Raw genomic sequence first — 56,524 nt, 5'->3', positions numbered from 1 at the left:
CCACGTCGGCGTCGGCGGCGCGATCGCGCGCCCGCTCGGCGAAGCAGTCGGAGCCGAAGGGGCACCGCGAGACCCCGATGCACTCCCGCGATGACACGCTGACCTGCGCCCACGCGCGGTCCGGCACACCGGGCACCACGTCGTCGCGGTCACCGGTCTTCGTGCTGGCCGACCATTCGGTGAGCCGGGCGACATCGCGGCCCAGCGCAGTGGACGCGACCGGGTTGAACAGTTGGTCCTGCGGTTGGTCATCGGCGGGTTCGGTTGCCCCGTTTCCGGATCCGTTGTGAATCTTGTTCAGGCACAGGTAGTTTCCTCGCCCCTTCAGCAGGGCGAACTCCGGCCGTCGGGGGAGGTGGGGCGTCAGCGAGTCGGCGAGGCGCGGCAGGTCGCGGTCCACGAGCTGACGTTGCAGCGCGATGGTGGCGGTGGACACGACGACGGGCCGCTCGTCGGAGAGCGCGTGGGCGATGGCGGGTACGAGATAGGCCAGTGACTTGCCGGTTCCCGTGCCGGCCTGCACGGCCAGATGCTCACCACTGGTGAAGGACTGCGCAACCGCTTCGGCCATCGCGACCTGTCCGTCGCGATGCGCGCCGCCCAGCGCGGTGACCGCAGCGGCGAGGAGTTCGGCGACCTCGCCGGGCTTGGTACCCACCGCCCTACCGACCGCGGGGGGCGATCATCCGGGTCGGGACTGCGGGTTCGCCCTTGGACAGCTTCAACCCGTCCCAAGGCAGGCTCAGCAGACCCTGCTGCACGCGCTCACGCGCTGCCGCGAGGGAGAGATCGGCGACCGCTTGCCCGTCGCGCACCAGCGCCGTCGTCACCGTCCGAGCCACGAGGTCGGGCGGCACGTCCAACGAGTCCTCGGCCTCATCGTGAAAGGGGTGAACCACCTCCTCGACGATCGTGCCGGACTCCTTGGCGAGCCGCGTCGCCTGCTTGCGGCCGCCGTGGGACTCCTTGTGGCTGCTGCGTTTGGCGACCGGGAGGCCGTCGACCTCGACCAGCTTGTAGACCATGCTCGCCGTCGGCGCACCCGATCCGGTCACCACCGACGTGCCCACCCCGTAGATGTCGACAGGTTCGGCCCGCAGGGCGGCGATCGCGAATTCGTCGAGGTCGCCGGAAACCACGATCTTGGTGCCGGTGGCGCCGAGCCCGTCGAGTTGGGCGCGCACCTGGCGGGCCAGCACACCGAGGTCGCCCGAGTCGATCCGCACGGCGCCCAGCTCGGGGCCGGCGGCGTCGATCGCGTTCGCGACCCCGGCGGTGATGTCGTAGGTGTCGACCAGCAGTGTGGTGCCCACGCCCAGTGCGTCGACCTGCGCACGGAACGCCGCCTTCTCCCCGTCGGAGGCGGACTGCCCGGCCTCCGAGTGCAGCAGCGTGAACGCGTGCGCGCTGGTGCCGAGCGCCGGCACGCCGTAGGTGCGCTCGGCCTCCAGGTTCGACGATCCGGTGAACCCGGCCATGTACGCGGCGCGCGACGCGGCGACCGCCGCGGCCTCGTGTGTGCGGCGCGACCCCATCTCGATCATCGGGCGGCCCTGCGCAGCGCTGGCCATCCGCGCAGCCGCCGATGCGATCGCGGTGTCGTGATTGAAGATCGACAACACCAGCGTCTCGAGCAGCACACACTCGGCGAACGTGCCGTGCACGGAGAGCACCGGCGAGCCCGGGAAGTACAGCTCACCCTCGGGGTAGCCGTCGATGTCTCCGCTGAAGCGGTAGGCGGCGAGGTAGGCGAGGGTGTCGGCATCGCAGAAACGCTCGAGTGCGGCGAGTTCGGACTCACCGAACCTGAACTGCGACAACGCTTCCAGGAAGCGTCCCGTCCCGCCGGTGACGCCGTAACGCCGGCCGTCGGGCAACCGCCGCGCGAACACCTCGAACGAGGTGCGGCGGTGGGCGGTGCCGTCCTCGAGCGCGGCCGCGAGCATGGTCAGCTCGTACTTGTCGGTCAGCAGGGCCGGTGAGGGGTGCGCAGACGGGTTCTCCGGCGACGAGGTCACCGCCCAACCGTATCGGTTCGGAGCCGGGGGAGGACCCCGGTATTCTGGCCCGCATGGTGACGCCGGCGAAGGCACGACCGGATACCTCCGTAGAACGCGAGGTGAGCTCCGATGCCGCCGCGGACACCCCGTGGGTCACGATCGTCTGGGACGACCCGGTGAACCTGATGACGTATGTGACCTACGTCTTGCAGAAGCTGTTCGGCTACAGCGAGTCGCACGCCACCAAGCTGATGCTGCAGGTGCACAACGAGGGTAAAGCCGTGGTCTCCGCCGGCACCCGGGAATCCATGGAGGTCGACGTGTCCAAGCTTCACGCCGCCGGGTTGTGGGCGACACTGCAACAGGACCGCTGACCCGGCTGTGCGTAAATGGAAGAGGGTCGACGGCGGTGACGGCCCACGGTTCCGGTCGGCACTGGCCGCTCACGAGGCCGACCTGCTCTCCAGTCTGGTGACGTCGCTACTCGACATGCTCGACGAGCGTGCTGCATCGGCGCCGGTCGACGAGCTCGCCGAGATCACGGGCATTCGCACCGGTAATTCGACTGCGCCGCAAGACGATACGATGAAGCGGCTGCTTCCCGACTTCTACAAGCCGGCGACCGACCACCCCGCCGGATCCGGTCCGGCCGAGAGTCTCAACAGCGCGTTGCGCAGTCTGCACGAGCCCGAAATCCTCGACGCCAAGCGCACCGCGGCGGGTCGCCTGCTGGCGACGATTCCCACCGGCGGCGGGAAGTTCGAGCTGTCCGAGGACGACGCGCAGGCATGGGTCTCGGCGGTCAACGACGTCCGACTGGCGCTGGGCACCATGCTCGAGATCGGCCCTGATGGACCCGACCGGCTGCCCGGTGACCATCCGATGGCCGGACACCTCGACGTCTACCAGTGGCTCACGGTTCTGCAGGACTACCTGGTCGTCAGCCTGATGGGGACGGGGCGCTGATGCCGGGCGCGATCACCGACGTCGGCGGCATCCGCGTCGGGCACCACCATGCAATCGACTCCGATGCCGCGCTGGGTTCGGGCTGGGCGACAGGAACCACCGTCGTGCTGACCCCGCCGGGCACGGTCGGCGCAGTCGACGGCCGTGGTGGAGCGCCGGGCACCCGCGAGACCGATCTGCTGGACCCCAGCAATTCGGTGCGGCACGTCGACGCGGTCGTCCTGACCGGTGGCAGCGCCTTCGGGCTCGCCGCCGCCGACGGCGTGATGACGTGGCTGGAAGAGCAGCAGCGCGGCGTCGCGATGACGGGCGGGGTGGTGCCGATCGTGCCCGCCGCGGTGATCTTCGACCTGCCCGTAGGCGGTTGGCAATGCCGGCCGACCGCGGACTTCGGCTTTTCCGCGGCCGCCGCGGCTGCCGCTGACACCGCCATCGGTACCGTCGGCGCGGGTGTCGGGGCGCGGGCAGGGGTGCTCAAGGGCGGCGTCGGGACCGCGTCGGTGACGCTCGACATCGGCGTCACCGTCGGCGCGCTGGTCGTCGTCAACTCGGCGGGCGACGTCGTCGATCCGGCCACCGGGCTGCCCTGGCAGGCCGACCTCATCGAGGAGTTCGGCCTGGTGGCGCCGCCGGCCGACCAGATCGCCGCCTACGCGGACCGGCACGGCGAGCTCGGCCCGCTCAACACCACGATCGCGGTCGTGGCCACGGACGCGGCGCTGAGCAAGGCGGCCTGCCGCCGCGTCGCCGTCGCCGCGCAGGACGGGCTGGCGCGCACGATCCGGCCGTGCCACACGCCGCTGGACGGTGACACGGTGTTCGCGCTGGCCACCGGTGCCGTCGAGGTCGAGCCCGGCCCCGCCTCGTCGACACAGCTCCCGGCGTCGATGTCTCCGGAGGTGCCGCTGATGACGGCGGTCGGCGCGGCCGCGGCCGACGTGCTGGCCAGCGCGGTGCTGGCCGGGGTCCTGGCCGCCGAGGGCGTCGCCGGAATACCGACCTACCGTGGGCTGTTGCCCGGAGCGTTCGAGTGAAGGAGAGCGGGTGCTGACGATTCGTGCTGACCTGGTGGCGGCGATGGTCGATCATGCACGCGCCGACCACCCCGACGAGGCGTGCGGGGTGATCGCCGGCCCGGAGGGGTCCGACCGACCTGAGCGGTTCATCGCGATGGTCAACGCCGAGAGGTCGCCGACCTTCTACCGGTTCGACTCCGGCGAGCAGCTGAAGGTGTGGCGGGCCATGGACGACGCCGACGAGGCGCCCATCGTGATCTACCACTCGCACACCGCCACCGAGGCGTACCCGAGCCGCACCGACATCTCCTACGCCTCCGAACCGGACGCCCACTACGTGCTGGTGTCGACGCGCGATCCCGACGAGCACGAGCTGCGGAGCTACCGCATCGTGGACGGCGTGGTAACCGAAGAACCCGTCACCGTCGTCGAGCAGTACTGACGCCAGACAACCCGAGAACCGAGGAGCCCTGCCATGTCCGTCACCGTGTCCATCCCGACGATCCTGCGCACCCACACCGGCGGCGAGAAGCGGGTGTCCGCCTCCGGGACGACCCTGCAGGCGGTGATCGACGATCTGGAAGCCAACTACTCGGGGATCACCGAACGGCTGGTCGACCCCGCCAATCCAGGCAAGCTGCACCGGTTCGTCAACATCTACGTCAACGACGAGGACGTGCGGTTCTCCGGCGGCTTGAACACCGAGATCTCCGACGGTGATTCGGTGACGATCCTGCCGGCCGTGGCAGGAGGCTGATGAGGTACGACTCTCTGCTGCAGGCGCTCGGCAGCACCCCGCTGGTGGGACTGCCGCGGCTCTCGCCGGCGTGGGATGGCGATCCGCACGTGCGCCTGTGGGCCAAACTCGAGGACCGCAATCCGACGGGGTCCATCAAGGACCGGCCGGCACTGCGCATGATCGAGGAGGCGGAGCGCGAGGGTCGGCTCCAACCGGGTGCGACGATCCTGGAACCGACGAGCGGCAACACCGGCATCTCGCTGGCGATGGCGGCTCTGCTCAAGGGCTACAACATGATCTGCGTGATGCCGGAGAACACCTCGATCGAGCGCCGCCAACTGCTCGAGCTCTACGGCGCGCGGATCATCTACTCACCGGCCGAGGGTGGCTCCAACACCGCGGTCGCGCACGCCAAAGAGCTTGCTGCACAGAACCCTTCGTGGGTGATGCTCTACCAGTACGGCAACCCCGCCAACGCCATGGCGCACTACGAGGGCACCGGCCCGGAACTGCTGGCGGACCTCCCCGAGATCACGCACTTCGTGGCGGGGCTCGGCACCACCGGCACCCTGATGGGCACGGGTCGGTTCCTGCGCGAGAACGTGCCGGGAGTGCAGATCGTCGCCGCCGAACCCCGGTACGGCGAAGGGGTGTACGCGCTGCGCAACATCGACGAGGGCTTCATCCCCGAGCTCTACGACCCCGACGTGCTGACCACCCGGTTCGCGGTCGGGTCCTTCGACGCGGTGCGCCGTACCCGTGAGCTCATCCAGGTGGAGGGCATCTTCGCGGGTATCTCCACCGGCGCGATCCTGCACGCAGCACTCGGCATGGCGGCCAAGGCCGTCAAGGCGGGGGAGCGTGCCGACATCGCCTTCACCGTGTGTGATGCCGGGTGGAAGTATCTGTCCACCGGTGCCTACGCCGGTAGCCTGGACGACGCAGAAGACGCGCTGGAAGGGCAACTATGGGCATGACGGGCACCGGCGGAAGCCCCGGCCCGACCGCGGGGCGGCAACGTCCCGGCTGGCTCGTCGGTGGGCTCACCATCGTGTCGTTCGTCGTCATGCTTTGGGTCATCGAAGCATTCGATGCCGTGAGCGGACATCGCTTGGACAGCAATGGAATTCGACCGCTGGAAACCGACGGTCTGGCGGGAATCCTGTTCGCCCCTCTGCTGCACTCGAACTGGGAACACCTGATGGCCAACACCGTTCCGGCGTTGGTCCTCGGGTTCCTGATGACGTTGGCGGGGCTGTCGCGGTTTCTGTTCGCCACCGCGATCATCTGGCTCGTCGGCGGCCTGGGCACCTGGCTGATCGGCAACATCGGTGCCCAGTGCCCTTACGTCGGTGTGCGCTGCGAGACCAATCACATCGGCGCGTCCGGCCTGATCTTCGGCTGGCTCACCTTCCTGATCGTGTTCGGCTTCTTCACCCGCAAGGTGTGGCAGATCGCCGTCGGCGTCGTTGTTCTGTTCTTCTACGGCAGCGTGCTGCTCGGCGTCCTGCCTGGCACGTTCGGCGTCTCCTGGCAGGGCCATCTGTGCGGTGCGCTGGCCGGGGTGCTCGCGGCGTACCTCCTGTCCGGCCCGGAGCGGCGCACTCGCGCCGTCGGCAAGGGCGCCCCCGCTCCGCCCTACCTGTCCCGATGAGCGCGGATCTGCCGATCGGGATCTTCGATTCCGGGGTCGGCGGCCTGACCGTGGCCCGCGCGATCATCGACCAGCTGCCCGACGAGGAGATCGTCTACGTCGGCGACACGGCCAACGGACCCTATGGCCCTCTCACGGTTCCGCAGATCCGTGAGCACGCACTCGCCATCGGTGACGACCTCGCCGAGCGAGGCATCAAGGCGTTGGTGATCGCGTGCAACACCGCGTCGTCGGCCTGCCTACGGGACGCGCGCGAGCGGTACGCGCCGATTCCCGTTGTCGAGGTCATCCTGCCCGCCGTCCGGCGAGCCGTCAGCACCACGCGCACCGGCCGGGTGGGTGTCATCGGCACGGCCGCGACCATCGCGTCGGGCGCCTACCAGGACGCGTTCGCCGCCGCACGCGACCTCGAGGTGTTCTCGGTGGCCTGCCCGCGCTTCGTCGACTTCGTCGAGCGTGGTGTCACCAGCGGGCGGCAGGTCCTCGGCCTGGCCGAGGGCTACCTCGAACCACTGCAACGGGCACAGGTCGACACCCTGGTCCTGGGCTGCACGCACTACCCGATGCTGTCAGGCCTCATCCAGCTGGCAATGGGCCAGGACGTGACGTTGGTGTCGAGTGCCGAGGAAACAGCAAAGGATCTGTTACGGGTGCTCACCGAGCGCGACCTGCTGCGGCCGCACCCGGGTGATGGTGCGCCGGCGCCGCGACGGGTGTTCGAGGCGACCGGCGATCCGGAGGCGTTCACGCGGTTGGCGGCGCGTTTCCTGGGGCCCTCCCTCGACGGTGTGCGCCATGTCCAGGGTCACGCCGGAACACGGACATGATCTCGGTCGCGGAAAGCGGCGATGTTTTCCGCATAGCGCTGGTGGGCATGGCAAGCTAGTGGGCGTGCGAGTCACCGTACTGGGGTGTTCCGGCAGTGTGGTCGGACCTGATTCGCCCGCGTCCGGTTATCTGGTGACCGCGCCCGATACTCCGCCGCTGGTCCTCGACTTCGGTGGCGGCGTTCTCGGTGCTCTTCAGCGCCACGCGGATCCGAATTCGGTGCACGTCCTGTTGTCGCATCTGCACGCCGATCACTGCCTGGATCTGCCCGGCTTGTTCGTCTGGCGTCGCTATCACCCGAGCCCGGCCACCGAACGCGGTGTCGTCTACGGTCCGGCCAACACGTGGGCGCGTCTCGGTTCTGCGTCGTCGCCAGAAGGTGGCGAGATCGACGACTTCACCGACATCTTCGACATCCGGCACTGGGTGGACAACCAGGCCGTCCAGATCGGAGCGCTGACGATCGTGCCGCGCCTGGTCTGCCACCCGACGGAGTCCTACGGCATGCGCATCACCGACCCGTCGGGCGCCACGCTCGTCTACAGCGGGGACACCGGCTACTGCGACGCGCTCATCGATCTGGCCCGCGGCGCCGACGTGTTCCTGTGCGAGGCGTCGTGGACACACGACCCGAGCCGTCCGCCGCGGTTGCATCTCTCGGGCACCGAGGCCGGTCGCGCGGCCGCCCGCGCGGGGGTCCGCGAGCTGCTGCTGACCCACATCCCGCCGTGGACGTCGCGCGAAGACGTCATCAGCGAGGCGAAGGCGGAGTTCGACGGTCCGGTGCACGCCGTCGTGGCCAACGAGGCATTCGACATCTGACCCCTTATCGCCCAAACCGACATTTGGGCGGGTTTGTGCGAGAGGCGCCCGCCATTACGTCGATCTCGGCGCGGTCTTGGCGACCGGCTAGGGTTGGCCCGTGTCCAGACGAGAAGACGGCCGGCTCGACGACGAGCTTCGCCCCGTCACCCTGACCCGCGGCTTCACCACCCACCCGGCGGGATCGGTGCTGGTCGAGTTCGGGCAGACGCGGGTCATGTGCACCGCGAGCGTGACCGAGGGCGTTCCGCGGTGGCGCAAGGGCTCCGGCCAGGGCTGGCTGACCGCGGAGTACGCGATGCTGCCCGCAGCCACCCACGATCGTTCCGACCGCGAGTCGGTGAAGGGCCGCGTGGGCGGTCGCACCCAGGAGATCAGCCGCCTGGTCGGGCGTTCGCTGCGTGCCTGCATCGACCTGGCTGCGCTGGGGGAGAACACGATCGCCATCGACTGCGATGTCCTGCAGGCTGACGGCGGCACCCGCACCGCTGCCATCACCGGCGCCTACGTCGCGCTGTCAGACGCCGTGACCTACCTGGCCGCCGCCGGCAAACTCAAGGACCCGCGACCGCTGTCCTGTGCGATCGCAGCGGTCAGCGTCGGCGTCGTCGACGGCCGTATCCGCGTCGACCTGCCCTACACCGAGGATTCACGCGCCGAAGTCGACATGAACGTGGTCGCGACGGACACCGGCACGCTGGTCGAGATCCAGGGCACCGGCGAGGGCGCGACGTTCCCCCGCTCGACTCTCGACAAGATGCTCGACGCCGCGATGGCCGCCTGCGATCAGCTGTTCGTGATCCAGCAGGAGGCGCTGGAGTTGCCGTACCCCGGGACGCTGCCCCAATCGGGCGAGCCTTCGAAGAAGGCGTTCGGAAGCTGACCCGGCTCCTGGTTGCCACTCGCAACCTCAAGAAGCTGACCGAACTCCAGCGGGTGCTCGATGCCGCCGGGGTAGGCGGTGTGACGCTGGTGTCGCTGGCCGACGTGGCCGCGTTCGACGAAGCGCCCGAGACAGGCGCGACATTCGAGGAGAACGCTCTTGCCAAGGCGCGCGACGCCTACACCGCGACGGGCCTGCCGGCGGTGGCCGACGATTCCGGCATCGAAGTCGACGCGCTCAACGGCATGCCGGGGGTGCTGAGCGCGCGGTGGTCAGGCCGGCACGGCGACGACGCCGCCAACACTGCGCTGCTGCTCGGTCAGCTGGCCGACGTCCCCGACGAGCGTCGCGGGGCGGCGTTCGTGTCCGCGTGTGCGCTGGTCCACGGGCCTGGCGACGCTGACGCCGTGGTGGTGCGCGGCGAGTGGCGCGGCACCGTGGTCCGCGAGCCGCGCGGCGCCGGGGGGTTCGGGTACGACCCGGTGTTCCTGCCAGTTGATTCGGATCGGACGGCCGCCGAGCTCACCCCGCAGGAAAAAGACGCGGTCTCGCACCGCGGCCGTGCGCTGACTGCGCTGCTGCCGTCGCTGCGCGCGCTGGTCTGACTCAGCTCAGGCCGAACTGGTCCTTGATGTTCTGCGTCTGGAAATGCTCGACGATGATGCCCACCAGCGGGATCGTGCCTGCCAGCAGGATGCCGACGGTCTTGGCGATCGGCCAGCGGACCTTCACCGCGAGGTTGGCCGTGAAGAGCAGGTAGACGAAGTACACCCAGCCGTGGACGACGGCGATCCAGCCCAGCGAGTCGTCGCCGAAGCCGTACTTCATCACCATCTCGTAGCACAGCGCGATCAGCCAGACGCCCGTCGCCCACGCCATGACCCGGTAGCCGGTCAGGGCTTTGCGGACGGTGTCGACGGAAGCAATCGGCGAGGGCGAGTCGGGTGCGGTCACGTACCGGTTCCTGTCTTGTCGTCGCCATCGATTCTGGCGAGTTGAGCTAGATAGGCGTTGTACTCACGCAGCGTCACATCGGCTTCGGTGGTCGCTGCCTTCGGGCGCTCGGGGAGCAGACCCGCCGGGATCTCGGTGGGCGCGTCCGTGTTCTGCAGGGTGGGCGGCGCGTCCTCGTAGCGGACGAACTTGAAGTAGGCGTAGACGCAGAAGCCCGCGAAGGCCGGCCACTGCAGCGCGTATCCCAGGTTCTGGAAGTCGCCGGAGGTCGATTCGAAGCGTGTCCACTGCCACCACGCCAACGCGAGGCAGCCCGAGGCAGCGGCGATCACCAACAGGATGAGCGCCGGCCTCCTACGCCGCGTAGTGGACACTGCTCAACGGTACCGCGCTGTCCTTGGGCCCGACGAACTCATCGAGGCGCTCGGTGGCCGCCTTGCGATAGATGGACACCGTGTACTTGTCGGATCGCCGCCATGGGATCTCGAGCACATCGAGCGCAGCGGTGAACAAGCCGATGATGTCCTCGGACCGATTGCTGAAGTGGTACCTCACGCTGAAGACACCGCGATCGTTCGCGACGACACGGCACCCGTCACTGTGCAGGAGCCCGAGGACGAACTCCTCTGCCTCGTTGTCCACGATTGCCTGCTGCCACGGTTCCAGCGCGATGCGCCGGTGGTGCTTACGACCCAGCCCGTGCTGCGGCAGCAGGCATGGCCAGTGCTGCGAATACCTGCTTACGTCGACGCAGTTGCTCTTCCTCTTCACCACGGACGCGGTTTGACCCGGCATCACTTCATCAATTGCCTGACGGCAGCGGTCGATGATGGCGGGATATTTGGTGTCGCAGGCAATGCGCAGACGCCACGATCGAGGGCCTCGCGAGATCCAACCGTCGCCCAGGTAGATCCCGAGAAGGTACGCGTATGCCCCCTCGGGCAGAGCGTCGAAATCGTGCAGCGTTCCGCATGGCGACCGTGGATTTGCGTGAATCAAGCTCGCTGGTGGTTGGCGCCGCCAATCTCGAACGGTCCCGCGGGGAACCCCGGTGAGGCGGGCAATTGCACAATCATTGAGCCCTGCCGCGACGAGACGTCTGACCTGCTCGAACTCTTCGACCGATCTGGTCATGAACCGCCACCTCCTGAGGCAAAACTAGGTGCAGCGTCTGACAAGTCAAGATTGGTACGATCGCACCCGATGCGGGCGTGGCGAAACTGGTTTACGCGCGGGCTTTAGGTGCCCGTGTTCGAAAGAACATGTGGGTTCGAATCCCACCGCCCGCACTCCATTCGGAATATCTGCAACCGTCGGATGGGTTGGCGGGGGTATGCCTCATGGAGTTGTGCTGACCCCGGACCGGACTGCACCGAACCTTATCGACGACGCGATAGCGCAGGCGCAGGCCGCCTACGATGCCGGCGTCCGAGAGGTCTGGCTCGCGCAGCGCGTCGACTATGACGCTATTGCACTTGCGGGACTGATCGGGGCGGCGGTGCCCGGGCTCGGAGTGGGCACGTCGGTGGTGCCCATCAACCCGCGGCACCCGCTGATCGTTGCGGCTGCCGCACAAACTGCCCAGGCCGCGTCGCATGGCAATTTCAGTCTCGGGCTTGGGCTCGGCGCCCCGTCGGTCGAGTCTCAGGCATTTGGCATCACCGTCGACAAGCCGGTGCGGCGGTTGCGCGAATACCTGACGGTGCTGCGGTCGATCTTCGACGACGGCGCCGTGGATTTCCACGGCAGTGAGGTCACCGCCAGTCCGGAGTGGCCCGTTGACGTACCGGGGGGAGCGCCACTGCCCATCTACGTGGCCGCGATGGGGCCGCAGGCGCTACGCGTCACAGGCGAACTGGCCGACGGCACCCTGCCCTACCTGGCGGGGCCGCGTACCATCGGCGAATTCATCGCCCCGTCGATCGCGAAGGCAGCCAGCGACGCCGGTCGTCCGCAACCGCGGGTCATCGCCATGGTCCCCGTAGTGATCGACGACGACACCGACGCGGCCCACGCGTATGCGGCGCAGGAACTGGCCTTCTATGCGACCATCCCGTCGTATCAAGCGGTGATCGCCCGTGAAGGAGTCGACGGCGTGGCGGATCTGGCCGCCGTCGGCACCGCCGAAACGGTATCGCGCCGGCTGCAGGCTTACCTCGACGCTGGCGCCACCGATGTCGTGCCCACAACGTTGCGTGGCAATCGTGCAGAACTAGAACAGCTTTGGCAGGTCGCAGCCGGACTGTAGCGTCCCCCTTGTCAGAGAATGGCAGGACGCTAACCGACTTTCATCTCGCCCATCTCCGACCAGCCGGTCGCATCGATCTCACGGCTGATGATCAGCGGCGTCGATGCCAGCCACCCCGGCGCCTCGGCGACGAACTTCTCGAAGTGCTCGCCGCTGACGTGCGCCTTGCCGGCGTCGCCGTCGCGGAACCCCTCGACCAGGACGTACTCGGACGGGTCGTCGAGGCTGCGCGACCACTCGAACCACATGTTGCCCGGTTCGTCTCGGGTGGCCTGAGTGAATCCGGCGACCAGCTGCGGGAACTCCTCGACGTGCTCGGGCTTGGGGCGGAACTTCACGACAATGAAAATCACGCGGATCGCGCCTTTCTATGGGATGAGGATGGCTCGGCCGCGGACGTTGCCGTTGTCGAGATCGGTGATGGCGGACTGGAAGTCGTCGAGCGCGTACTTCTGCGTGTGCAGGTTCACCGCGCCTCGGGCGGCCAGCGCCATCAGGTCGCACAGGTCGTTGTACGAGCCGACCAGGTTGCCGATGAAGTTGATCTCCGTCGAGATGATGTCGATCGTGGGAACGTCGATGTTCTCGCCGTATCCGACGACGTGGTAGTCGCCCGCGCGGCGCAGCATGGCCACCCCCTCGGCCGTCGCTCCGCCTTCGCCGACGAAGTCGACCACCACTTCGGCACCGTTCCCGCCGGTGAGGCTCAGAACCTGGTCGACCTGCGAGCCGTCGGCCACCACCCCGTGGTCGGCTCCGATCGCCTCGGCGAGCTTGAGCGCCTCGGGGTTTCGGTCCACGACGATCAGCTCGGCCGGTGACAGCGCCTTGAGGACCTGAATCCCGATGTGGCCCAAGCCTCCTGCGCCTATCACCACGACCCGGTCTCGCGGCCCGAGCCGCTTGGCTGCCTTCGCGGCCGCGTGATACGCCGTCAAGCCCGCATCGGCCAGCGCGGCGACGTCCGAGGGCTCCAGCGAGTCGTCGATACGCACGACGCTGCGCGCCGAGGTCTTCAGGTATTCGGCATATCCGCCGTTGGTGTCGATGCCCGGGAATTGGTTTGCCTCGCAATGGACGTCGTCACCGGACCGGCACGCCCGGCACAGCCCGCAGGTGATCAGCGGATGCACGATGACCTTGTCGCCCTCGGCGACATTCGTGACTGCCGATCCGACGGCCGCGACCCAGCCCGCGTTCTCGTGACCGATCGTGTACGGCAGCTGCACCTGCGACTTCTCCGCCCACTGGCCCTCGAGGATGTGAAGGTCGGTGCGGCACACTCCGGCTCCTCCGATCTTGACGACGACGTCGAACGGGCCCGACGGTGTCGGCACGGGCAGCTCGGTCATCTCCAGGTTCTGGTGGTAACCGACCACCTGGACGGCTCGCATGGTGGACATGTCAGTGGGCTCCTTGCAGATCGGGCATCAGGGTGGACAGGGGGAAGAAGGTGTCGGGCTCGTCGCCGTAGCGGGTGCGCAGCAGTCCGCGGCAGAAATGGGCGTTGCCGTCGATCGAGATGCGGGTCGAACGGGCCCGTCGCAGTGCCATCGGTACGTCCTCGAAAGGACGTCCGTACTCGTCGACGAGCACCAATTCCTCCGGTGCGGTGGACAATCCGAGTGCCGACCGCCGGTTCGACAGCGCCTCGGTCTCGGTGCAGGCCGGCAGGTCGCCGATGCGCACCGATCCCATCGACTCCTCCGACCGGGACGCGTCGGACCGCAGCAGCGCGGTCAGGCAGCGCTCCATCGCCGCGGTGTGGGCCTTTCGCTTGAACGTCATCCGCAGATCGTCGAGCGAATCCTCGGCCTCATGGCCGAACGTGCCGCGATACCCCGCATCGCTGGCCAGGCCGGCGTTGATGATGTCCGAATCGTGGTGGTCGTCGAGTTCGACGACCACCTGCCGCGTCCACTCCAGTTCGGTGAGAACGTCTTTGGCGTCCGATGCCATCAGGTAGGCGAAGTTCGGCGAGCAGAACGACGTCGGCAGCCGCAGGTTGACCTTGACGTTGCCCGACGGGGACACCACTAGCGAGCGGACAAACCCCAGGTCGGTGATCGGTTCGTCGAGTTCGGGATCGACGACGGCGGACAGCGCGGCCATCGCCTCGGTGTCGCGGCTCATGCGTTGGCCATCTCGTCGGCGCCACGCGGGCCGACCGACGGCTCGTCGGCGTCGGGCAGCGCCAGCTCGGCCGGGACCGGGATCTCGTAGAGCTTCGCGGCGTTGAGGCCGAGGATCTTCTTCTTCTGCTCGACGGAGATCTGCGGGTACTCGCCGAGGTCGCCGGGGATGTTGAAGTCAACGAACGCTTCCACGAGCCACTTGGGTGTCCACAGCGCGTAGTCGGAAGAGAAGGAGATCCGGTCTTCGCCCACCCAGTAGAGGAGCTCACCCATGATCTGCGCGAAGTACTTCGGGCGGGTGTGGATGAACGGCATCGCCACGGCGAGCCCGGCGTACACGTTGGGTTCCTGGGTGGCGATCCAGCAGAAGTCCTCGAGCCGGGGCAGGCCGCAGTGCTCGACCACGAAGTTCAGGTCGGTGAAGTCGGAGGCGACGTGGTCGATGTCGGCGACGTCGAAGGCGTCACGGTCCAGCGGGCGGATCGTCGGTCCCTTGTGGACGTGGATGTTGCGGATGCCGAGTTCGCGGCAGACCTCGAAATACCGGTAGGCCCACGGGTCGTCGAGCTTCCAGCCGCGGGACTCACCGTGCCATTCGGCGGTGTAGAGCTTGACGCCCTTCAGGTTGTACTTCTCGGCGTCCAGGCGCAGCTGCTCGAGTCCCATCTCGCCGTTGCGCGGGTCGAAATGATGGTTGTAGGTCAGCTTGTCCGGATGCGCCTTGGCCAGGTCGGACGCTTCGGCGGTCTGCCCGAAGCCCTTGTAGTAGAACTCGCCGAGGTGTGCGGGCTGGAAGATCGCGTGGTCGACGTAGCCGAGCTCGAACAGGTCGCGCATCAACCGGTCGCCGCCCTGGTACAGGTAGTCCTCGTAGCTCCACAGCTCGGACTCGGGAGAGAGGTTTCGGTGGTAGTCGTAGAAGCAGTCGATGAACTGTTTCCCGTGGATGTTGCGCTGGTTCTCCGGCCGGGCGTCCCACAACGCGATGTGGGCGTCGACGATGAAGTAGCTGTTGCCGTCCTTGGTGTACATGGATCTCCTTCAAGCGGACCGATGTGAGGGTTGTCACATCGCTGTCAGCGAGGCTAGGCCGCGACCTCGGGCTCGGGCAGATCCACGGCGTCTCAATCTGAGACGTCGTCCCACCTGCGTCTACAGCGGGAGGCGGGCAAATTTTGTAACGTGGATCACATGCCGGACGGACTGCCAGCGCGGGTAGGCGCCCTCACCCCGTCGCGGGGTCAGGTGCCGGACCGTCTCCTTGCCTCCTGGCAGCGAAGCGAGGACTACGGCATCTCGCTCGACGGGGTCGAGCCGGTCTTCACCGGTACCGAGGACCTCGGCTCGCTGTTCTTCGAATGCGGCAATGCGGTGCTGAGCGACTTGCACCGCACCCTCGCCAACGAGCCCATCAGCCTGATGCTCACCGACTCCGAGGGCGTCGTCCTGTCGCGGCTGTCCGGCGACCGCAGTCTGCAGCAGGCTCTCGACGACGTGCACCTCGCACCTGGTTTCGCCTACTCGGAGCGCGATGTCGGGACCAACGGACTCGGGCTCGCGCTGGCGGATCGAGCACCCACGCTGGTGCGCGCCGATCAGCACTATGCGTTGAGCCTCAACCGGTTCACGTGCGCGGCGGTTCCGGTGCTCGATCCTGCGTCGGGCCGCCTCGAGGGCAGCGTCAATCTCACCACCTGGTCGGATTCGTCGGCCGATCTTCTGCTCGCGCTGGCCCGGTCCGCGGCCAGCAACACCGCGGCGATGATGCTGGCCCGGGACTCGGGCCGGCGGGTCCGGCCGACGCCGCGCGGTGACGTGTTCCGCGTCGAAGTGCCTGGCCTGGAACCGAGTTCAGGGACGTCGACCTCGCTGGGGCCGGCATGGGCCGCCGCGGTGACCCATGCCGCGGATGCGATGTCCGCCGGCAACATCGTCGTCGCGATCGGTGAGCCAGGGGCTGGCCGCGCCACCGCGCTGGGCCAGGCGGCGCGCCGCGCGCATCCGCGGGATCGCATCCTCTCCGCGGGGGCGCCGGAGCCCGACGACGTGCCGACGTGGCTCGGCCTGTGGACCCCGGAGCTGGGCAAGGCCCACACCGCGGTGATCGTCCGAGACGTGGACTTTTTGCCTGCCTGGGCGGCCGAGCGGCTCCGCGACCTGGTCGCTCAGGCGAGCGGACAGTCCGGGGTGCCATTCGCGGTGACGGCCGAGCGCTTCACCGACATCCCCGCCGCGCTCGCTCGACTGGTCGACACGGTGGTCGAGGTACCGCCGCTGCGCGAACGCGCGGACGACGTGGTGGCGTTGGCGACCCACATCGCCCGTCGGGCCCGCGGCCGTGACGTCGCGTTCACCGCGCCCGCCGCGCGTGCCTTGCAGAGCTACGGATGGCCGGGCAACGCCGACCAGCTGGCTGCCGTGGTGCGCAATGCGGTGAGTCGAACCGACGTTGTCGACGTCGGTCACCTGCCGTCGGAGGTCCTGGCCGGCAACACCCGACGGCTCTCGAGGATCGAAACGTTCGAACGAGGGGAGATCGTCAGGGTGCTGAGCAACGGCGCGTCGACGATGGCCGATGCGGCACGGGATCTGGGGATGAGCCGGGCGACTCTGTATCGCAAGATCGCGCAATACGGCATCGACGCCGCGCGATTACACGGGTGAGGGTCAGGCGGAGACCTCGACGGGCGCAGGTTCGCGCGCCTGCGAGGTGAAGCAGAACATGCTCGCCACGAAGCTCAACAGCGCGACCGCCCCGGACAGCAGGGCCAACAGCGTCTCCGACAGACCCCAGCTGGCGAGCGCGAATGCGAGCGCGATGATCGCCGAGATCAGCAAGAACAGCCCGGTCGTGGCCACCGCCTCGTTGAACGGATCGTCGGCGCTGACGTTGTGAGGCCTCGTGGCCATGACTTCCTCCTCCGGCTGCCGGCTTCCCAGCGTGTCGCGACGGAAGTTACCCGCTCGTCAATGCCGGAAAACCTGCCTCCGCGTGATCGCGGTCACCCCAGTGCCGCAGAGTGTGTTCTGCGACGATGGGTCGCATGAAGCCGGCCGGCAGGGGAACTTTCTAGTCATGAGCGACGTCAAGTTTCTCGATCTCCACGGCGATCGACTGGCCTACCGCGACGAGGGCAGCGGGGATGACGTGCTGCTTCTCATCCACGGGATGGCAGGAAGCTCCGACACGTGGCGGTCGGTCATCCCGCGGCTGGCCAAGCGCTACCGCGTGATCGCCCCTGACCTCCTCGGCCACGGCCAGTCCGCGAAGCCCCGCAGCGACTACTCGCTGGGCGCCTTCGCGGTCGGTCTGCGTGATTTCCTCGACGAGCTCGGCATTGCCCAGGCAACGGTGGTCGGCCAGTCGCTGGGCGGCGGTGTCGCGATGCAGTTCGCCTACCAGCACCGCGAGTACTGCCGCCGGTTGATCCTGATCAGCAGCGGCGGCTTGGGGCAGGACGTCGGGTGGACGCTGCGCTTGCTGTCCGCGCCCGGGGCGGAGTTCCTGTTGCCTGTCATCGCGCCGCCGCCCGTGGTGCGGGTGGGCAATGCGATTCGGGGCTGGTTCTCGGCGCACAGCATCCAGTCGCCGCGGGGCGCGGAGATGTGGAGCGCGTATTCGTCGCTGTCGGACTCCCAGACCAGGCAGGCTTTTCTACGCACTCTGCGGTCGGTGGTCGACTATCGAGGACAGGCGGTCAGTGCGTTGAACCGGTTGTATCTGACTTCGGAGCTGCCGACACTGGTGATCTGGGGCGACGACGACCACATCATCCCCGTCGAGCACGGCCGCGCCCTCGCCGAGGTTCGTCCGTCCTGCCGCCTCGCGGTGCTCCCCGGAGTGGGGCACTTTCCGCACGTCGAGAAGCCCGATGCCGTCATCGACCTGATCGACGATTTCGTCGGCGCGACCGCAGAGCGGAACGAACCGAGCTCGCCGGAACCGACCGAACGGTCCCGCTGACTGAAGTCAGCGTTTCCGAACGGGATGGCCGTTGCGTTCGGCCAGCGAACGCAACTGCTTGAGCGCGAACTGCCGATTGCGGCCACCTTCGGGCAGCACGATGCCTGCCCATAATCCGACGGCCCCAGGCGTCACGCAGGCCTCACGGGCGCACTGCCATCTGCGCGGGCAGGACCGGCACAACTCCTTGGCACCTTCGTCGGTGGCCGTGGTCCAACGGTCGGGATCGCGCGTGCACGGCGCGGTCCACGGAACTTCCTCGATCGATATCGGATTCATGGCCACACCCCTTTTCTCGCCCTCACGTATTCCCCGTCGACGACGACGATACGCATGTATGGCAATGACGATACATATGTATGGTGTCCGTCGCCCGTGCCGAGTTGTCTACGGTTACCCGGTGGCCTCTGACACGCGCAGCGGGAGATCTGACGAACCCCGCAACGTCGAGCGAATTCGGCAGGCCGCGCTGCGCAGTTTCGCCGAGATCGGCACGGCCGCGACGACGATGCGCGGGGTGGCCGCCGCCGCGGGAGTGTCGCTCGGTCTGGTGCAGCATCACTTCGCCACCAAAGCCGGTCTGATCGCCGCGGTCGACGAGTTCGTTCTCGAATTGGTGGTGTCGTCCATGGCGCGGCCGCTGCCGGAACCACCCGTCGATTCGGTGGCCGAGATCGGCGGGCGCGTGACCGGAATCTTCAACGAGTACCCGGAGGTCGCCGCCTATCTGAGCCGGGCGATGGTCGACGGCAGCCCCGTGGGGGCTCGGCTCTTCGACGCCCTGATCGGAGTGGGCGTGGCTCGGTGGCAGCAGCGCATCGACCGCGGCGAGGTACGCCCGGATGTCGACGTCACCTGGGCTGCGATCAATGCAATCGTGCTCGCACTCGGTGCGATCAGCCTCAGAGCGCACGTCGATCGGCATCTTCCCGCGCCGTTGACGGAACCGGTGCAACTCGAGCGGTGGCAGCGTTCGGTGGACGCGCTGCTCCGCGACGGCCTCTTCGTGCCGCGTTCTCAGCGGCCGGACGGTTCAGCCCCGGCGGAGTAGACGACCCCCATCCCTACCTCGCGGCGACCGACGCCGGGCATAGGGCCACGGGTTGTTCCTCTCGGGGATTGCTGCCGCGCGAACGGTTTTGAGCTGAGTCCGAAGGTAGCGCGCAGCTCGAGGATGTCCTCATCGGTCCACCGGTTGTGCATCTCGGTGGGATCGGCGTCGAGGTCGTAGAGCTCCCATTGGTCGTCGAGTGGGTCCGATCGGTACATAGTCCCGCCCATGCCCGTCGCCGCCAGCTGCCGCACCCCCGGCTCCGTCCACGTGGCTGGGTCGTCGAAGGAGCGAACCAGTTTCCACAGATGGCCCGCCCCGTTCGGCGCGGTGTCCTCGTCGACACGCAGCACCAGGCCCTCGAAATTCGCGGCGGTGTGGGCCGGGATGCGGATGCGCAGCGGTCGAGGCACCGCGGCGGTCAATCTCAGCATGCGGGCCACGCCGGACGCTCCCGTGTCACCTTCCAGGACGTTGTCACGCGTCATCAGGTAGACCGCACGGGTGCCGTCGGCGTCCGCACCGTCGACGACCGGCATCAGGTCCCGGCCGGGCAACGGGTGTACCTCGGTGAACGATTCGGCGAGTGTTGTCGCCAGGGCCGGCACGTCGACGCCGGCAGCGGAGAGCAGGGTGGGCACCAGGTCGACGTGGGAGGTCGGCGCACTCACGGGGCGAGCCGTCGACGAGCAGCGTCCGACGCGGGCGATGACCAGCGGCACGCGAGTGGCCTCGTCGTAAAGGTTGAACCACTTCTGGTGCAGCCCTCCGTGCGCACCCAGCAGATCACCGTGATCGGCGGTGCGCACCAACACCGCGTCCTCGGATCCGCCTTCGGTGACGGCGCGGCGTACCCGGTCGATCGGGTCGTCGACTTCGGCGTGCAGACGGTAGTAGAGATCCCGGTAGGTCTGCGCGTTGCGTTCGTAGGTGCGCTGAATCACCCTGCTGGGGCCGTACCCCGAGTAGTACGCCTCCCGAAAAGCGATCTGGGCGGCGGGCTTTGCGGACAGGTCCTCGTCGGCTGAGGGTGCAGGCGGCACAGGTGGCGGATCGAGGTGGGATGCGCGCAGCGGACTGCGCCGCGACCACGCCGGGAACAGCACGATGTCATGGGGGTTGACGAAGCTCGCGACGAGAAGGAACGGGCGCAGGGCTTCTGCGTCGCCGCGTCGCCGCCGTGCATAGCGGTCCTCCAGCCAGGAGACCACGCGGTCGGCGATCAGCGGGTCGCGGCGGATGCCGGCGTCGGACAGTCTGGCGCCGTGGGGTTCTGGGCCCACCCATCCGGAGAAGCCGTAGGGGCCGAGGGGGTCGGCATCCAGATATCGCTGAACCGCGTCCGGGTCGACCACGCCGTCCTCGTCGTTGGTGACCAGCGATCGGCCGGTGCGGGGGTCGACGAGATCGGCGTGGGAGATGTGCCACTTGCCGTCATAGTGGGTGTCGTAGCCGGCCGCGCGAAACCAGTTGCCGAGCGTGGGCACGTCACCGGGACGCAGCCAGCGAAGCCGGGAGTCATCGTGGGCCTTGCCGATCCCGTCCGTCTGGGTGACACCGTGCAGATCGGGATACTGCCCGGTGAAGATCGTCGGTCGGCTCGGCACGCACGCCAACGAGCCCGTGTAGTGGCGGACGAACTGCACGCCGTGGGCATCGAACCAGGCTCGTCCGGGCAGCATCTCCCGGCGCCAGGCGGCCAGCGCAGGTGGCTCGTAGGGTGGCGCCGCCCGCTCCTCATCCGTCATGACGATCACGATGTCCGGGCGCGGGGATGTCATGACGGGAGCCTTTCGAGTGCTTCGGACAACGACTGCAGCAGCGCTTCGGAACGTCGAGCCAGCAGCCGGGCCAGCACGCGCTCGGCGACTGGGCCTATGAGCGGGGCAGTGGCGGAGACCGTGGAAGTCAACGTGACCACGGTCGCGTTGTCGCGCGGGTGCAGCACCCATCGGTTGGCCACCGAGAAGCCCTGGGGGACACCGTCGATGGTGTAGCCCAGCACGATAGGCGGCTCGAACTCGTTGATCGTCTCCAGCAGGGTGTCGCGACCGACCTGCACGCGACGCTGCGAACCCACCCGTGGCGGGCGGTCGGTGTCGCGGAGCATGCAGCAGTGGTCGACGCCGGTGGCCCACCGGGCCAGGCTTCCGAAGTCCGTCAGCAGGTCCCACACCTGCGCCGCGGGCGCGGCGACGGTGCGGGTGCGACTGAGCTCGACCATGGGTCCATCATCGCCGTTGGTGCCCGCGGGCGTGGGGGATCACCGTCTGATCAGCCCGGCGAGCACCGTTCGCGTGATCGTCTGTGCGCGGTCGGTGGGGAACGCCCGACCTTCGGTCAGTACGGCGTAGACGATGCCGCCCACGATCGCGTCGGTCGCATCCGCGGCAGTCGCTTCCGCGAAGCCATGGCCGCGCAATCGGTCGCGCACCGTGTCGTGCAGGGGAGTGGAGAAACCCGCGCGCAACCGCTGCGCGGTTTCCGGATGTTCGATGCCTGCGGTGGTCAAGATCCTCAGCATCGCGTTGCCTCGGGCAGTGGTCAGCGCGGCGGCGAGTTCGACGGCCCAGGAGCACAGGTCCGCCGTGACGTCCGCGGTGGCGGGCACCGGGCGCAGGATGCGATCGGCGTCGGCCAGGATCACGTCGGCGACCAGGGCGTGCCGGCTCGGCCACCAGCGGTAGATCGTCTGTTTGCCCACCCCGGCGCGGGCCGCCACCGCTTCGATGGTCAGTTTGTCGAAGCCGCGAAGAAGCAGGAGTTCGCGCGTTGCCGTGACGATCGCCTGACGGGACTTCTCACTGCGTCGACGAGGCGCGTTGACCGTCGTGGCCATGTCTGTCTGCCTCCTGTCGAGCCTCGTCGGGCGGCTTTACATGCCGGGATCGCGCCCGTAGTGTCCCACAAGACGAGACGTTCCGTCTCGTGAAGTTGGCGGTGGCTTCTCAGAAGGGTGGGGCAGTGGCAGTCGCGGCGTCGATCGGTCTGACCCCGGAGCAGGCGCAACTCGCCGGAGCGGTCTCTGACTTCGCGGCACGGCACGCGCCGATCGACAAGACCCGCGCCGCCTTCGATTCGCTGACGGCTGGCGAGCCTCCCCAATGGTGGGATCAGTTCACCGGCAACGGCTTTCACGCCGTACACCTACCTGAGCAGTGCGGTGGTGGCGGCGGCACGGTTCTCGACGCCGCCTGCGTGCTCGAGGCCGCCGCCACCGCGATGCTGCCGGGTCCGGTGCTGTCGACGATGATCGCCGGAACCGTCGCCATGCTCGCCGACGACAGTCCAGCCGTGCGAGAGCTTCTGACCCGGCTCGCGGAGGGAATACCTGCGGCGGTCGTCGCCGACCGCGACGTGCTGCGGGCGTCCGCGACCGACGACGGCTGGACGCTGAGCGGCACGACGACGGCGACGCCAGGGCTCTGCTCGGCGCAGGTCATCTTGGTCACCGCGCGGTCCGCGGGCCGGACGCTGTGGCTGATCGTCGACCCGACGGCCGCTGGCGCGGACGTCACACCGCTCGACGGCACCGACAAGACCGTGGACGTGGGTGTGCTCAGGCTCGACGACTATCCCTGCCCGGCGCAGAGCCGATTGACCGGAATCGACGACACCCGCGCGCAGTGCCTGTCGCTGGCGTTGACCGCGGCGACCGCGTCCGGTCTCATCCGGTGGTGCGTGACGGCGGTGACCGCGCATCTGCGCACCCGCGAACAGTTCGGTAAACCGATCGGAGCCTTCCAGGCCCTGCAGCATCAGGCGGCCATGCTGCTGGTGCACAGTGAGCTCGCCACCGCGGCTGCCTGGGATGCCGCCCGCTCGGCGTCAGAGTCGCTTGCGCAGAACAGGATCGCCAGCGGCACTGCGGCCTTGATGTCGATAGGCCCCGCCCCGGGTCTGGTGCTCGACGCGTTGACGATGTTCGGCGCGATCGGCTACACGTGGGAACACGACCTGCACCTCTACTGGCGCAAGGCCACCAGCCTCGCCGCATCGATCGGACCGATCAGTCGCCATGCCCACCAGCTCGGTGAACTGACACGCACCGAAAGTCGCGACGTGTCAGTCAAACTCGGTGATCTCGACTCGGATTTCCGCGCCTTCGTGGCGACGGTGCTCGACGATGCCGCCGCGCTGCGCAACGACCGGCCCGGTCGTCAGGGCGACTATCCGAACCTCGCAACCGGTCCGCAGCGGACCCTGCTGGCCGACGAGGGGCTGATCGCCCCGCACTGGCCCGGGCCGTGGGGCGTCGACGCCACCACTCGTCAGCAGCTGATCCTCGACGAAGAATTCGCGAAACGGCCCCAGCTGGTGCGTCCTTCCCTGGGTATCGCAGAGTGGATCCTGCCGTCGCTGATCAGTGCAGCCCCCGCGCACGTCGCTGCGGCGCTCATCCCGCCGACGCTGCGCGGTGAACTGGGTTGGTGTCAGCTGTTTTCCGAACCCGGCGCGGGCTCGGATCTGGCGTCGCTCACGACACGCGCCACCAAAGTCGACGGGGGGTGGCGGGTCAGCGGGCACAAGATCTGGACATCCTCGGCGCACACCGCCGACTACGGCGCCCTGCTGGCGCGCACCGACCCCGACGCGGCCAAGCACAGGGGCATCGGTTACTTCGTCGTCGACATGCGTTCCGAGGGCGTCGATGTGCAGCCGATCCGGCAGGCCACCGGTCAGGCGCACTTCAACGAAGTCTTCCTCACCGACGTTTTCGTCCCCGACGACATGCTGCTCGGTGATCCGACAGACGGCTGGCGGCTGGCGATCTCGACCATGGCGCAGGAGAGGGTCGCGATCAGCGCCTACGTCAATGACGACCGTGCCGCGATCCTGCGTACCCTGGCCGGCCGCGGCGGGCCCGATCACATCCAGGTGCTCGCCGCACTCGGCGACGCCGACGCGCACGCGACCGCGATCAAGGTGTTGGCGGTGCGCGAGGTGATGCGCCTGCTCGACGGGCAGGCGCCCGGTCCCGCGTCCAGCGTCGCCAAAGTGGCGATGAACGTGATGCTGCGCCGCACATTCAACGCGACCCTCGAATTGTCAGCTCCCGCAGGACTGTTGGAAAGCGGCGACGTCGACGGCACGTCGCTGATCGAGCAGTACTTCCACCTGCCGGCCGAGTTGATCGGCGGCGGGACCAAGGAGATCCAGCTCAACATCATCGCGCAGTTCATTCTCGGGCTACCCCGTCGCTGATCGACAGGAGAACACATGGGCCTGCGTGGCGAGGCTGCCATCGTCGGATATGTCGAGCTGCCGCCGGAACGGATGAAGGGAGCGAGCGCCGCCCCGTTCATGATCGAGCAGTGGGCGCAGCTCGCCGCTGCGGCCCTGGCCGACGCGGGACTGTCGGGTGAGGACGTCGACGGCATCGTGACCACCCACCTCGCCGAGTCGGAGATCTTCGTTCCGTCGACGATTGCCGAATATCTGGGTGTGCGAGCCAATTTCGCTGAATTGGTCGACCTCGGCGGGGCCAGCGCCGCCGCGATGGTGTGGCGCGCTGCGGCCGCGATCGAGCTCGGCATCTGCGATGTCGTGGTGTGCGCCATCCCGGCGCGTTATCTGACCCCGATGTCGGAGCGGCGGCCGCGGCCGCTGACCGATGCGGTGTTCTTCGGTGCTTCGAGCAACCAGTTCGGCTCGCCGCAGGCCGAATTCGAGATCCCCTACGGCAACCTCGGGCAGAACGGTCCCTACGGTCAGGTGGCTCAGCGCTACGCGTCGGTGTACGGCTACGACGAACGGGCGCTGGCGAAGATCGTCGTCGACCAGCGCGTCAACGCCAACCACACCGAGGGTGCGATCTGGAAGGACACGCCGCTGACCATCGAGGACGTCTTGGCCAGCCCGGTGATCGCAGACCCGCTGCACATGCTCGAGATCGTGATGCCCTGCCTGGGCGGCGCCGCCGTCGTGGTGGCCAATACCGATGTCGCCGCACGTGCGACGAACAGGCCGGTCTGGATCACGGGGTTCGGTGAGCAGGTGCCCTACAAGACGCCCACCTACGCCGAGGATCTGCTGCACACGCCGATCATCCGCGCCGCCGAGACGGCGTTCACGATGGCGGAGCGCAGCCGAGCAGACATGGACATGGTGTCGATCTACGACTGCTACACGATCACGGTCCTGCTCAGCCTCGAAGATGCCGGCTTCTGCGAGAAGGGGACCGGAATGCAGTTCGTCACCGAGCACGACCTGACGTTCCGCGGTGACTTCCCGCTCAACACCGCAGGGGGTCAACTCGGCTTCGGTCAGGCGGGCACGGCAGGCGGTATGCACCACGTGTGCGATGCGGCGCGGCAGATCATGGGCCGCGCCGGGGCGGCGCAGGTCGCCGACTGCCACCGGGCGTTCGTGTCGGGCAACGGCGGCATCCTGTCCGAGCAGACCACCCTTGTGCTGGAAGGAGACTGAAGCGACATGACGTTCCAACGGCCGATGCCGGTGAAAACGCCGACCACGGCCCCGTTCTGGGACGCGTTGGCTGCGCACCGCGTGATGATTCAGTACTCGCCGTCGTCGCAGTCGTATGTGTTCTATCCCAGGGTCCTCGCGCCGCGCACGCTCACCGACGATCTCCAGTGGCGCGAGATCTCGGGGATGGGGTCGTTGTACACCTACACCGTGGCGCGTCGACCTGTCGGTCCGCATTTCGCCGACGCGGTGCCTGCGCTGCTCGCGATCGTGGAATGGGACGAGGGGCCCCGATTTTCGACCGAGCTGGTCAACGTCGAGCCGCCCGACATCACGATCGGCATGCGGGTACGGCCGGTGTTCTGTGACTACCCCGAGCACGATGTCACGATGCTGCGCTACGAGCCGGCGTGACCTGACCGTCGACCACGGTTCGTAGCGGGCGGCGGGCGTGTAGTTTCGAGCCGAACTCGCACGGGCGGCATCCTCGCCCAGAGGGGAGCGGAAGCCATGCGCGAGACCGTCATCGTCGGTGCGGTGCGCACACCAGTCGGCAAGCGCAACGGTGGACTGTCCGAACAGCACGCGGCTGACCTGTCGGCGCTCGTACTCAACGAACTGCTCGAGCGCACGGGTGTGGACGTCGAGCTCGTCGACGATGTCATCTGGGGCTGTGTGTCGCAGGTCGGTGATCAGTCGAGCAACATCGGGCGGTTCGCCGTGCTGGCGGCTGGCTGGCCCGAGCGCATCCCCGGCACCACCGTGAACCGGGCCTGCGGGTCCAGCCAGCAGGCGCTCGATTTCGCCGTACACGCCGTGATGTCGGGCCAGCAGGACGTGGTGGTGGCCGGGGGAGTCGAGGTGATGAGCCGGGTACCGCTGGGTTCAGCGCGCGCCTCCGGCATGCCCTATGGGCCCAAAGTGCTTGCCAGATACGACGGTTTCTCCTTCAACCAGGGCCTCTCGGCGGAGATGATCGCCCGCCGCTGGAACCTCTCGCGCGCACGCCTCGACGAATACTCCGCACGCTCGCACGAACTGGCGGCCGCCGCCCAGGACAGCGGCGCCTTCATCGACCAGATCATGCCCGTGTTCACCGAGAGCGAGGTCATCGCTGCTGACGAGGGCATTCGGCGCGGTACCACCGCGGAGAAGCTGGCGGCCCTGAAGCCGGCATTCACCGACGACGGGGTGATCCACGCCGGTAACTCCTCACAGATCTCCGACGGCGCCGCCGCTCTGCTGGTGACGACGGCGGAGAATGCGGTGCACCTGGGCGTCACGCCGCTGGTGCGTTATCGCGCCGGCGCGGTCACCGGGGCCGACCCGACGCTGATGCTGACCGCGCCGATCCCGGCGACGGAGAAGGTCCTGCACAAGGCCGGCCTGGATCTCGATGCCATCGGAGTGTTCGAGGTCAACGAGGCGTTTGCGCCGGTGCCGCTGGCGTGGTTGGCCGACACCGGCGCCGACGAGACGAAGCTCAACCCACTCGGTGGCGCCATCGCTCTCGGCCACCCGCTCGGCGCGTCGGGGGCGGTGCTGATGACTCGAATGATCCACCACATGCGCGACAACGACATTCGCTACGGGTTGCAGACGATGTGCGAGGGAGGCGGCACCGCCAACGCCACGGTCGTCGAACTCATGGCGTGAGCGGTCACTGATTGCCGATATCGCGCTCGAGGTGCTCGGCCAACCATTCCCGCGCCGTGTCTCGCTTGCGCGGCAGCCACTCTGACGGCCACACGTCGTCGCTGGCCGAGTAGGCCCGCAGCACCTGCTTGGCGACGGTGGTCTTGTGTACTTCGGTCGGCCCATCGGCCAGCCCCAGGACAGCCGCGCCGGTCACCATCGACAGCAGCGGCATCTCGTTGCTGACCCCGAGTGCGCCGTGCACCTGTATGGCGCGCCAGGCGATGTCGTGCAGAACAGTCGGCATCACGACCTTCACGGTGGCGATGTCCTTGCGCACCCTCTTGTAGTCGTTGTACTTGTCGATCTGCCACGCCGTGTACAGGACCAGCAGGCGGAACTGCAGCAGTTGCGCGTAGCTGTCGGCGATGTAGGTCTGCACTGTCTGCTTGTCGGCCAGCAGACTCCCGGCGGTCCTGCGGCTCAGCGCTCGCTCGCACATCATGTCGACCGCCTTGCGGGCCAGCCCGATCGTGCGCATGGCGTGGTGGATGCGGCCACCGCCCAGGCGGGTCTGGGCGATCACGAAGGCCTGCCCTTCGCCGCCCAGCAGGGCCGAGTCCGGCACGCGCACATCGCGATAGTGGATGAGTGCGTGGCTGCCCTGACCCTCGGGCTCGCCGTGCAGGCCCACGTTGCGGACGATCTCCACCCCCGGGGTGTCCGTCGGCACCAGGAACATCGACATCCCCTGGTACGGGCTCACATCCGGGTTCGTCACCACCATCACGATCAGGAACGACGCGGTGTTGGCGTTGGAGGAGAAGAACTTCCACCCGTTGATCACCCAGTGGTCACCGTCGCGGGTCGCGCGCGTGGTGAACTGCGTGGGATCGGCGCCGCCCTGCGGTTCGGTCATCGAGTAGCTCGAGAACAGCTCTCCGTCCAGCAGCGGGCGCAGATAGCGTTCCTTCTGGTCGGGTGTGCCGTAGTGGGCGAGGATCTCGGCGTTGCCAGTGTCGGGTGCCTGGCAGCCGAAGATGACAGGCGCCCACGCTGACCGGCCGAGAATTTCGTTGAGTAGCGCAAGCTTCACTTGACCGTAGCCCTGCCCGCCGAGCTCGGGGCTCAGATGGGTCGCCCACAGACCCTTCGACCGGACCCGGTGCTTGAGGTCGTCGACGATGCTGCGGCGCTCCGGGGTCAGCGGTGTGAACTGCAGGTGGGGCCACACCAGGTCCAAGGGCTCGACCTCGTCACGGACGAAGCCGTCTGCCCAGTCCAGCAGGTCCTGGTAGTCGGGCTCGGTAGCGAAATCCCACATGCGGCCTCCTCGTCGCGGTGCGCTCCCCTCACCCTGTCTGCGGTGGTGCCGGCGGCGGGGCGTTTTCGTGTTCTTCGGTATAGCCTCGGCCGCGTGGAACTGACCGCCGTTCTTCCCCTGCCGGCTCAAATAGCCGACCGGGCCGATGCCGTGCTGACTCCGGTGGCTGGTGATTCTCCGCTGATCCGTGCGGTGCGCGCCTTGACAGAGGTCGCGACCGTGATCGTCGCCGCTGCGCCCGTGCTCGCCGTCGCGGTCGAGAAAGTCCTTGTGGCGCAGGGCTTTCCGCAGGTTGCAGTGGTCACAGCGGCGGCGCCGGGGGACGCGGCGCGTTGCGTGGAGGCGGCGCTCGCCGACGATCTGATCACCCGACACGTCTTGCTACACGATGTCGGATGGCCGCTGGTCGACCCCGAGGTGGTGCGTAGGCTCGCCGCAGCCCTGCAGGGCGGCGCTGAGTGGGTGGCGCCCGCCCGGCCCGTCACCGACAGCATCAAGGCCGTCGACGGCGACGGTGTCGTCGTCGCGACACTGGACCGCAGCGAGCTGGAGGTGGTGCAGTACCCGCGCGGTGTCGCTGCCGAGGTCCTGCGGTGCGCAGTGGCCGGCGTTGCGGCCGACCGATTCGACGTTCTCGATGCTGTCCTGTCGACCCACACCACCTTGGAACTCGTCGCCGGTGACCCACACGCGTTCGGCGTCGAGTTGCCCCGGGATGCAGACTATTTCGCGGCCGTCATGGCGAGCCGGCAGCCCGATTCTGCGCGGTGAGCAGATGGTGAGCCACCGCGACGTCGCCCGGGTAGGTCACCTTGAGGTTCGCCGCGCTGCCGGGGAAGGTGTGCACGCGGACGTCGGTGTAGCGCTCGACGCACGACGATGTGTCGGTGCCCTCGAAGCCGTTGCGCTCGGCGCACCGATAGGCAGCGAGCACGTCGCGGGCGCGAAACGCCTGGGGGGTCTGCACTCTGACCACCGCCTCGGTCAGCGGCCGCGCCGCGCCGTCACGCACCCTGGCCAGGCCGGTGACCGCGAGGGCCGGCAGCGCTCCGCCGACGTCACGGGCCAGTGTGATTGCCGTGGTGAACATACCGGCATCGGCGAGCGGGCGGGCGGCATCGTGGATCAGCACCACGTCGATCGCCTCGGATTCGATGTCCTCGGACAGATAGCGCAACACGTTCATCTCGGACTGGTGCCGGGTCGGTCCACCCTCGACGAACTCGACAGGTGCGCCGGCCAGTTCGCGGGCGACGGTGCTGCGCGCCAACTCCGCCTCGCCCTGCCGAAACACCAGGACGGTGCGTGCCACCGCGGGTACGCGCAGCAGAGTGTCCAGCGACCACACCAGCATGCTGCGGCCGTCCAGCGTCAGGTAGGCCTTGTTGCCGTCGGCCCCCACGCGGGAGCCGCTACCCGCGGCCAGGACCACTGCCACCGCGTCGGAATCCATGGACGCACAGTATCTCCGGTACGGTCCCTTCCCAGCGTGGAAGGGGGTAGTCGGTGACCGAACAGCCGCACGCGTCGAGCTCCGGAAGCCATCGTGTCCGGAAGATGATCGGTCGCGATCCGCACGAGTCCCATCGCGTCGCGACGCCGCTCGAGCTGCTCTTCGACCTGACCTTCGTCGTCGCGTTCGGGATCGCGGCCTCCCAGCTGGCGCACCTGCTGGCCGCCGGGCACGTCCTGGCCGGACTCGCGGCGTTCTTCTTCGCGACCTTCGCGGTGAGCTGGGCGTGGATCAACTTCAGCTGGTTCGCCTCGGCGTTCGACACCGATGACTGGGTGTACCGGCTGACCACCATGCTGCAGATGGTGGGCGTGATCATCCTCGCGCTGGGAATTCCGCAGATGTACACCTCGATCGAGCACGGCGAGCACGTCGACAACGCCGTCGTGGTCGCCGGCTACGTGGTGATGCGGGTGGCGATGGTGACGCAGTGGCTGCGGGCGGCCCGCCAGGATCCGGCCCACCGCCGGGCGTGTCTGACCTATGCGCTGTGGATCACGCTCGCGCAGGTGGGGTGGATCGTCGCGATCTTCGTCCACACCTCTCTCGCCGTCACCGCGGTGATCGTCGTCGGTCTGGTGCTGGTCGAGATGATGGGCCCGGTTCTCGCCGAGTCGACCGGCGGCGGCACGCCGTGGCACGCGCACCACATCGCGGAGCGGTACGGACTCTTCACGATCATCGCGCTCGGCGAAGGGGTGGTCGGTACGGTCGCCTCGCTGACCGCTGTGGTGGAGGCCCAGGGCTGGACTTTCGACGCGGCGTTCGTCGCGGTGGCTGGCATCGGGCTGACGTTCGGCATGTGGTGGACCTACTTCGCGCTGCCGCAGGCCGAGATCCTGCACGTGCGCCGGGAGCGCTCGTTCTGGTTCGGGTATCTGCACATCCTCGTGTTCGGGGCGATCGTGGCCACGGGCGCGGGCCTACACGCGGCTGCCTACTACGTCGAGCATCATTCGGAGCTCGGATCGGTGGCCACGGTGTCGACCGTCGTCGTCCCCGTCGGCGTGTACCTGCTGATGACCTTCGTGCTGGGCGCGGTGCTGACGCGCACGCTGGCGCTGTTTCACATCGCGGTGATGCTGGTGACCGCGGCGGTGCTGGCGGCAGCCGTGGTGTTGGCGGCGTCCGGGGTCTCGATGGCGAACTGCCTGCTGGTGGTGACGCTCGCTCCCGTCGTCTCGGTCGTGGCGCACGAGCTCAGGGGGCACCGGCACATCGATGCCGCGGTGGAGCGTTCCGTCGGACCCGCTACCCGTTGATGCCCTCCAGGAGGATGCGATCGTCCTGCTGCGCCAGCAGCCGGCGGGCTTTGCGGCGCGTGATCAGGATGCCGGTGACCGCCAGCGCCCATACCGCGTACTGAAGGGTCCAGGCCAGCCGGAACGAGTCGAACGACAGCCCGCCGGCGGCCTGCAGGATCACGCCCATCACCTGCATGAGCACCAGCGAGGCCAGGAAGCCTCCCATGTTCACCATGCCCTGGGCGGTGCCCAGGGTGTGGCTGGGGTTGAAGGTCCGGGCGAAGTCGAATCCGACCATGGAGCCCGGTCCGCCGACGGAGATGACGACCACGAGCGTCACCAGTAGCCACACCGGTGCTCTGTCGGGGAGCGCGAGCACGACGGTCCAGATGGCCGCGTTGCTAGCGATGATCCAGAGCACGAGACGCGAGCGACGGTGCGGAAACCGGCCGGTGAGGATGCCCACGACGAGTCCCGCAGCGATCGCCGCGACGACGGAGATCGTCAGCAGGGTTCCTGCGGCAGTGGCGGACAGCCCCTGGGCCACGGTCAGATATGGAACGCCCCACATCAACGCGAAGACGGTCACGGAGAACTGCGTGCCCATGTGGGTGAAGAAGCCGAGTCGGGTGCCGGGCCGCAGCCACACCGTCTTCACACTCGCCAGGGTCTCCCGCACACTCATCGTCTCCGCCGTGACCGCGACGCCGTCGGGTGCGTTCTTGACCAGCGCCGCGACCAGGACGAGGACGAGGGCGCCGAGCGCGGCCGCCGAGGTGTAGGCGGGAGTCCAGCCGGAGGTGGAGAGCAACGCCAGGAACGGCACCGCGCTGAGGACTTGCCCCAGCTGGCCACAGATGCCGGTGAGTTGTGTCACCAACGGCACCTGCCGCGCGGGGAACCACCGGGGGACCAGACGTAGGACGGAGATGAACGTCATCGCGTCGCCCAGCCCCACCACGGCGCGAGCGGCGATCGCAAGGGGAAGCGACGCCGTCATCGCCAGGGTCAACTGGCCGGCAGCCATCAGTGTTGCTCCGGCCAAGATGAGGGCCCGCGATCCGTACCGGTCGAGCAACAGCCCCGCGGGAATCTGTGCGCCGGCGTAGACGACCACCTGCAGCACGACGAACGTCGACAGGAGACCGGGGCCTGCAGCAAAGCGCTCGGCGGCAGGCAGGCCGGAGACGCCAAGGGTGGTGCGATCAAGAACAGCCACGATGTAGGCGAGAAGTCCGGTCGCCCAGATGATCCAGGGGCGCACGGTGCAACCTCTCGGTGCGAATCACGATGGGGACGGGTGGTTCGGCAGGCCGCACCACCGGTCCATGTTCCCGCACGAAGCTGTGCCGACGCCAACCGCGTGACCGGCGACCGGCCTCTCAGCCCTGACCGCGCGAGCAAACATGTTGGCTGAAACTGCACTGTCGCGCTATATTACTGAAAAGTCAGATCATGATCGCCGCAGATGAAGCGGCATGGGTAGAGAAATTTTCCATCAGTATCGGAGGATTGGATTACTTCGCTCACGCGGTAGGCAGGCGGGGTAAAGTGATTCATGCGCTGCGCAGACCGCCGTCGGGTCTCTTACCGGTGGCGCCGAGGGGGTTGCCACTGTGGCTGAGTATCGACTCGAAGATCTCGCTCGGGTGTCGGGCGTCAGTACGCGCAACATCCGCGCATACCGGGAGCGTGGGCTGCTCGATCCGCCGCGCCGGGTGGGTCGATCGGCGCTGTACGACGACTACCACCTGTCGCAGCTGAACACGATCAGCCAGTTGCTGCGCAAGGGGTACAACTCAGCCCACATCGCGGAGTTCTTCACGAGCATGCGTGAGGGCGAGGACCTGGCCGACATCCTCGGTCTGCAACGTGCCGTGCTCGGGCCCGACACGGATGACCAGGACAACCCCGTGTTGCCCCTCGAGCCCGACTCGAACGAAGCGCGCACGCTGATCGCGCACGGGATGGCCGAGGTGAAGGGCCGCAAACTGGTGCTGACCGACACCGACGCGGCCGAGATCCTGGCCCGCTCGCACGACCACACGTTGTACGTGCGGACCCTTCTGCGGTTCGTCGAGGCGGCCGACAGATCCGTGGAAGACCTGGCCGAGGCGTTCGTGAACAGCCTGGTGGAGCTGTATCGATCCGAGGTCGGCTCGTCGTACCTTCCCAAGCCCGACGAGATGGGCCGGCTTCGCCAGATCGTCGAGGACTACCGCCTGCTGGGCAAGAAGGTGACGGCGTTGCGGTTCGAGGCGGCGACGCGTCGGCTCATGTCGTCGTCCGGAGCGGACTACACCGCCAACATCCTCCTCACCGGGGTCTGGGAGCGGCCGACAGGGTAGCGGTCACGGTTGCCCGCCGGGCGGTCGTCGAGACTTACTGATCAGTAAGGTTCTCCAGCAAACACCTGTCGAGTTCGCGAATCCGCGACCATAAACTCCGCGCCACGCTGTCGTGCATGGCCGCTACGCCGACCGGGCATCTGCGAACCGAAATTTTCAGATAACGATTGCGTCACAATGCGGCTTTGAACTGCGCTTCTACCTTACTGAACCGTAACCACCCGCCAGCAGGACGTTTGTCCCGGAAGCCGGCCGGCCCTCTCCGGCCTTGCGTTACGCGTTGTTCTGTTACCCGTGCGTAGAACTCGCCAGTAACCATTTAGGGGGCCAGAATCGAGTCGTCTCTTATGACACTCTTAGTACGGCTGCAGTGTCCGCCACCATGCCTCATGCGTCCGAGGCCCAGTGGTCGAGACCAGCCGGATTCGACGCCGAATCGCCCTGGCCCACGACGCGGGCTCGCCTGCCGTCGACGACGAGCTACCGCCCACCGAGCACCCAGCCACAAGGACCACGCGCCCATCCGAGCCGCGCAACGTACCACTGAGGAGAACACGCCACGTGACGATCAACGACCAGCACCGTGCGACCACCCGTTCCGACTCCGAGTCCAATTCTGGAGGCGGCCAGACCTTCGAACCCCTGGCCGGGGCGCACGCGCTTGTCGATCGGCTGCACGCAGGCGAGCCGTACGCGGTCGCGTTCGGTGGTCAGGGCGGCCCGTGGCTCGAGAACCTCGAGGAGCTGGTCAACTCTGCGGGCATCGAGTCCGAGATCAGCCAGCTGGTCGCTGAGGCCGAGCTGCTCCTCGAGCCGCTGGCCCGCGAGCTGGTGGTCGTGCGTCCCATCGGCTTCGAGCCGATGAAGTGGATCCGCGCGCTCGCCGCGGACGAGCCGCTGCCGTCGGCCAAGGACCTCACCACCGCGGCCATCTCCGGTCCCGGCATCCTGCTCACCCAGATGGCCGCTCAGCGTGCGCTCAAACGCCAGGGCTTGGACCTCGAGGGGCATCCGCCCGTGGCCATCGCGGGCCACTCGCAGGGCATCACCGCCGTCGAGTCGCTCAAGGCCCACGGCACCCGCGACGCCGAGCTGCTGGCGATCGGTCAGCTGATCGGTGCGGCGGGCTCGCTGGTGTCTCGCCGACGCGGCATGGTCGGTCGCGGTGACAAGTCGCCGATGGTCTCGGTCACCAACGTCGATCCGGCCCGCATCGCGGCGCTACTCGACGAGTTCGCGCAGGACGTCCGCACCGTTCTGGCCCCTGCCCTGTCCATCCGCAACGGGCGTCGCTCCGTCGTGATCACCGGGACGCCCGAGCAGCTGGCCCGTTTCGAGCTCTACTGCGAGAAGATCACCGAGCGCGAAGAGGCCGAGCGCAAGAACAAGACCCGCGGCGGCGCGATCTTCCGTCCGGTGTTCAACCAGCTCAACGTCGAGGTCGGTTTTCACACACCGCGGCTGGCCGACGGTGTCGACCTGGTCGAGGAGTGGGCCGCCCGGACCGGACTGGACCGCGAACTCACCCGCATGCTGACCGAGCACATCTTCATCAAGCCGGTCGACTGGGTCTCCGAGGTCGAGGGCCTCGCCGCAGCCGGCGCCAAGTGGATCGTCGATCTGGGTCCGAGCGACACCGTCACGCGGTTGACGGCCCCCGTGATCCGCGGGCTGGGTATCGGCATCGTCGCGGCCGCCACCCGCGCCGGCCAGCGCAGCCTGTTCACCGTCGGCGCCGCCCCCGACGTCGCACCGGCCTGGTCCAGCTACGCACCGACACCGGTCACCCTGCCCGACGGTTCGGTCAAGGCGTCCACCAAGTTCACCCGTCTGACCGGCCGGTCGCCGATCCTGCTCGCCGGCATGACCCCGACCACCGTCGACGCGAAGATCGTCGCTGCCGCAGCCAACGCCGGACACTGGGCGGAGCTGGCCGGCGGCGGCCAGGTCACCGAGGAGATCTTCGACGCGCGTATCGAGCAGCTGACCCAGCTGCTCGAGCCGGGTCGTGCGGTGCAGTTCAACTCGCTGTTCCTCGACCCCTACCTGTGGAAGCTGCAGGTCGGCGGTAAGCGTCTGGTGCAGAAGGCCCGCCAGTCGGGTGCGCCCATCGACGGCGTCGTCGTCACCGCGGGCATCCCCGACCTGGAAGAGGCCGTCGACCTCATCGAGGAGCTCAACACCGTCGGCATCACCCACGTCTGCTTCAAGCCCGGCACGGTCGACCAGATCAAGTCGGTCATCAAGATCGCGGTCGAGGTGCCCACGCGCGACGTCATCGTCCACATCGAGGGCGGCCGCGCCGGCGGCCACCACTCGTGGGAGGACCTCGACGACCTCCTGCTGTCCACCTACGGGGACCTGCGCAAGTACCGCAACATCACGATCTGCGTCGGCGGTGGTATCGGCACGCCGGAACGCGCCGCCGAGTACCTGTCCGGTGACTGGGCCAAGCCCTACGGCTTCCCGGCGATGCCCGTCGACGGCATCCTCGTCGGCACCGCCGCGATGGCGACCAAGGAGGCCACGACGTCTCCGGCGGTCAAGCAGATGCTCGTGGAGACCTCCGGCACCGACACCTGGGTGGGCGCCGGCCACGCGATCAATGGAATGGCCAGTGGCCGCAGCCAATTGGGCGCCGACATCCACGAGATCGACAACGCCGCTTCGCGGTGCGGCCGCCTTCTCGACGAGGTCGCCGGTGACGCCGACGCCGTCGCCGAGCGCCGCGACGAGATCATCGCCGCGATGGCCGGCACCGCCAAGCCGTACTTCGGCGACATCGGTGACATGACCTACCTGCAGTGGCTGCAGCGCTACGTCGAGCTGGCCATCGGCGACGGCGACAGCACCGCCGACACCGCCGCTCCGGGCAGCCCCTGGCTGGCCGAGACCTGGCGGGATCGGTTCGAGGACATGCTCAAGCGCGCAGAAGCTCGCTTGTCGGAGAAGGACTTCGGCCCGATCGACACGCTCTTCGGTGCCGACGGCCAGGCCCTGCTCGACACGCCGCAGCAGGCCATCGACGCGCTGCTCACGCGCTACCCCGACGCCGAGGCGGTGCGGCTGCACCCCGCCGATGTGCCGTTCTTCGTGACGCTGTGCAAGAAGCCCGGCAAGCCGGTGAACTTCGTGCCGGTCATCGACAAGGACGTGCGTCGGTGGTGGCGTAGTGACTCGCTCTGGCAGGCCCACGACGCCCGCTACACCGCCGACCAGGTGTGCATCATCCCGGGCACGCAGGCAGTCGCCGGTATCACCCGCGTCGACGAGCCGGTCGGCGACCTGCTCGACCGGTTCGAGAAGGAGATCGTCGATCGCGTACTGGCCGAAGGCGCGCAGCCGGTGTCGGTCGTGTCGCGCCGTCAGGCCCGCGCCGACGTCGGCGGCCCGCTCGCCGTGGTTCTCGATTCGCCCGACGTCCTGTGGGCCGGTCGGACCGCCGTCAACCCGGTCCACCGCATCGGTGCGCCCGGCGAGTGGCAGGTCAACGACGTCCCCGGTAAGCCGAGCGCGACCCACCCGAACACGGGTGCGAGGTTGGAGCTGGCAACCGATAGCACTGTGACGCTCAGTGTTCCGCTGTCCGACATCTGGATCGAGATCCGCTTCACCCTGCCCTCGACCACCGTCGACGGCGGCATGCCGATCGTCACCGTGGAAGACGCGTCGCAGGCGATGCGCGCCGTGCTCGCTATTGCAGCCGGTGTCGACGGTCCGGATGCGCTCCCCGCCGTCGTCGACAACGCCTCGACCGTGACCGTGGAATGGGATCCGGAGAAGGTCGCCGATCACACCGGCGTGACCGCCACGTTCGGCGCCCCGCTGGCGCCCGGCCTCACCCTGGTGCCCGACGCGCTGGTCGGCCTCTGCTGGCCCGCGGTCTTCTCGGCCATCGGGTCCGCCCTCACCGAGGACGGCTTCCCCGTCGTCGAGGGTCTGCTGAGCCTGGTGCACCTCGACCACGCCGCCCACCTGCTCGCGCCGATGCCCACCGACAAGTCCGAATTGACCGTCACCGCAACGACTCTGGCGGCAACCGATACCGAGGTCGGGCGCGTCGTGCCGGTCGAGGTGTCGATCGCGGACGCCGAGGGCACCGTTCTGGCGACGCTCGAGGAGCGCTTCGCCATCCGTGGCCGTACCGGTGGTGCCGAGCTGACGGATCCGCCGCGGGCCGGCGGAGCCATCACCGACAACGCCACCGACACCCCGCGCCGTCGCCGGCGTGACGTGGTCGTCACCGCGCCGGTCGACATGAGCGCGTTCGCGGTGGTCTCCGGTGACCACAACCCGATCCACACCGATCGGGCCGCCGCACTGCTGGCCGGCCTGAAAACGCCCATCGTGCACGGCATGTGGCTCTCCGCTGCCGCGCAGCACGCGGTCACCGCGACCGACGGCCGGGCGACCCCACCCGCACGTCTGGTCGGCTGGACGTCTCGCTTCCTCGGCATGGTGTTGCCGGGCGACGAGATCGAGTTCCGCGTCGACCGCGTCGGAATCGACCGGGGCGCCGAGATCATCGAGGTGTCCGCCAAGGTCGGCGGCGAACTCGTGATGGCCGCCACCGCGCAGCTGGCCGCGCCGAAGACCGTGTACGCCTTCCCGGGTCAGGGCATCCAGTCCAAGGGCATGGGTATGGACGTGCGCGCCCGCTCCAAGGCGGCCCGCAAGGTGTGGGACATCGCCGACAAGTTCACCCGGGAGACGCTGGGCTTCTCGGTGCTCCACGTGGTGCGCGACAACCCGACCAGCCTGATCGCCTCCGGTGTGCACTACCACCATCCCGAAGGCGTGCTGTACCTGACGCAGTTCACTCAGGTCGCGATGGCCACGGTCGCGGCGGCCCAGGTCGCCGAGATGCGTGAGCAGGGCGCCTTCGTCGAGGGCGCGATCGCGTGCGGCCACTCGGTCGGTGAGTACACCGCCCTGGCGTGCGTCTCCGGTGTGTACGAGCTGCCCGCTCTGCTCGAGGTGGTGTTCCACCGCGGGTCCAAGATGCACGACATCGTCCCGCGCGACGCCGCGGGTCGCTCGAACTACCGGCTCGCCGCGATCCGTCCGTCGCAGATCGATCTCGACGATGCCGACGTCAAGGCCTTCGTCGCCGAGATCTCCGAGCGCACTGGCGAGTTCTTGGAGATCGTGAACTTCAACCTGCGCGGCTCGCAGTACGCCATCGCGGGCACGGTCGCCGGTCTTGAGGCGCTCGAGGAAGAGGTCGAGCGTCGTCGCGAGATCAGCGGCGGCAAGCGCTCGTTCATCCTGGTGCCCGGTATCGACGTGCCGTTCCACTCCTCGGTCCTGCGGGTCGGCGTGGCCGACTTCCGTCGCGCGCTGGAGCGGGTCATGCCGCACGACGCCGATGCCGAGCTGCTGGTCGGCCGGTACATCCCGAACCTGGTGCCGCGGCCGTTCACGCTCGATCGCGACTTCGTCCAGGAGATCCGCGATCTCGTGCCTGCAGAGCCTCTCGACGAAATCCTCGCCGACTACGACACGTGGCGTGACGAACGTCCGAACGAGTTGTGCCGCAAGATCGTCATCGAGCTGCTGGCCTGGCAGTTCGCCAGCCCGGTGCGCTGGATCGAGACCCAGGACCTGCTGTTCATCGAGGAGGCCGCAGGCGGTCTCGGGGTGGAGCGCTTCGTCGAGATCGGTGTGAAGAACGCGCCGACTGTCGCCGGGCTGGCCACCAACACGCTGAAGCTGCCGGAGTACTCGCACAACACCACCGAGGTGCTCAACGCCGAGCGTGACGCTGCGGTGCTGTTCGCGACCGACACCGATCCCGAGCCCGAGATCGAGGACACGCCTCCGCCGCCGGCATCTGCCGAATCAGCCACAGCGCCGGTCGAGGCCGCGCCGGCCGCTCCCGCTCCCGCGGCAGCACCGTCGGGCGGACCCCGCCCGGACGACATCACCTTCGACGCGGCCGACGCGACGATGGCGCTGATCGCGCTGTCGGCGAAGATCCGCATCGATCAGATCGAGGCGCTCGATTCGATCGAGTCGATCACCGACGGTGCGTCCTCGCGCCGCAACCAGATGCTCGTCGACCTCGGCTCGGAACTGAACCTGGGCGCGATCGACGGTGCCGCAGAAGCCGATCTGGCCGGGCTGAAGGGGCAGGTCACCAAGCTGGCCCGTACCTACAAGCCGTTCGGACCGGTGCTCTCCGATGCGATCAACGACCAGCTGCGCACGGTCCTCGGGCCGTCGGGCAAGCGTCCTGCCTACATCACCGAGCGCATCACCAAGACCTGGGAGCTGGGCGAGGGCTGGGCCAAGCACGCCATCGTCGAGGTGGCTCTGGGGACCCGCGAGGGCTCCAGTGTTCGCGGCGGGGCGCTGGGCGGCCTGCATGACGGGGCGCTGGCCGATGCGGCGTCGGTCGACAAGGCGATTGACGCGGCGGTGGCCGCGGTGGCCGCACGCCGCGGCGTGCAGGTGTCGCTGCCCTCCGCCGGCGGTGCTGGTGGCGGTGTCGTCGACTCGGCGGCCCTCGGCGAATTCGCCGAGAAGGTCACCGGACCCGACGGTGTGCTCGCCTCGGCGGCCCGCACGATCCTCGATCAGCTGGGCCTGGGCGCGCCTCTGGTGACCCCGGATGCCGCGGCCGACGCAGAGCTCATCGACCTGGTCACCGCCGAATTGGGTTCGGACTGGCCGCGTCTGGTGGCGCCGTCATTCGACGCCCGCAAGGCGGTCCTGTTCGACGACCGGTGGGCCAGTGCACGTGAGGATCTGGTCAAGATCTGGCTGATGGACGAGGACGAGATCGACGCGAACTGGGCGCGCCTGTCGGAGCGGTTCGAGGGTGCCGGTCACGTGGTCGGCACGCAGGCGACCTACTGGCAGGGCAAGGCCCTGGCCTCAGGCCGCACCGTGCACGCTTCGCTGTACGCCCGTGCGGCAGCCGGCGCGGAGAATCCGGGCAAGGGCCGCTACAGCGACGAGGTCGCTGTCGTGACCGGCGCATCGAAGGGCTCGATCGCGGCGTCGGTGGCAGCGCAGCTGCTCGCCGGTGGCGCGACCGTGATCGCGACCACGTCCAAGCTGGACGATTCGCGACTGGCCTTCTACCGCGACCTCTACCGCGACAACGCCGGCTTCGGCGCCAAGCTGTGGGTGCTGCCCGCGAACATGGCCTCCTACAACGACATCGACGCCCTCGTGGAGTGGGTGGGCAACGAGCAGACCGAGAGCCTCGGGCCCAAATCGATCCACGTCAAGGACGCGCTGTCGCCCACGCTGCTGTTCCCGTTCGCAGCGCCGCGGGTCGGTGGCGACCTGTCCGAGGTCGGTGCACGCGCCGAGATGGAGATGAAGGTCCTGCTGTGGGCCGTGCAGCGGTTGATCGCCGGGCTGTCCCACATCGGGGCGGACCGCGACATCGCGGCTCGTCTGCACGTGGTGCTCCCGGGCTCGCCGAACCGGGGCATGTTCGGCGGCGACGGCGCCTACGGTGAGGCCAAGGCCTCGCTCGACGCGCTGGTCTCCCGCTGGAAGGCCGAGACGTCGTGGGCGCAGCGAGTCAGCCTGGCGCACGCGCTGATCGGCTGGACCCGTGGCACCGGGCTGATGGGCCACAACGACGTCATCGTCGACGCGGTCGAAGAAGCCGGCGTCACCACCTACTCCACGGAGCAGATGGCGAGCATGTTGCTCGACCTGTGCGATGTCGAGACCAAGGTCGCGGCGGCGCGGGAGCCGGTCGAGGCCGACCTCACCGGTGGTCTGGCCGAGGCGAATCTCGACATGGCCGAGCTCGCTGCCAAGGCACGCGAAGAGGCGACAGCCGCGCCGGCTGACGAAGACACCACCGACGAGGTTGCCGCGCAGACGATTTCGGCTCTGCCGTCGCCGCCTCGCCCGGTGGCCGGTGTGCCGGTGCCGGAGTGGGCCGACCTCGACGTCGACCCGGCCGACCTCGTGGTCATCGTCGGTGGCGCCGAACTCGGACCCTACGGCTCGTCGCGGACCCGCTTCGAGATGGAGGTCGACAACGAACTGTCGGCAGCCGGTGTGCTCGAGCTGGCATGGACGACCGGCCTGATCACGTGGGAGGACGATCCCCAGCCGGGTTGGTATGACACCCAATCCGGTGATCTGGTCGAGGAATCCGAGCTCGTCGAGCGGTACCACGACGCGGTCGTGGAACGGTGCGGCATTCGCGAGTTCGTCGACGACGGTGCGATCGATCCCGATCACGCCTCGCCGCTGCTGGTGAGTGTGTTCCTGGACAAGGACTTCCGGTTCGTGGTGTCCAGCGAGACCGATGCGCGCGCATTCGTCGCGTTCGATCCCGAGCACACCGTGGCCCGGCCGATCCCGGACAGCGGCGACTGGGAGGTGATCCGCAAGGCGGGCACCGAGATTCGCGTTCCGCGCAAGACCAAGCTCTCGCGGACCGTGGGCGCCCAGATCCCGACCGGCTTCGATCCGACCGTGTGGGGTGTCAGCCCTGACATGGCGACCTCGATCGACCGGGTGGCGCTGTGGAACATCGTCGCGACCGTCGATGCGTTCCTGTCGTCGGGCTTCACACCGTCAGAGCTGATGCGGTGGGTGCACCCGAGCCTGGTGGCTTCCACGCAGGGCACCGGCATGGGTGGCATGACGTCGATGCAGACCATGTACCACGGCAACCTGCTGGGCCGCAGCAAGCCGAACGACATCCTGCAAGAGGTGCTGCCGAATGTCGTTGCAGCGCATGTCATGCAGTCCTATGTCGGTGGCTACGGCGCGATGGTGCACCCGGTGGGTGCCTGCGCGACCGCCGCGGTCTCGGTCGAAGAGGGCGTCGACAAGATCAAGCTCGGCAAGGCCGAACTCGTGGTCGCGGGCGGTTTCGACGACATGACGCTGGAAGCGATCACCGGCTTCGGTGACATGGCGGCCACGGCCGACACCGAGGTGATGCGCGCCAAGGGCATCAGCGACTCGAAGTTCTCGCGGGCCAACGACCGGCGCCGGCTCGGCTTCCTGGAAGCCGAAGGCGGCGGGACGATCCTGCTGGCGCGTGGCGACCTGGCGCTGCGGATGGGCCTGCCGGTGCTGGCGGTGGTCGGCTACGCCCAGTCCTTCGCCGACGGTGTGCACACCTCGATCCCGGCTCCCGGGCTGGGTGCGCTGGGTGCCGGCCGCGGTGGCCGGGACTCGGTGCTGGCGCGTTCGCTGAGCAAGCTCGGGGTCGGTGCCGACGACATCGCGGTGATCTCCAAGCACGACACCTCGACGCTGGCCAACGATCCCAACGAGACGGAGCTGCACGAGCGTCTGGCGGCCTCGCTGGGCCGCTCGGAGGGTGCGCCGCTGTTCGTCATCAGCCAGAAGAGCCTCACCGGCCACGCCAAGGGCGGTGCCGCGGTCTTCCAGATGATGGGCCTGTGCCAGGTACTGCGCGATGGCGTCATCCCGCCGAACCGCAGCCTGGACTGCGTCGACGACGAGCTGGCCACCTCGGCGCACTTCGTGTGGGTCCGAGACACGCTGCGCCTCGGCGAGAAGTACCCGCTCAAGGCCGGTCTGGTGACCAGCCTCGGGTTCGGGCACGTGTCGGGTCTGATCGCGCTGGTGCATCCGCAGGCGTTCCTGGCGACGCTGACTCCCGAGCAGCGGGCGGCCTACACCGCCCAGGCTCAGGAGCGCACGCTCGCCGGTCAGCGCCGGTTGGCCTCGGCGATCGCGGGCGGACGGCCGATGTACGAGCGGCCCGAGGGTCGTCGCTTCGACCACGAGCAGCCCGAGAAGGCACAGGAGGCCGCCATGCTGCTCGACACGGCGTCGCGTCTCGGCGAGAACGGGGTGTATCAGCGGTGATCCGTGGGATAGCGTGCTGGCCGTGGGCATTGTCGGGATAGGTATCGACCTCGTCTCCATTCCCGACTTCGCCGAGCAGGTGGATCGGCCGGGCACGGTGTTCGCGGAAACGTTCACGCCAGGGGAGCGGCGCGACGCCGCCGACAAGAGTTCGTCGGCGGCGCGCCACCTGGCGGCGCGGTGGGCGGCCAAGGAGGCCGTGATCAAGGCGTGGTCGGGGTCGCGGTTCTCCAAGCGGCCGGTGCTGCCGGAGGCGATCCACCGCGACATCGAGGTGATCACCGATATGTGGGGCCGGCCCCGCGTCCGGTTGACGGGCGCGGTGGCCGAGCACCTCAAAGAGGTGACGATCCACCTGTCACTCACTCACGAGGCCGACACCGCGGCCGCAGTCGCGGTCCTCGAAGAGCGGTAGCGGCACTACTCTCGTCGCTATGAGTGATCTCGTTCAGCGGGTCCGCGACGTCCTTCCGTCGGTGCGTGCCGATCTCGAGGATCTGGTGCGCATCGAGTCCGTCTGGGCAGACCCCCAGCGCCGCGACGAGGTGACGCGCAGCGCCGAGGCTGTGGCGAAGCTGTTGTCCGGGGCGGGTTTCGGCGATGTCCGGATCGTCTCCGAGGGTGGCGCGCCCGCGGTCATCGCTCACCATCCGGCACCTGAGGGTGCGCCGACGGTGCTGCTCTACGCGCATCACGACGTTCAACCAGAGGGCGATCCCGCGGCCTGGCACAGTCCGCCGTTCGAGCCGACGGAGCGTGACGGCCGGCTCTATGGTCGCGGTACGGCCGACGACAAGGCCGGTATCGCAACACATTTGGCGGCTATCCGGGCCCACGGTGGGGTTCCGCCCGTCGGCGTGACGGTGTTCGTCGAGGGTGAGGAAGAATCCGGCTCACCGTCGCTGTCGCGCCTGCTGGCGGCCCACAAGGACGCGCTGGCCGCCGACGTCATCGTGATCGCCGACTCCGACAACTGGAGCACCGACACCCCGTCGCTGACCGTGTCGCTTCGCGGCCTGGCCGACTGCATCGTCGAGGTCTCCACACTCGATCACGGCCTGCACTCCGGTATGTGGGGCGGCGTCGTGCCCGACGCGCTCATGGTGCTGGTGCGGCTGCTGGCCAGCCTGCACGACGACGACGGTAATGTGGCCGTCGAGGGCCTGCACGAGGCAACGGCGGCGGACGTGGACTACACCCCGGAACGGGTGCGTTCCGACACCGGGGTGCTCGACGGTGTCGACGAAATCGGTTCTGGCGCAGTGGCACAACGGCTGTGGGCCAAGCCCGCGATCACGGTCATCGGGATCGACACCACCCCGATCGCCAAGGCGTCGAACACGTTGATCCCGTCGGCGCGGGCCAAGGTCAGCATGCGCGTGGCCCCTGGCGGCGACGCCGGCGAGCACCTGGCCGCGCTGACCCGGCATCTGGAGCAGCACGCGCCGTGGGGTGCGCGCGTCACGGTCACCCCGGGCGACGTCGGCCAGCCCTATGCCATCGACGCCACCGGACCGATCTACGACGCGGCGCGCGAGGCGTTTCGGGAGGCGTGGGGTCGCGACGCGGTGGACACCGGTGTGGGCGGCTCGATCCCGTTCATCGCGGCCTTCGCCGCAGCATTCCCCGACGCCACGATCCTGGTGACGGGCGTCGAGGACCCAGACACCCAGGCGCACAGCATCAACGAGAGCCTGCACCTGGGAGTTCTGGAACGCGCCGCGACGGCGGAAGCTCTGCTACTGGCGAAACTGGGGCTGCTCGCGAAGCTCGGATCAGACGGACAGATCGCGCCGTAGCTTGGCGACGTGACCGGTGGCACGCACGTTGTACTGGGCCACTTCGATCTTGCCCTTCTCGTCGACGAGGAACGTGGAGCGGATGACGCCCTGCACGGTCTTGCCGTACATCGTCTTCTCGCCATAGGCGCCCCAGGCCTCGAGCACCTTGCGATCGGGATCCGACAGCAGCGGGAAGTTGAGCTCTTCTTTGTCCCGGAACTTGGCGAGCTTCTCGGGCTTGTCGGGGGAGATGCCGACGACGTCCAGCCCGGCGCCGTTCAGCTCGGCCAGGTTGTCGCGGAAGTCGCAGGCCTCCTTCGTGCAGCCGGGGGTGGAAGCGGCGGGGTAGAAGTACACGACGACCTTTCGGCCTGTGTAGTCCGACAGCTTGACGGTGTTCCCGTCGGCGTCGGGGAGGCTGAATGCGGGGGCTTGATCGCCCACCTCGAGGCGGGGAGTCTGCGACATGGCTGGTGGCTCTCCTTCGATCTGTGGCATCGATGCGCGACCGGGCGCTGCGCTTGGCGCCCGCTGAACTAGGGTAGTGCGGCAGGACCGACAGACGGGCGGAGGCATACGTGGCGGATCGTGATCCCGACACCATCAAGGCCGAGATCGATCAGGCGCGCGATCAGTTGGCTCTGACTGTCGACTCGTTGGCTACGCGGGCCAATCCGCGTCGGCTCGCCGAGGATCTCAAAGCAGGTGCGGTGCGCTTCGTGAAGAAGCCGCCGGTGGCGTTGTCTCTGGCAGGCGTCGGCGTGCTGGTGCTCGTGGTGGTGGTGCGGCGCGCGCGCCGCTGACAGTCCACCGCTGACGGTTCAGCGCCGACGAGCCGAGCGGAACCAGTTCGAGAAGGAAAACCCTGGCGGGTTGGCCACGCGGCCAATCCGGCTACAGCTGTGCACGAGCACCGGATGCTGCGAGGCTGCGTCCGCACCCGCGGCATCTGGCGCGGCTGCGGTCACCGACGGCTCCATCAGCCCTGACATCAGCTAAGTTCCTCGTTTCCCCGACACCGACCGGGGAGGCCCCGGTACCGTTGTGATCAGCTAACGGCACAGTAACACCCGATGTAGCCGATGGCCAGCGCAATCACTATCCATGTAGCGCACTGAGGAAATGTTCGGGCCGCATCTCGACGTTGACGCATGAGTCGATATCCGCTCGTCTCAGTGACTCCTAGCACATTGCGCAACGCTCGTCGTCCGGAACCGAATTATTTTTCGCGATCGTCAAAAACGGGTGCGCGATTCCGCGGACAGACAGGGGCGTCGGCACCAGTGCCGGGTCATCTACGCTGACGGCTGATCCACCACGAGCAAAGGAGACGCGCGATGGCGTGGTTTCTCGCCCTGCAGGGCCCGTCGCAACCCAGCCACCAGGCTTCGGTGTACGAACTTCAGGATCTGACCGACGTCGATCAGCTGGCGCAGGAACTGGTCAGCGCCGTGACGTTGGATCGGGTGGTGCCGATTCCGGCGATGCTGCCCCAGAACAACCGCAAGCGGCAGAAGGTCACGCTGTACGTGCGGCCCGCCGCGTGGGCCATGTGGACCTTCTACGAACTGAGCGACGACGATCGCCGCTCGCTGATGAAAGAAAATCCGCTCGTCCAGGCGATGCAGGCGCACCAGCAGCAGCACCATCCGGGACAGCCCGGTGCCGCCCCCAACCCGTTGACGGGTCAGCCCGGGCCGGGTGCGCCGCGGCGCTGAGACCCACACGATTCCACTGCGCGAAGAGAAGAGAAGGAGGACGTCATGAGCGCGGATGTGGAGCAGTTCGAATTCCAGGCCGAGGCCCGGCAGCTGTTGGATCTGATGATCCATTCGGTGTATTCCCACAAGGAATCCTTTCTGCGCGAGCTCATTTCGAATGCCTCGGATGCCCTGGACAAGCTGAAGCTCGAGGCGTACCGGAACAAGGACCTCGAGGTCGACACCTCGGATCTGCACATCGAGCTCATCACCGACAAGCAGGCACGCACGCTGACCGTCCGTGACAACGGCATCGGCATGAGCCGCGACGAGGTTGTCGAGCTGATCGGCACGCTGGCCAAGTCGGGCACGGCACGTATGCGCCAGCAGTTGCGCGAGGCACCCGGCGGGGAGGCCGGCGACGCCGGGGAGCAGCTCATCGGTCAGTTCGGCGTCGGCTTCTATTCGGTGTTCATGGTGGCCGACCGTGTCGAGCTGCTCACCCGCAAAGCAGGGGAGAGTGAGGCCACCCGCTGGGAGTCGAGTGGCGATGGCACCTACACGATCGCCGCCGTCGCCGATGCGCCGCAGGGCACGTCGGTCACGCTGCACCTCAAGCCCGAAGACGCCGAGGACCAGCTGCACGACTACACCGCGGAGTGGACGCTGCGGAACCTGGTGAAGAAGTACTCCGACTTCATCTCCTGGCCGGTGCGTATGCAGGTGGAGCGGCGCAACCCTGCCGCCGAGGAGGGTGGCGAGGACCAGAAAGACTCGGTCACGGTGGAGACCGAGACGCTCAACTCGATGAGGGCGCTGTGGTCGCGCCCCAAGGACGAGGTGTCCGCCGAGGAGTACACCGAGTTCTATCGGCACATCGCGCGGGCCTGGGACGAACCGCTCGAGGTCATCGCGATGAAGGCCGAGGGCACGTTCGAATACCAGGCGCTGCTGTTCATCCCGTCGCAGGCGCCGTTCGACCTCTTCGACCGCGACGCGCACGTCGGCATCCAGCTCTACGTCAAGCGGGTGTTCATCATGGGCGACTGCGACGAGCTGCTGCCGCAGTACCTGCGCTTCGTCAAGGGTGTCGTGGACGCACAGGACATGTCGCTCAACGTGTCTCGCGAGATCTTGCAGCAGGACCGTCAGGTGACCGCGATCCGCCGGCGCCTGACCAAGAAGGTCATTTCGACCATCGCGGAGATGCAGACCGAACGTCCGGAGGATTACCGCACGTTCTGGACGCAGTTCGGCCGTGTCGTCAAGGAGGGTCTGCTCTCCGACGCCGACAACCGCGACGCGCTGCTGCGGATCGCGTCGTTCGTGTCGACCCGTAGTGACATAGAGGGCGACGAGGAGCCCACCACGCTGGCGGGCTACGTCGAGCGCATGAAGGACGGCCAGGAGCAGATCTTCTACGCCACCGGCGAGACACGGGAGCAGATCCTCAAGTCGCCGCATCTGGAGGCGTTCAAGGCCAAGGGTTATGAGGTGCTGCTGCTGACGGACCCGGTCGACGAGGTCTGGGTGCAGACCGTGACCGAGTTCGACGGGAAAGCGCTGCAGTCGGTGGCCAGGGGAGAGGTGGACCTGGAATCCGACGAGGAGCGCTCGGCGCGCGAAGCCGAGCGCGAGGAGCAGGGCAAGACCTTCGCCGATCTGCTGTCGTGGCTGAAGGAGACGCTCGACGAGCACGTCAAGGAGGTGCGGTTGTCGTCGCGGTTGACCGAATCGCCGGCCTGCCTGATCACCGACGCGTTCGACATCACCCCGGCCCTGGCGCGCCTGTACAAGGCGTCGGGGCAGGACGTTCCCGTCGCCAAGCGCATCCTCGAACTCAACCCGGACCATCCGCTCGTCACCGGGCTGCGTCAGGCCCATCAGGACCGTCCCGACGATCCGGCGGTCGCGGAGACGGCCGAACTCCTCTACGGGACGGCGCTTCTGGCCGAAGGTGGTGCGCTCGATGATCCGGCGCGTTTCGCCGATCTGCTGGCGGCCCGCCTGGCGCGAACGCTGTAGAGCCACAGCGAAAAAGCCCCGCCTCGGCGGGGCTTTTCTGGTGGTGCGCCGTCAGGGTTTCGAACCCCGGACCCGCTGATTAAGAGTCAGCTGCTCTACCAACTGAGCTAACGGCGCGCGTGTGAGACAATAACAGGCCCGCGGCGCAGGACGGAAATCACCGAAGAATCCCCTCGTCAGGGCACTTCTCGATCGCAACGTCGCGTTCATGTGCGCATGCGAAATGCACCGTAGAATCGGTCCCAACGATCCTGGGAATCACCTGTGGGTATTCCTCGACAAGTCTGTGTAGAAGGTGGAGCGAACTATGGGGCAGGACAACACGGCGACGCGCTCGCGGCGCGGGCGGGCCTGGCTGGCTGCCGTCGTGCTGGTTCCCGCGATGGCGCTGGCGATGACGGCGTGTGGGGGCGGGACCGAGTCGGCCGCACCTGCGGTCATCGACGAGAAGGGCACCCCGTTCGGCGATCTGCTGGTGCCCAAGCTCACGTCCTCGGTGAAGGACGGCGCGGTCGGCGTGAGTGTGGATTCGCCGGTGACGGTCAGCGCGGAGTTCGGTGTCCTCGGCGCGGTGTCGATGGTCAACGAGAACGGCAAGCCCGTGCAGGGGCAGTTGTCCGAGGACGGCCTGACGTGGGAGACCGCTGAACCGCTGGGCTACAACAAGCGCTACACGCTCACTGCGGAGTCGCTCGGTCTCGGCGGGGTGGCCAAACGGCAGATGTCGTTCGAGACGCATTCGCCCGAGAACTTGACGATGCCGTACGTGCTGCCCAACGAGGGCGAAGTGGTCGGGGTGGGGCAGCCCATCGCCGTCCGGTTCGACGAGAACATCCCCAATCGCCTTGCCGCACAACAGGCCATTACGGTGAAGACCACACCCGAAGTCGAGGGCGCCTTCTACTGGCTGAGCAATCGCGAGGTGCGCTGGCGCCCGGCCGAGTACTGGAAGCCGGGCACCAAGGTTGAGGTGGCCGTCAACACCTACGGTGTCGATCTCGGCGACGGCCTGTTCGGTCAGGAGAACGTCTCGACCTCGTTCACGATCGGCGACCAGGTCGTCACGACCGTCGACGACAACACCAAGACGCTGACGGTGAAGCGCAACGGTGAGGTCATCAAGTCGATGCCGGTGTCCATGGGCAAGAACAGCACGCCGACAAACAACGGCACCTACATCGTCGGAGACCGTCGCGCACACATGGTGATGGACTCGTCGACCTACGGTGTCGCGGTCGAATCGCCGAATGGCTATCGCACCGAGGTGGATTGGGCCACCCAGATCTCCTACAGCGGCATCTATGTGCACGCCGCACCATGGTCGGTGGGCAGCCAGGGCTACAGCAATGTCAGCCACGGGTGCATCAACGTGAGCACCAGCAACGGCAAGTGGTTCTACGACAACGCCAAGCGCGGGGACATCGTCGAGATCGTCAACACCGTGGGGTCGCCGTTGCCGGGGACCGACGGGCTCGGTGACTGGAACATTCCGTGGGAGCAGTGGAAGGCCGGTAACGCCAACATCTGACACCGATCGCCCCGTCGGACATACCGGCGGGGCGATGGCGGTATCGGGGGTCAGACGTTCGGCTGCTGCTGATCCTCGGGGTAGTTGGTGTAGCGGAGGATGAACGCCGCGGACGTGATGCCGGCGGCGACGCCGATGACGCCCCACAGGACGATCGAGATGACCAGCGAGCCGAACAGGAAGTCGTAGCTCAGGCTCAGGTACAGCGACCAGAAGACGCGGTAGGCCGACCAGAAGGCCACCAGGCCGGTGCTGATGCCGATCACCAGCGCGCGCTGACGGTCGACGCGGTTGACGTGGGTCTCGAGTGCGGCGGGGAGCTTCATGGGGCGGTCCTTTCGACGGTGTGTTCCGCGGTCTGCGGTTGAGACACAGTCAAAAGGGACGCTGGCGCTACCGATCCCAAGAAAAGGACCCGAGAAACAAGTCAGGGGCCCACGAGGGGCCCCTGACCGGCGGGGTGGCTGACGGGACTCGAACCCGCGACAGCCAGGATCACAACCTGGTGCTCTACCAACTGAACTACAGCCACCATTGCCGCTTGCACGGCGTCGTCGATACTAGCCGGTGGAACCCCCGTCAGCCGAATCAGTTGCCGATGTCGGCCCCAACTGGGCGGCGATCGCCGCGATCTCGCTGGTCGACGGTCCGGTTGGCGGCACGAATGCGGTCTGCCGGTAGTACCGCAGCTCGCGGATCGACTCGTGGATGTCGGCCAGCGCACGGTGCGCCAGCCCCTTCTCCGGCTGGCCGAAGTAGATGCGGGGATACCAGCGTCGGCACAGTTCCTTGATGGAGCTGACGTCGATCATCCGGTAGTGCAGGTAGTCGTCGAGCTTGGGCATGTCGCGGGCCAGGAAACCGCGATCCGTGCCGATCGAGTTGCCGCACAGCGGCGCCGTCTTGGCCTGCTTGACGTGCTCGCGGATGTAGTCCAGCGCCATCGTCTCGGCGGTGGCGAGATCGATGGTCGATGTCCGCACCTCGTCGATCAGCCCCGACTTCGTGTGCATCTGGGTGACGACATCCACCATCGACGTCAGAGCGTCCTCTTCGGCGTGGATCACCACGTCGATACCGTCGCCGAGGATGTTGAGGTCGGAGTCTGTCACCAGGACCGCGATCTCGATGAGGCGATCGGTCCTCAAGTCGAGCCCGGTCATCTCACAGTCGATCCACACCAGTTCGTCACGCACAGCGATCCACACTAATTCCTCGCACCGCACTAAGGTGCGACGCATGGTGACGGAGTCGTCAAGCGATGCGGCCCAGCAGATCGCGGCGGGCTACGCAGGCGAGGGGCCGGCGCTCGAACTCGGGTCGGTCGTCGTCGACGGTGTCAGTGATCCGACCGCCCGCGTACGCATCCCGTTGGCGACGGTCAACCGGCACGGGCTGGTGGCCGGAGCGACGGGAACCGGCAAGACCAAAACGCTGCAGATGCTCGCCGAACAGCTGTCCGCGGCGGGCGTGCCGGTCCTGATGGCCGACGTGAAAGGCGACCTCTCGGGGTTGTCGCGGCCGGGTACCGCCAATGACAAGATCACCCAGCGTGCCGCCGACACCGGCGACGCGTGGACGCCGGCGTCCTTCCCGGTGGAGTTCCTGTCGTTGGGCACCGCGGGGGCCGGTGTGCCGGTGCGCGCGACCATCAGCAGCTTCGGCCCCATCCTGCTATCGAAGGTGTTGGGCCTCAATCAAACTCAGGAGTCGACGCTCGGGTTGATCTTCCACTGGGCCGATCAGCAGGGGCTGCCGCTGCTGGACACCAAGGATCTGCGATCGGTGATCCAGTTCCTGACGAGCGAGCAGGGCAAGCCCGAGCTGAAGGCGCTCGGGGCGGTCTCGACGACCACCGCCGGGGTCATCCTGCGCGCTCTGGTCAACCTCGAGGCCGATGGCGGCGACACGTTCTTCGGGGAGCCAGAGCTCGAGCCGGCCGACCTGTTGCGCGTCGACGCCTCCGGACGCGGCGTGATCTCGCTGCTGGAACTCGGTGCTCAGGCGACCCGGCCGGTGATGTTCTCGACGTTCCTGATGTGGGTGCTGGCCGACCTGTTCACCACGCTGCCCGAAGTCGGCGACGTCGACAAACCCAAGCTGGTGTTCGTTTTCGACGAGGCTCACCTGCTGTTCACCGATGCGTCGAAAGCGTTCCTGTCGCAGGTCGAGCAGACCGTCAAGCTCATCCGTTCCAAGGGCGTCGGAGTGTTGTTCTGCACTCAGCAGCCCACCGACGTGCCGAAGGACGTGCTGAGCCAGCTCGGGGCTCGCATCCAGCACGCGCTGCGCGCGTTCACCCCGGACGACGAGAAGGCGCTGAACAAGACGGTGCGCACCTATCCGAAGACCGACGTCTACGACCTGCAGTCCGCGCTGACGTCCATGGGCATCGGTGAGGCCATCGTGACGGTGCTGTCGGAGAACGGGGTGCCCACGCCGGTGGCCTGGACGCGGGTGCGCGCACCGCGCTCACTGATGGACACGATCGGGCCCGAGGCGATCGCGGCCGCCGCGGCGGCCAGCCCGCTGCAGGCGGAGTACGGGCAGACCGTCGACCGGGAATCGGCCTACGAGCGTCTGGCCGCCAAGCTGGCCCCTCCCGCGGAAGCGTCACAAGCGGAACTGCCGCAGCCGCAACAGGTTCCGCTGCCACCGCCGTTCGACCTGCCGCCGATGCCGGAGCCGGTGGCGCCGCGGGAGCCTGGCTTCCTCGACACCGTGATGGACAGTCCGGCGTTCAAGAGCGCGATGCGGTCGGCGGGCACGGTGATCGGCCGCGAGATCACGCGCAGCATCTTCGGTACGGGTCGCCGGCGCCGCCGTCGTTAGTCAGGCACCGCCGCCGCCGTTAGTCGCCCCCGAGCTTCTTGTACACCGCGCCCACGATCGGCGCGACGATCGCCCGCGGCGCGTAACCGCTGGCCGCCGACATCGCCTTGGACGTGATGCCGGGAACGACGCGCATCTTGTTGCGGTCCAGCCCGTCGAGCGACACCTTCGCGGTGTACTCGGTGTCGATCCACAAAAAGTCGGGGATCAGGCGCTCGACCAGGGACTGCTCGTCGGGGTCGGGCAGTTCGGTGCGCACCGGTCCGGGCGCCAGCACGGTGACGTGCACGCCGGCGGACTTCACCTCTCCGCGTAGCGATTCACTGAACGTGTTGGCGAACGCCTTCGTCGCGGCATAGGTGGCGTTGTTCGGGATGGGGGAGTTGCCCGCCGCCGAGCCGGAGATGAGGATGCCGCCAGCGCGGCGCGCCACCATGCCGGGAAGCACCGCGAGCACCAGGTCGTGCACTCCGAGCACGTTGAGTTGCACCTGTTTGCGTTCGTCGGCCGGGTCCAGCGTCACCACCGCCCCGAACGTCGCGGTCCCGGCGTTCGCGCAGAGGATCGAGATCTCCCGCTCGGCCAGCTCGGCGCACAGTTCGGCGCGGGCGGCCGGATCGGCCAGGTCGACCGCGCGGACCTCGACGGTGACGCCGTATCGCGTGCGGAGGCGTTCGGCGAGCGCTTCGAGCACCTCGCCGCGGCGAGCGGTGATGATCAGGTGATGGCCGCGGGCCGCGAGCTCGACGGCCAGCGCTTCGCCGATGTTCTGGGACGCGCCGGTGACGACCGCACGCGCCTGTGCACTGGGTCCGGGGACGGGCATGGGCGCTGACTATATCGTGGGCGTCCATGAGCGAGTCGCCTCCGGTCCAGGCTCCAGCTGCCGGTCCGGTGCGATCCCGCGTCGCAGCCTGGGTGCTGTGGGATTTCGGCGCCACCCCGGTCAACGCGATCGTCGTGACGTTCGTGTTCTCCGTGTACTTGACCAACGCGGTCGGCGACGACCTCCCCGGCGATGCCAACCCGACGAGTTGGCTGGGCCGCGCGCTGGCAGTGGCCGGGCTGGTGGTGGCGGTGTTCGCGCCGGTCACTGGGGTGTGGGTGGATGCCCCCGGGCGGCGGCGCCGGGCGCTAGCCCTGCTCACGGCCACGATGGTGGTGCTCGTCGCGTCGATGAGTCTGATCCGCGACGATCACCGCTTCCTGCTGCCGGGGTTGGTGATGCTCGCCGCCACCGCGGCGCTGAGCGAGCTGTCCACGGTGCCCTACAACGCGATGCTTCGCGATCTGTCCACCCCGCAGACCGCCGGCCGGGTGTCCGGAATGGGTTTGGGCGCAGGCTATCTCGGCAGTGTGCTGGTGTTGGTCATCGTCTACGTCGGGTTCGTGTCCGGAAGCGGAGACACCCGCGGGCTGTTGGGACTACCCACGGCCGACGGGCAGAACGTGCGGGCGGCGATGTTCCTGGTGGCCGCCTGGTTCGCATTGTTCGCGCTGCCGCTGCTGCTGCGCGGGCCCGCGGGTGCGGGTGTGTTGCCGCCGCAGGTGGGCTTCATCGGTGCGTATCGACGTATCTGGCGCGAGCTCCGCGAGGAGTGGCGCCGTGACCGCAATGTCATCTACTACCTGGGGGCCAGCGCGTTGTTCCGCGACGGCCTGACCGGGGTGTTCACCTTCGGTGCCGTGCTCGGCGTGCAGGTCTACGGCGTCTCCACCGCCGATGTGCTGCTGTTCGGGATCGCGGCCTGCGTGGTGGCGGCCGTCGGCGCCGTGGTCGGTGGGTTCGCCGACGACCGGTTGGGCGCCAAGCGGGTCATCATCACGTCGCTGGTGGCGATGATCGCTGTGGGGGTGACGCTGCTGGCCCTCTCCGGTGCACTGGCGTTCTGGATACTCGGGCTGACGCTGTGCCTGTTCATCGGCCCGGTGATGGCCTCTGCGCGCACGCTGATGATGCGGATGGCGATGCACGGCAAGGAAGGCGTCACGTTCGGGCTCTACGCCACCGCCGGACGCGCCGCCACCTTCCTCGCGCCGTGGCTGTTCTCCGCCTTCATCGACATCTTCGACAGCGATCGCGCGGGCCTGGCCGGCCTGCTGGTGGTGCTGGTGCTGGGCCTGGTCGCATTCGCCCCGGTGCGCGTGCCGGGCAGGCATGTCAGCGGCTAGCGCCTACCCGCCGAGCACACGGTGAGACCGGCGCCGTCGCGCTGCTGCACCTGGGTGCCGTTGACGGTGATCGAGCACGTCACCTCCCGGCCCACGTTGATGATGCTGACGCTGGCCGACCGCTCTGCGGGCTGGGCCAGCGAGACCTCGCGGGTCCACGGGAGCATCACGTTGAACTCGGTCTGCAGCAGTCCGCCGGTGTCGACGTAGGTGATGTTGATGACGCGCCCGGTGCCCGACACCGTGTAGACGACGGTGTCGGTGGGGCCGGACGGCGTCGTCTGCTCCGGGGTGGTGATGGGTGATGACGGCGGCGTGGGCAGCGGCAGCACAGAGGTCAGCGGCGGGCGCGACGTCGTCGGTGTGGGCTGGGTGGTCGGGGTGGGCCGGGTCGTGGTGAGGCTGGGTTCCGGCGCGGCCGGTGCGGGCGCCATCACGGTCTGCTGGCGGGAGCTGTTGACGATCACCAGCGCGATGACGAGGCCGATGATCGTGAGGACGGCGAGCCCGGCGACCACCCAGAGCCACCGCGGCGGCTTGGGGTCCTCCGGTGGTGGTGGCGGCTCGCTGCCGTAGGCGCCGGGTCCGGACGGGTACTGGCCGGTGCCGTAGGGGTCGTAGCCGTAGGACGAGTAGGGCGGCAGCTGCTCGGTAGGCCGGGGACCGGGCGGCGGCTGGTAGGGCGGTCCGTACGGGGTCTGGCCGGCGTAGGCGGGATCGGAGTAACCGGGATAGGTGGGGTAGCCGCCGCCCAAGGCCTGCGTCGGGTCGTCGCGACGTCTGTCGGGTGAATCCGTCATACCCACCTCATGGCTGCAGGGTACCTGTGGCTGCGCCCCGGTGGCCCGGGGCGCCGAGACGGACCGAGCGTGTGAGAATCGAGCACCGTGGCACAGCAGGTTCGC

General features: G+C 68.0%; 52 protein-coding genes, 3 tRNA genes and 1 pseudogene (1 of these 56 cut by a window edge). 32 read left to right on the top strand and 24 right to left on the bottom strand.

The window, feature by feature from the left end:
- Positions 1-658: the start of an ATP-dependent DNA helicase gene (locus ACZYYX_RS26285; RefSeq protein WP_463817725.1), read on the bottom strand. The gene continues 1,346 nt to the left of window position 1, outside the view; 658 of the gene's 2,004 nt are visible here — the first part of the coding sequence; it begins with the start codon at positions 656-658; its stop codon lies off the left edge, out of view.
- A gap of 4 nt (positions 659-662) precedes the next feature.
- Positions 663-2,018 (bottom strand): nicotinate phosphoribosyltransferase, encoded by a 1,356-nt coding sequence (locus ACZYYX_RS26280; protein WP_463817723.1) that lies wholly within the window; start codon positions 2,016-2,018, stop codon positions 663-665.
- A 53-nt stretch (positions 2,019-2,071) separates the two neighbouring features.
- Here ACZYYX_RS26280 and clpS point away from each other — a divergent pair, with 53 nt between their 5' ends.
- From clpS to rdgB, 11 genes are all read left to right on the top strand, one after another.
- Positions 2,072-2,374 (top strand): ATP-dependent Clp protease adapter ClpS, encoded by a 303-nt coding sequence (gene clpS / locus ACZYYX_RS26275; protein WP_463817721.1) that lies wholly within the window; start codon positions 2,072-2,074, stop codon positions 2,372-2,374.
- Positions 2,375-2,381: 7 nt separating this feature from the next.
- Complete coding sequence (gene aosR, locus ACZYYX_RS26270) at positions 2,382-2,966, top strand: oxidative stress transcriptional regulator AosR (protein WP_463817720.1); 585 nt, start codon at positions 2,382-2,384, stop codon at positions 2,964-2,966.
- Positions 2,966-4,000, top strand: a complete 1,035-nt coding sequence (locus tag ACZYYX_RS26265; RefSeq protein ID WP_463817718.1) for a P1 family peptidase — start codon at positions 2,966-2,968, stop codon at positions 3,998-4,000. Before aosR ends, ACZYYX_RS26265 begins: the two co-directional genes overlap by 1 nt.
- Before the next feature lie 10 nt (positions 4,001-4,010).
- Entirely contained in the window at positions 4,011-4,424 is a 414-nt protein-coding gene (locus ACZYYX_RS26260; protein ID WP_463817716.1) for a M67 family metallopeptidase, read from the top strand.
- Between the two features lie 33 nt (positions 4,425-4,457).
- Complete coding sequence (locus ACZYYX_RS26255; protein ID WP_463817715.1) at positions 4,458-4,739, top strand: MoaD/ThiS family protein; 282 nt, start codon at positions 4,458-4,460, stop codon at positions 4,737-4,739.
- Positions 4,736-5,698: a PLP-dependent cysteine synthase family protein gene (locus ACZYYX_RS26250; RefSeq protein ID WP_463817783.1), complete on the top strand. Its 963-nt coding sequence runs from the start codon at positions 4,736-4,738 to the stop codon at positions 5,696-5,698. Before ACZYYX_RS26255 ends, ACZYYX_RS26250 begins: the two co-directional genes overlap by 4 nt.
- The gene (locus tag ACZYYX_RS26245) at positions 5,689-6,375 is read left to right on the top strand and encodes a rhomboid family intramembrane serine protease (RefSeq protein ID WP_463817714.1); all 687 of its coding nucleotides are present in this window, start codon (positions 5,689-5,691) and stop codon (positions 6,373-6,375) included. The genes ACZYYX_RS26250 and ACZYYX_RS26245 overlap by 10 nt, the downstream gene beginning before the upstream one ends.
- Entirely contained in the window at positions 6,372-7,202 is an 831-nt protein-coding gene (gene murI, locus ACZYYX_RS26240; RefSeq protein ID WP_463817713.1) for a glutamate racemase, read from the top strand. The genes ACZYYX_RS26245 and murI overlap by 4 nt, the downstream gene beginning before the upstream one ends.
- Before the next feature lie 58 nt (positions 7,203-7,260).
- Entirely contained in the window at positions 7,261-8,025 is a 765-nt protein-coding gene (locus tag ACZYYX_RS26235) for a cyclic nucleotide-degrading phosphodiesterase (protein WP_463817712.1), read from the top strand.
- Positions 8,026-8,125: 100 nt separating this feature from the next.
- The gene (gene rph / locus ACZYYX_RS26230) at positions 8,126-8,908 is read left to right on the top strand and encodes a ribonuclease PH (RefSeq protein WP_463817710.1); all 783 of its coding nucleotides are present in this window, start codon (positions 8,126-8,128) and stop codon (positions 8,906-8,908) included.
- Complete coding sequence (rdgB, locus tag ACZYYX_RS26225; protein ID WP_463817782.1) at positions 8,905-9,513, top strand: RdgB/HAM1 family non-canonical purine NTP pyrophosphatase; 609 nt, start codon at positions 8,905-8,907, stop codon at positions 9,511-9,513. Before rph ends, rdgB begins: the two co-directional genes overlap by 4 nt.
- Position 9,514: 1 nt before the next feature.
- Here rdgB and ACZYYX_RS26220 read toward each other — a convergent pair whose 3' ends face one another.
- The 3 genes from ACZYYX_RS26220 to ACZYYX_RS26210 are packed head-to-tail and all read right to left on the bottom strand — an operon-like array spanning position 9,515 to position 10,636.
- The gene (locus ACZYYX_RS26220; protein WP_463817708.1) at positions 9,515-9,862 is read right to left on the bottom strand and encodes a DUF3817 domain-containing protein; all 348 of its coding nucleotides are present in this window, start codon (positions 9,860-9,862) and stop codon (positions 9,515-9,517) included.
- A complete protein-coding gene (locus tag ACZYYX_RS26215) occupies positions 9,859-10,236 on the bottom strand; it encodes a hypothetical protein (protein WP_463817707.1) in 378 nt (125 codons plus the stop codon). Before ACZYYX_RS26215 ends, ACZYYX_RS26220 begins: the two co-directional genes overlap by 4 nt.
- Positions 10,217-10,636: a hypothetical protein gene (locus tag ACZYYX_RS26210; RefSeq protein WP_463817706.1), complete on the bottom strand. Its 420-nt coding sequence runs from the start codon at positions 10,634-10,636 to the stop codon at positions 10,217-10,219. The genes ACZYYX_RS26215 and ACZYYX_RS26210 overlap by 20 nt, the downstream gene beginning before the upstream one ends.
- Positions 10,637-11,067: 431 nt before the next feature.
- Between ACZYYX_RS26210 and ACZYYX_RS26205 the strand changes: the two genes are divergently transcribed.
- Positions 11,068-11,151: transfer RNA gene (locus ACZYYX_RS26205), tRNA-Leu, on the top strand.
- Between the two features lie 44 nt (positions 11,152-11,195).
- Positions 11,196-12,110 (top strand): LLM class F420-dependent oxidoreductase, encoded by a 915-nt coding sequence (locus ACZYYX_RS26200; protein WP_463817781.1) that lies wholly within the window; start codon positions 11,196-11,198, stop codon positions 12,108-12,110.
- A 29-nt stretch (positions 12,111-12,139) separates the two neighbouring features.
- Here ACZYYX_RS26200 and ACZYYX_RS26195 read toward each other — a convergent pair whose 3' ends face one another.
- The 4 genes from ACZYYX_RS26195 to ACZYYX_RS26180 are packed head-to-tail and all read right to left on the bottom strand — an operon-like array spanning position 12,140 to position 15,277.
- Positions 12,140-12,463 carry a putative quinol monooxygenase gene (locus tag ACZYYX_RS26195; RefSeq protein WP_463817704.1) on the bottom strand — a complete coding sequence of 108 codons (324 nt, stop codon included), beginning with the start codon at positions 12,461-12,463 and terminating at the stop codon, positions 12,140-12,142.
- A gap of 15 nt (positions 12,464-12,478) precedes the next feature.
- Entirely contained in the window at positions 12,479-13,504 is a 1,026-nt protein-coding gene (locus tag ACZYYX_RS26190; RefSeq protein WP_463817779.1) for an NAD(P)-dependent alcohol dehydrogenase, read from the bottom strand.
- A 10-nt stretch (positions 13,505-13,514) separates the two neighbouring features.
- Positions 13,515-14,243: an iron-sulfur cluster assembly protein gene (locus ACZYYX_RS26185; RefSeq protein WP_463817702.1), complete on the bottom strand. Its 729-nt coding sequence runs from the start codon at positions 14,241-14,243 to the stop codon at positions 13,515-13,517.
- Positions 14,240-15,277 carry an amidohydrolase family protein gene (locus ACZYYX_RS26180; RefSeq protein WP_463817700.1) on the bottom strand — a complete coding sequence of 346 codons (1,038 nt, stop codon included), beginning with the start codon at positions 15,275-15,277 and terminating at the stop codon, positions 14,240-14,242. Before ACZYYX_RS26180 ends, ACZYYX_RS26185 begins: the two co-directional genes overlap by 4 nt.
- Positions 15,278-15,436: 159 nt before the next feature.
- Here ACZYYX_RS26180 and ACZYYX_RS26175 point away from each other — a divergent pair, with 159 nt between their 5' ends.
- Positions 15,437-16,909, top strand: a complete 1,473-nt coding sequence (locus ACZYYX_RS26175; RefSeq protein WP_463817698.1) for an AAA-type ATPase lid domain-containing protein — start codon at positions 15,437-15,439, stop codon at positions 16,907-16,909.
- A 3-nt stretch (positions 16,910-16,912) separates the two neighbouring features.
- On the opposite strand, the gene ACZYYX_RS26170 is transcribed toward ACZYYX_RS26175, so the two are convergent.
- Positions 16,913-17,155 (bottom strand): hypothetical protein, encoded by a 243-nt coding sequence (locus tag ACZYYX_RS26170; protein WP_463817697.1) that lies wholly within the window; start codon positions 17,153-17,155, stop codon positions 16,913-16,915.
- Between the two features lie 166 nt (positions 17,156-17,321).
- Here ACZYYX_RS26170 and ACZYYX_RS26165 point away from each other — a divergent pair, with 166 nt between their 5' ends.
- Entirely contained in the window at positions 17,322-18,209 is an 888-nt protein-coding gene (locus ACZYYX_RS26165; protein WP_463817695.1) for an alpha/beta fold hydrolase, read from the top strand.
- Between the two features lie 6 nt (positions 18,210-18,215).
- On the opposite strand, the gene ACZYYX_RS26160 is transcribed toward ACZYYX_RS26165, so the two are convergent.
- A complete protein-coding gene (locus ACZYYX_RS26160) occupies positions 18,216-18,488 on the bottom strand; it encodes a WhiB family transcriptional regulator (RefSeq protein WP_463817693.1) in 273 nt (90 codons plus the stop codon).
- Positions 18,489-18,609: 121 nt separating this feature from the next.
- Between ACZYYX_RS26160 and ACZYYX_RS26155 the strand changes: the two genes are divergently transcribed.
- Positions 18,610-19,260, top strand: a complete 651-nt coding sequence (locus ACZYYX_RS26155) for a TetR/AcrR family transcriptional regulator (protein WP_463817692.1) — start codon at positions 18,610-18,612, stop codon at positions 19,258-19,260.
- On the opposite strand, the pseudogene ACZYYX_RS26150 reads toward ACZYYX_RS26155, so the two are convergent.
- The 3 genes and pseudogenes from ACZYYX_RS26150 to ACZYYX_RS26140 form a co-directional block, all read right to left on the bottom strand.
- A pseudogene (locus ACZYYX_RS26150) lies at positions 19,243-21,041 on the bottom strand (sulfatase-like hydrolase/transferase). The gene ACZYYX_RS26155 and the pseudogene ACZYYX_RS26150 overlap by 18 nt on opposite strands.
- On the bottom strand, positions 21,038-21,484 hold the full coding sequence (locus ACZYYX_RS26145; RefSeq protein WP_463817691.1) for an SRPBCC family protein: 447 nt from the start codon (positions 21,482-21,484) through the stop codon (positions 21,038-21,040). The pseudogene ACZYYX_RS26150 and the gene ACZYYX_RS26145 overlap by 4 nt, the downstream one beginning before the upstream one ends.
- 39 nt (positions 21,485-21,523) lie before the next feature.
- Entirely contained in the window at positions 21,524-22,099 is a 576-nt protein-coding gene (locus ACZYYX_RS26140; RefSeq protein ID WP_463817690.1) for a TetR/AcrR family transcriptional regulator, read from the bottom strand.
- A gap of 125 nt (positions 22,100-22,224) precedes the next feature.
- Between ACZYYX_RS26140 and ACZYYX_RS26135 the strand changes: the two genes are divergently transcribed.
- From ACZYYX_RS26135 to ACZYYX_RS26120, 4 genes are all read left to right on the top strand, one after another.
- Positions 22,225-24,465 carry an acyl-CoA dehydrogenase family protein gene (locus tag ACZYYX_RS26135; RefSeq protein ID WP_463817689.1) on the top strand — a complete coding sequence of 747 codons (2,241 nt, stop codon included), beginning with the start codon at positions 22,225-22,227 and terminating at the stop codon, positions 24,463-24,465.
- A gap of 15 nt (positions 24,466-24,480) precedes the next feature.
- Positions 24,481-25,689 carry a thiolase family protein gene (locus ACZYYX_RS26130; RefSeq protein WP_463817687.1) on the top strand — a complete coding sequence of 403 codons (1,209 nt, stop codon included), beginning with the start codon at positions 24,481-24,483 and terminating at the stop codon, positions 25,687-25,689.
- Between the two features lie 6 nt (positions 25,690-25,695).
- Positions 25,696-26,103, top strand: a complete 408-nt coding sequence (locus ACZYYX_RS26125; protein ID WP_463817686.1) for a Zn-ribbon domain-containing OB-fold protein — start codon at positions 25,696-25,698, stop codon at positions 26,101-26,103.
- Positions 26,104-26,199: 96 nt separating this feature from the next.
- Positions 26,200-27,345 (top strand): thiolase family protein, encoded by a 1,146-nt coding sequence (locus ACZYYX_RS26120; protein ID WP_463817684.1) that lies wholly within the window; start codon positions 26,200-26,202, stop codon positions 27,343-27,345.
- Between the two features lie 4 nt (positions 27,346-27,349).
- Here ACZYYX_RS26120 and ACZYYX_RS26115 read toward each other — a convergent pair whose 3' ends face one another.
- Entirely contained in the window at positions 27,350-28,648 is a 1,299-nt protein-coding gene (locus tag ACZYYX_RS26115; RefSeq protein WP_463817683.1) for an acyl-CoA dehydrogenase family protein, read from the bottom strand.
- A 93-nt stretch (positions 28,649-28,741) separates the two neighbouring features.
- Here ACZYYX_RS26115 and ACZYYX_RS26110 point away from each other — a divergent pair, with 93 nt between their 5' ends.
- A complete protein-coding gene (locus ACZYYX_RS26110) occupies positions 28,742-29,419 on the top strand; it encodes a 2-C-methyl-D-erythritol 4-phosphate cytidylyltransferase (protein ID WP_463817681.1) in 678 nt (225 codons plus the stop codon).
- On the opposite strand, the gene ACZYYX_RS26105 is transcribed toward ACZYYX_RS26110, so the two are convergent.
- Positions 29,385-30,101, bottom strand: a complete 717-nt coding sequence (locus ACZYYX_RS26105) for an IspD/TarI family cytidylyltransferase (RefSeq protein ID WP_463817679.1) — start codon at positions 30,099-30,101, stop codon at positions 29,385-29,387. The genes ACZYYX_RS26110 and ACZYYX_RS26105 overlap by 35 nt on opposite strands.
- Before the next feature lie 104 nt (positions 30,102-30,205).
- On the opposite strand from ACZYYX_RS26105, the gene ACZYYX_RS26100 reads away from it, so the two are divergent.
- Positions 30,206-31,423, top strand: coding sequence for a low temperature requirement protein A (locus ACZYYX_RS26100; protein ID WP_463817678.1), 1,218 nt, complete (start codon positions 30,206-30,208; stop codon positions 31,421-31,423).
- Here the strand turns inward: ACZYYX_RS26100 and ACZYYX_RS26095 are convergent.
- Positions 31,413-32,669: an MFS transporter gene (locus tag ACZYYX_RS26095; protein WP_463817677.1), complete on the bottom strand. Its 1,257-nt coding sequence runs from the start codon at positions 32,667-32,669 to the stop codon at positions 31,413-31,415. The genes ACZYYX_RS26100 and ACZYYX_RS26095 overlap by 11 nt on opposite strands.
- 352 nt (positions 32,670-33,021) lie before the next feature.
- Here ACZYYX_RS26095 and ACZYYX_RS26090 point away from each other — a divergent pair, with 352 nt between their 5' ends.
- The 4 genes from ACZYYX_RS26090 to ACZYYX_RS26075 all read left to right on the top strand — a co-directional run bounded on the left by ACZYYX_RS26090 (position 33,022) and on the right by ACZYYX_RS26075 (position 45,380).
- Positions 33,022-33,753 carry a MerR family transcriptional regulator gene (locus tag ACZYYX_RS26090; RefSeq protein ID WP_463817675.1) on the top strand — a complete coding sequence of 244 codons (732 nt, stop codon included), beginning with the start codon at positions 33,022-33,024 and terminating at the stop codon, positions 33,751-33,753.
- Between the two features lie 642 nt (positions 33,754-34,395).
- Complete coding sequence (locus ACZYYX_RS26085) at positions 34,396-43,581, top strand: fatty acid synthase subunit beta domain-containing protein (RefSeq protein WP_463817778.1); 9,186 nt, start codon at positions 34,396-34,398, stop codon at positions 43,579-43,581.
- Positions 43,582-43,603: 22 nt separating this feature from the next.
- Positions 43,604-43,996: a holo-ACP synthase AcpS gene (gene acpS / locus ACZYYX_RS26080; protein WP_110797910.1), complete on the top strand. Its 393-nt coding sequence runs from the start codon at positions 43,604-43,606 to the stop codon at positions 43,994-43,996.
- A gap of 19 nt (positions 43,997-44,015) precedes the next feature.
- A complete protein-coding gene (locus ACZYYX_RS26075; protein ID WP_463817674.1) occupies positions 44,016-45,380 on the top strand; it encodes a M20/M25/M40 family metallo-hydrolase in 1,365 nt (454 codons plus the stop codon).
- Here the strand turns inward: ACZYYX_RS26075 and bcp are convergent.
- Complete coding sequence (gene bcp / locus ACZYYX_RS26070; RefSeq protein ID WP_463817673.1) at positions 45,357-45,830, bottom strand: thioredoxin-dependent thiol peroxidase; 474 nt, start codon at positions 45,828-45,830, stop codon at positions 45,357-45,359. The genes ACZYYX_RS26075 and bcp overlap by 24 nt on opposite strands.
- 110 nt (positions 45,831-45,940) lie before the next feature.
- On the opposite strand from bcp, the gene ACZYYX_RS26065 reads away from it, so the two are divergent.
- The 3 genes from ACZYYX_RS26065 to htpG all read left to right on the top strand — a co-directional run bounded on the left by ACZYYX_RS26065 (position 45,941) and on the right by htpG (position 49,087).
- A complete protein-coding gene (locus tag ACZYYX_RS26065) occupies positions 45,941-46,165 on the top strand; it encodes a DUF3618 domain-containing protein (protein WP_463817672.1) in 225 nt (74 codons plus the stop codon).
- Between the two features lie 534 nt (positions 46,166-46,699).
- Complete coding sequence (locus ACZYYX_RS26060; protein WP_463817671.1) at positions 46,700-47,080, top strand: hypothetical protein; 381 nt, start codon at positions 46,700-46,702, stop codon at positions 47,078-47,080.
- Positions 47,081-47,125: 45 nt separating this feature from the next.
- Complete coding sequence (gene htpG / locus ACZYYX_RS26055) at positions 47,126-49,087, top strand: molecular chaperone HtpG (protein ID WP_463817670.1); 1,962 nt, start codon at positions 47,126-47,128, stop codon at positions 49,085-49,087.
- Positions 49,088-49,128: 41 nt separating this feature from the next.
- On the opposite strand, the gene ACZYYX_RS26050 is transcribed toward htpG, so the two are convergent.
- A tRNA-Lys gene (locus ACZYYX_RS26050) sits at positions 49,129-49,204 on the bottom strand.
- Positions 49,205-49,394: 190 nt separating this feature from the next.
- On the opposite strand from ACZYYX_RS26050, the gene ACZYYX_RS26045 reads away from it, so the two are divergent.
- Positions 49,395-50,615, top strand: a complete 1,221-nt coding sequence (locus ACZYYX_RS26045) for a L,D-transpeptidase (protein WP_463817668.1) — start codon at positions 49,395-49,397, stop codon at positions 50,613-50,615.
- A gap of 50 nt (positions 50,616-50,665) precedes the next feature.
- Here the strand turns inward: ACZYYX_RS26045 and ACZYYX_RS26040 are convergent, their stop codons facing one another.
- From ACZYYX_RS26040 to orn, 3 genes are all read right to left on the bottom strand, one after another.
- Positions 50,666-50,941, bottom strand: coding sequence for a hypothetical protein (locus ACZYYX_RS26040; RefSeq protein WP_463817667.1), 276 nt, complete (start codon positions 50,939-50,941; stop codon positions 50,666-50,668).
- A 133-nt stretch (positions 50,942-51,074) separates the two neighbouring features.
- Positions 51,075-51,147: transfer RNA gene (locus ACZYYX_RS26035), tRNA-His, on the bottom strand.
- A gap of 28 nt (positions 51,148-51,175) precedes the next feature.
- Positions 51,176-51,811: an oligoribonuclease gene (orn, locus tag ACZYYX_RS26030; RefSeq protein ID WP_463817666.1), complete on the bottom strand. Its 636-nt coding sequence runs from the start codon at positions 51,809-51,811 to the stop codon at positions 51,176-51,178.
- Positions 51,812-51,854: 43 nt separating this feature from the next.
- Between orn and ACZYYX_RS26025 the strand changes: the two genes are divergently transcribed.
- Complete coding sequence (locus ACZYYX_RS26025) at positions 51,855-53,447, top strand: helicase HerA-like domain-containing protein (RefSeq protein WP_463817665.1); 1,593 nt, start codon at positions 51,855-51,857, stop codon at positions 53,445-53,447.
- Positions 53,448-53,466: 19 nt separating this feature from the next.
- Here ACZYYX_RS26025 and cmrA read toward each other — a convergent pair whose 3' ends face one another.
- Positions 53,467-54,273 carry a mycolate reductase gene (gene cmrA, locus ACZYYX_RS26020; protein WP_463817663.1) on the bottom strand — a complete coding sequence of 269 codons (807 nt, stop codon included), beginning with the start codon at positions 54,271-54,273 and terminating at the stop codon, positions 53,467-53,469.
- A gap of 26 nt (positions 54,274-54,299) precedes the next feature.
- Between cmrA and ACZYYX_RS26015 the strand changes: the two genes are divergently transcribed.
- Positions 54,300-55,619 carry an MFS transporter gene (locus tag ACZYYX_RS26015; protein WP_463817661.1) on the top strand — a complete coding sequence of 440 codons (1,320 nt, stop codon included), beginning with the start codon at positions 54,300-54,302 and terminating at the stop codon, positions 55,617-55,619.
- On the opposite strand, the gene ACZYYX_RS26010 is transcribed toward ACZYYX_RS26015, so the two are convergent.
- On the bottom strand, positions 55,616-56,419 hold the full coding sequence (locus ACZYYX_RS26010) for an MmpS family transport accessory protein (RefSeq protein ID WP_463817659.1): 804 nt from the start codon (positions 56,417-56,419) through the stop codon (positions 55,616-55,618). The genes ACZYYX_RS26015 and ACZYYX_RS26010 overlap by 4 nt on opposite strands.
- Positions 56,420-56,524 lie beyond the last annotated feature (105 nt).

This window comes from Mycobacterium sp. IDUB_1, assembly GCF_055419625.1.
This window is presented reverse-complemented; position numbering and strand designations above follow the sequence as displayed.

What these genes read in the sequence shown, in the direction of transcription:
- ACZYYX_RS26265 (WP_463817718.1), top strand. Translation starts at nt 2,966, where the DNA reads ATGCCGGGCGCGATCACCGACGTCGGCGGCATCCGCGTCGGGCACCAC.
- ACZYYX_RS26190 (WP_463817779.1), bottom strand. Translation starts at nt 13,504, where the DNA reads ATGCGAGCCGTCCAGGTGGTCGGTTACCACCAGAACCTGGAGATGACC.
- ACZYYX_RS26160 (WP_463817693.1), bottom strand. Translation starts at nt 18,488, where the DNA reads ATGAATCCGATATCGATCGAGGAAGTTCCGTGGACCGCGCCGTGCACG.
- ACZYYX_RS26255 (WP_463817715.1), top strand. Translation starts at nt 4,458, where the DNA reads ATGTCCGTCACCGTGTCCATCCCGACGATCCTGCGCACCCACACCGGC.
- murI (WP_463817713.1), top strand. Translation starts at nt 6,372, where the DNA reads ATGAGCGCGGATCTGCCGATCGGGATCTTCGATTCCGGGGTCGGCGGC.
- ACZYYX_RS26130 (WP_463817687.1), top strand. Translation starts at nt 24,481, where the DNA reads ATGGGCCTGCGTGGCGAGGCTGCCATCGTCGGATATGTCGAGCTGCCG.
- ACZYYX_RS26105 (WP_463817679.1), bottom strand. Translation starts at nt 30,101, where the DNA reads ATGGATTCCGACGCGGTGGCAGTGGTCCTGGCCGCGGGTAGCGGCTCC.
- cmrA (WP_463817663.1), bottom strand. Translation starts at nt 54,273, where the DNA reads ATGCCCGTCCCCGGACCCAGTGCACAGGCGCGTGCGGTCGTCACCGGC.
- ACZYYX_RS26015 (WP_463817661.1), top strand. Translation starts at nt 54,300, where the DNA reads ATGAGCGAGTCGCCTCCGGTCCAGGCTCCAGCTGCCGGTCCGGTGCGA.
- ACZYYX_RS26060 (WP_463817671.1), top strand. Translation starts at nt 46,700, where the DNA reads ATGGCGTGGTTTCTCGCCCTGCAGGGCCCGTCGCAACCCAGCCACCAG.
- ACZYYX_RS26245 (WP_463817714.1), top strand. Translation starts at nt 5,689, where the DNA reads ATGGGCATGACGGGCACCGGCGGAAGCCCCGGCCCGACCGCGGGGCGG.
- ACZYYX_RS26115 (WP_463817683.1), bottom strand. Translation starts at nt 28,648, where the DNA reads ATGTGGGATTTCGCTACCGAGCCCGACTACCAGGACCTGCTGGACTGG.
- ACZYYX_RS26145 (WP_463817691.1), bottom strand. Translation starts at nt 21,484, where the DNA reads ATGGTCGAGCTCAGTCGCACCCGCACCGTCGCCGCGCCCGCGGCGCAG.
- ACZYYX_RS26075 (WP_463817674.1), top strand. Translation starts at nt 44,016, where the DNA reads ATGAGTGATCTCGTTCAGCGGGTCCGCGACGTCCTTCCGTCGGTGCGT.
- ACZYYX_RS26040 (WP_463817667.1), bottom strand. Translation starts at nt 50,941, where the DNA reads ATGAAGCTCCCCGCCGCACTCGAGACCCACGTCAACCGCGTCGACCGT.
- ACZYYX_RS26170 (WP_463817697.1), bottom strand. Translation starts at nt 17,155, where the DNA reads ATGGCCACGAGGCCTCACAACGTCAGCGCCGACGATCCGTTCAACGAG.
- ACZYYX_RS26120 (WP_463817684.1), top strand. Translation starts at nt 26,200, where the DNA reads ATGCGCGAGACCGTCATCGTCGGTGCGGTGCGCACACCAGTCGGCAAG.
- ACZYYX_RS26165 (WP_463817695.1), top strand. Translation starts at nt 17,322, where the DNA reads ATGAGCGACGTCAAGTTTCTCGATCTCCACGGCGATCGACTGGCCTAC.
- ACZYYX_RS26045 (WP_463817668.1), top strand. Translation starts at nt 49,395, where the DNA reads ATGGGGCAGGACAACACGGCGACGCGCTCGCGGCGCGGGCGGGCCTGG.
- ACZYYX_RS26185 (WP_463817702.1), bottom strand. Translation starts at nt 14,243, where the DNA reads ATGAGCCGCGACACCGAGGCGATGGCCGCGCTGTCCGCCGTCGTCGAT.
- ACZYYX_RS26140 (WP_463817690.1), bottom strand. Translation starts at nt 22,099, where the DNA reads ATGGCCACGACGGTCAACGCGCCTCGTCGACGCAGTGAGAAGTCCCGT.
- ACZYYX_RS26025 (WP_463817665.1), top strand. Translation starts at nt 51,855, where the DNA reads ATGGTGACGGAGTCGTCAAGCGATGCGGCCCAGCAGATCGCGGCGGGC.
- htpG (WP_463817670.1), top strand. Translation starts at nt 47,126, where the DNA reads ATGAGCGCGGATGTGGAGCAGTTCGAATTCCAGGCCGAGGCCCGGCAG.
- ACZYYX_RS26175 (WP_463817698.1), top strand. Translation starts at nt 15,437, where the DNA reads ATGCCGGACGGACTGCCAGCGCGGGTAGGCGCCCTCACCCCGTCGCGG.
- bcp (WP_463817673.1), bottom strand. Translation starts at nt 45,830, where the DNA reads ATGTCGCAGACTCCCCGCCTCGAGGTGGGCGATCAAGCCCCCGCATTC.
- ACZYYX_RS26200 (WP_463817781.1), top strand. Translation starts at nt 11,196, where the DNA reads ATGCCTCATGGAGTTGTGCTGACCCCGGACCGGACTGCACCGAACCTT.
- ACZYYX_RS26180 (WP_463817700.1), bottom strand. Translation starts at nt 15,277, where the DNA reads ATGTACACCAAGGACGGCAACAGCTACTTCATCGTCGACGCCCACATC.
- ACZYYX_RS26100 (WP_463817678.1), top strand. Translation starts at nt 30,206, where the DNA reads ATGATCGGTCGCGATCCGCACGAGTCCCATCGCGTCGCGACGCCGCTC.
- clpS (WP_463817721.1), top strand. Translation starts at nt 2,072, where the DNA reads ATGGTGACGCCGGCGAAGGCACGACCGGATACCTCCGTAGAACGCGAG.
- ACZYYX_RS26010 (WP_463817659.1), bottom strand. Translation starts at nt 56,419, where the DNA reads ATGACGGATTCACCCGACAGACGTCGCGACGACCCGACGCAGGCCTTG.
- ACZYYX_RS26125 (WP_463817686.1), top strand. Translation starts at nt 25,696, where the DNA reads ATGACGTTCCAACGGCCGATGCCGGTGAAAACGCCGACCACGGCCCCG.